The sequence below is a fragment of the Stenotrophomonas sp. B1-1 genome (assembly GCF_010894375.1).
In the GTDB taxonomy this organism is placed as follows: Bacteria; Pseudomonadota; Gammaproteobacteria; order Xanthomonadales; family Xanthomonadaceae; genus Stenotrophomonas.
In genome coordinates this window covers 1-56,685 of the sequence record NZ_JAAIUZ010000032.1, presented here as the reverse complement: position 1 = coordinate 56,685, position 56,685 = coordinate 1, and the positions used below count along the sequence as shown (strand labels likewise).

50 protein-coding genes (1 of these 50 only partly in view) are annotated in these 56,685 nt (G+C 67.5%); 31 read left to right on the top strand and 19 right to left on the bottom strand.

Annotation, left to right across the window (positions count from 1 at the left end):
• A protein-coding gene (locus tag G4G00_RS20625; RefSeq protein ID WP_108748225.1) for a hypothetical protein crosses the window boundary here: on the bottom strand, positions 1-327 show its 5' end (the start). Its footprint begins 336 nt before the window's first position; the window shows 327 of its 663 coding nt (coding positions 1-327); the start codon lies at positions 325-327; its stop codon lies beyond the left edge, outside the window.
• A gap of 94 nt (positions 328-421) precedes the next feature.
• Here G4G00_RS20625 and G4G00_RS20620 point away from each other — a divergent pair, with 94 nt between their 5' ends.
• The gene (locus G4G00_RS20620) at positions 422-1,723 is read left to right on the top strand and encodes a peptidoglycan DD-metalloendopeptidase family protein (RefSeq protein WP_164276203.1); all 1,302 of its coding nucleotides are present in this window, start codon (positions 422-424) and stop codon (positions 1,721-1,723) included.
• Positions 1,724-1,830: 107 nt separating this feature from the next.
• Positions 1,831-3,243, top strand: a complete 1,413-nt coding sequence (locus tag G4G00_RS20615; RefSeq protein WP_164276200.1) for a S41 family peptidase — start codon at positions 1,831-1,833, stop codon at positions 3,241-3,243.
• A 306-nt stretch (positions 3,244-3,549) separates the two neighbouring features.
• On the opposite strand, the gene G4G00_RS20610 is transcribed toward G4G00_RS20615, so the two are convergent.
• Positions 3,550-4,242, bottom strand: coding sequence for a rhomboid family intramembrane serine protease (locus G4G00_RS20610; protein ID WP_108748229.1), 693 nt, complete (start codon positions 4,240-4,242; stop codon positions 3,550-3,552).
• A 225-nt stretch (positions 4,243-4,467) separates the two neighbouring features.
• Here G4G00_RS20610 and G4G00_RS20605 point away from each other — a divergent pair, with 225 nt between their 5' ends.
• The 3 genes from G4G00_RS20605 (at position 4,468) to G4G00_RS20595 (ending at position 7,762) form a co-directional block, all read left to right on the top strand.
• Positions 4,468-5,895, top strand: a complete 1,428-nt coding sequence (locus G4G00_RS20605) for an outer membrane protein transport protein (RefSeq protein WP_108755193.1) — start codon at positions 4,468-4,470, stop codon at positions 5,893-5,895.
• Positions 5,896-6,096: 201 nt separating this feature from the next.
• Positions 6,097-6,705, top strand: coding sequence for a nicotinamide riboside transporter PnuC (pnuC, locus tag G4G00_RS20600; protein WP_164276197.1), 609 nt, complete (start codon positions 6,097-6,099; stop codon positions 6,703-6,705).
• A complete protein-coding gene (locus G4G00_RS20595; RefSeq protein ID WP_164276194.1) occupies positions 6,692-7,762 on the top strand; it encodes an AAA family ATPase in 1,071 nt (356 codons plus the stop codon). Before pnuC ends, G4G00_RS20595 begins: the two co-directional genes overlap by 14 nt.
• A gap of 101 nt (positions 7,763-7,863) precedes the next feature.
• Here the strand turns inward: G4G00_RS20595 and putA are convergent, their stop codons facing one another.
• Positions 7,864-11,082 (bottom strand): bifunctional proline dehydrogenase/L-glutamate gamma-semialdehyde dehydrogenase PutA, encoded by a 3,219-nt coding sequence (gene putA / locus G4G00_RS20590; RefSeq protein WP_108751934.1) that lies wholly within the window; start codon positions 11,080-11,082, stop codon positions 7,864-7,866.
• Positions 11,083-11,355: 273 nt separating this feature from the next.
• On the opposite strand from putA, the gene G4G00_RS20585 reads away from it, so the two are divergent.
• Genes G4G00_RS20585 through G4G00_RS20560 form a run of 6 tightly spaced genes read left to right on the top strand, consistent with a single transcriptional unit; the run spans position 11,356 to position 16,164 of the window.
• Entirely contained in the window at positions 11,356-11,832 is a 477-nt protein-coding gene (locus G4G00_RS20585; protein ID WP_108748234.1) for a DUF2244 domain-containing protein, read from the top strand.
• Between the two features lie 11 nt (positions 11,833-11,843).
• On the top strand, positions 11,844-12,806 hold the full coding sequence (coxB, locus tag G4G00_RS20580; RefSeq protein WP_164276191.1) for a cytochrome c oxidase subunit II: 963 nt from the start codon (positions 11,844-11,846) through the stop codon (positions 12,804-12,806).
• A 59-nt stretch (positions 12,807-12,865) separates the two neighbouring features.
• Positions 12,866-14,473, top strand: a complete 1,608-nt coding sequence (gene ctaD / locus G4G00_RS20575) for a cytochrome c oxidase subunit I (protein ID WP_164276188.1) — start codon at positions 12,866-12,868, stop codon at positions 14,471-14,473.
• An 8-nt stretch (positions 14,474-14,481) separates the two neighbouring features.
• Complete coding sequence (locus G4G00_RS20570) at positions 14,482-14,688, top strand: hypothetical protein (RefSeq protein ID WP_108751937.1); 207 nt, start codon at positions 14,482-14,484, stop codon at positions 14,686-14,688.
• Positions 14,685-15,275: a cytochrome c oxidase assembly protein gene (locus G4G00_RS20565; RefSeq protein WP_164276184.1), complete on the top strand. Its 591-nt coding sequence runs from the start codon at positions 14,685-14,687 to the stop codon at positions 15,273-15,275. The genes G4G00_RS20570 and G4G00_RS20565 overlap by 4 nt, the downstream gene beginning before the upstream one ends.
• A 13-nt stretch (positions 15,276-15,288) precedes the next feature.
• Positions 15,289-16,164 carry a cytochrome c oxidase subunit 3 gene (locus tag G4G00_RS20560; RefSeq protein WP_108748239.1) on the top strand — a complete coding sequence of 292 codons (876 nt, stop codon included), beginning with the start codon at positions 15,289-15,291 and terminating at the stop codon, positions 16,162-16,164.
• Positions 16,165-16,184: 20 nt separating this feature from the next.
• Here G4G00_RS20560 and G4G00_RS20555 read toward each other — a convergent pair whose 3' ends face one another.
• Positions 16,185-16,403 carry a twin transmembrane helix small protein gene (locus G4G00_RS20555; RefSeq protein WP_108748240.1) on the bottom strand — a complete coding sequence of 73 codons (219 nt, stop codon included), beginning with the start codon at positions 16,401-16,403 and terminating at the stop codon, positions 16,185-16,187.
• Between the two features lie 57 nt (positions 16,404-16,460).
• Between G4G00_RS20555 and G4G00_RS20550 the strand changes: the two genes are divergently transcribed.
• The 4 genes from G4G00_RS20550 (at position 16,461) to cyoE (ending at position 19,952) form a co-directional block, all read left to right on the top strand.
• Entirely contained in the window at positions 16,461-17,168 is a 708-nt protein-coding gene (locus tag G4G00_RS20550; protein WP_108751939.1) for an SURF1 family protein, read from the top strand.
• Between the two features lie 142 nt (positions 17,169-17,310).
• Positions 17,311-17,880 (top strand): hypothetical protein, encoded by a 570-nt coding sequence (locus G4G00_RS20545; protein WP_108751940.1) that lies wholly within the window; start codon positions 17,311-17,313, stop codon positions 17,878-17,880.
• Between the two features lie 10 nt (positions 17,881-17,890).
• Entirely contained in the window at positions 17,891-19,054 is a 1,164-nt protein-coding gene (locus G4G00_RS20540; RefSeq protein WP_108751941.1) for a COX15/CtaA family protein, read from the top strand.
• Between the two features lie 4 nt (positions 19,055-19,058).
• A complete protein-coding gene (cyoE, locus tag G4G00_RS20535) occupies positions 19,059-19,952 on the top strand; it encodes a heme o synthase (RefSeq protein WP_108755199.1) in 894 nt (297 codons plus the stop codon).
• Positions 19,953-20,102: 150 nt separating this feature from the next.
• Here the strand turns inward: cyoE and G4G00_RS20530 are convergent, their stop codons facing one another.
• The 6 genes from G4G00_RS20530 to rpsU form a co-directional block, all read right to left on the bottom strand.
• Positions 20,103-21,074: a bile acid:sodium symporter family protein gene (locus G4G00_RS20530; RefSeq protein ID WP_108761027.1), complete on the bottom strand. Its 972-nt coding sequence runs from the start codon at positions 21,072-21,074 to the stop codon at positions 20,103-20,105.
• 28 nt (positions 21,075-21,102) lie between these two features.
• The gene (locus G4G00_RS20525; protein WP_108751944.1) at positions 21,103-21,603 is read right to left on the bottom strand and encodes a sulfur transferase domain-containing protein; all 501 of its coding nucleotides are present in this window, start codon (positions 21,601-21,603) and stop codon (positions 21,103-21,105) included.
• 22 nt (positions 21,604-21,625) lie between these two features.
• Positions 21,626-23,368, bottom strand: coding sequence for a DNA primase (gene dnaG, locus G4G00_RS20520; RefSeq protein WP_108751945.1), 1,743 nt, complete (start codon positions 23,366-23,368; stop codon positions 21,626-21,628).
• Positions 23,369-23,426: 58 nt separating this feature from the next.
• Positions 23,427-24,353 (bottom strand): YihY/virulence factor BrkB family protein, encoded by a 927-nt coding sequence (locus G4G00_RS20515; RefSeq protein WP_108748250.1) that lies wholly within the window; start codon positions 24,351-24,353, stop codon positions 23,427-23,429.
• Positions 24,354-24,460: 107 nt separating this feature from the next.
• Entirely contained in the window at positions 24,461-24,904 is a 444-nt protein-coding gene (locus tag G4G00_RS20510; RefSeq protein WP_108751946.1) for a GatB/YqeY domain-containing protein, read from the bottom strand.
• Positions 24,905-25,040: 136 nt separating this feature from the next.
• Positions 25,041-25,256 (bottom strand): 30S ribosomal protein S21, encoded by a 216-nt coding sequence (gene rpsU, locus G4G00_RS20505; protein WP_002808376.1) that lies wholly within the window; start codon positions 25,254-25,256, stop codon positions 25,041-25,043.
• A 166-nt stretch (positions 25,257-25,422) separates the two neighbouring features.
• Between rpsU and tsaD the strand changes: the two genes are divergently transcribed.
• Positions 25,423-26,448, top strand: coding sequence for a tRNA (adenosine(37)-N6)-threonylcarbamoyltransferase complex transferase subunit TsaD (gene tsaD, locus G4G00_RS20500; RefSeq protein WP_108751947.1), 1,026 nt, complete (start codon positions 25,423-25,425; stop codon positions 26,446-26,448).
• A 65-nt stretch (positions 26,449-26,513) separates the two neighbouring features.
• Here the strand turns inward: tsaD and G4G00_RS20495 are convergent, their stop codons facing one another.
• On the bottom strand, positions 26,514-27,167 hold the full coding sequence (locus tag G4G00_RS20495) for a hypothetical protein (protein ID WP_164276181.1): 654 nt from the start codon (positions 27,165-27,167) through the stop codon (positions 26,514-26,516).
• A gap of 510 nt (positions 27,168-27,677) precedes the next feature.
• Here G4G00_RS20495 and folB point away from each other — a divergent pair.
• The 4 genes from folB to G4G00_RS20475 all read left to right on the top strand — a co-directional run bounded on the left by folB (position 27,678) and on the right by G4G00_RS20475 (position 32,351).
• Positions 27,678-28,031, top strand: coding sequence for a dihydroneopterin aldolase (folB, locus tag G4G00_RS20490; RefSeq protein ID WP_108751949.1), 354 nt, complete (start codon positions 27,678-27,680; stop codon positions 28,029-28,031).
• A gap of 64 nt (positions 28,032-28,095) precedes the next feature.
• The gene (locus tag G4G00_RS20485; protein ID WP_108751950.1) at positions 28,096-29,367 is read left to right on the top strand and encodes a mechanosensitive ion channel domain-containing protein; all 1,272 of its coding nucleotides are present in this window, start codon (positions 28,096-28,098) and stop codon (positions 29,365-29,367) included.
• A gap of 138 nt (positions 29,368-29,505) precedes the next feature.
• On the top strand, positions 29,506-31,680 hold the full coding sequence (locus tag G4G00_RS20480) for a glycoside hydrolase family 3 N-terminal domain-containing protein (protein ID WP_164276178.1): 2,175 nt from the start codon (positions 29,506-29,508) through the stop codon (positions 31,678-31,680).
• 143 nt (positions 31,681-31,823) lie between these two features.
• Complete coding sequence (locus tag G4G00_RS20475; RefSeq protein ID WP_108770953.1) at positions 31,824-32,351, top strand: hypothetical protein; 528 nt, start codon at positions 31,824-31,826, stop codon at positions 32,349-32,351.
• Between the two features lie 57 nt (positions 32,352-32,408).
• On the opposite strand, the gene G4G00_RS20470 is transcribed toward G4G00_RS20475, so the two are convergent.
• Entirely contained in the window at positions 32,409-33,575 is a 1,167-nt protein-coding gene (locus G4G00_RS20470; protein WP_108748258.1) for a PQQ-dependent sugar dehydrogenase, read from the bottom strand.
• Between the two features lie 166 nt (positions 33,576-33,741).
• On the opposite strand from G4G00_RS20470, the gene yiaA reads away from it, so the two are divergent.
• Positions 33,742-34,194 (top strand): inner membrane protein YiaA, encoded by a 453-nt coding sequence (yiaA, locus tag G4G00_RS20465; protein ID WP_164276175.1) that lies wholly within the window; start codon positions 33,742-33,744, stop codon positions 34,192-34,194.
• A gap of 52 nt (positions 34,195-34,246) precedes the next feature.
• Here yiaA and G4G00_RS20460 read toward each other — a convergent pair whose 3' ends face one another.
• The 6 genes from G4G00_RS20460 to G4G00_RS20435 all read right to left on the bottom strand — a co-directional run bounded on the left by G4G00_RS20460 (position 34,247) and on the right by G4G00_RS20435 (position 40,724).
• A complete protein-coding gene (locus tag G4G00_RS20460) occupies positions 34,247-34,567 on the bottom strand; it encodes a hypothetical protein (protein ID WP_108751954.1) in 321 nt (106 codons plus the stop codon).
• A gap of 178 nt (positions 34,568-34,745) precedes the next feature.
• Complete coding sequence (locus G4G00_RS20455; protein WP_108751955.1) at positions 34,746-36,041, bottom strand: amino acid permease; 1,296 nt, start codon at positions 36,039-36,041, stop codon at positions 34,746-34,748.
• The gene (locus tag G4G00_RS20450) at positions 36,038-36,817 is read right to left on the bottom strand and encodes a hypothetical protein (protein ID WP_240336196.1); all 780 of its coding nucleotides are present in this window, start codon (positions 36,815-36,817) and stop codon (positions 36,038-36,040) included. Before G4G00_RS20450 ends, G4G00_RS20455 begins: the two co-directional genes overlap by 4 nt.
• 13 nt (positions 36,818-36,830) lie before the next feature.
• On the bottom strand, positions 36,831-37,679 hold the full coding sequence (locus G4G00_RS20445; protein ID WP_164276172.1) for a MurR/RpiR family transcriptional regulator: 849 nt from the start codon (positions 37,677-37,679) through the stop codon (positions 36,831-36,833).
• Between the two features lie 520 nt (positions 37,680-38,199).
• On the bottom strand, positions 38,200-39,294 hold the full coding sequence (locus tag G4G00_RS20440; protein ID WP_164276169.1) for a dipeptide epimerase: 1,095 nt from the start codon (positions 39,292-39,294) through the stop codon (positions 38,200-38,202).
• A complete protein-coding gene (locus G4G00_RS20435) occupies positions 39,291-40,724 on the bottom strand; it encodes an SH3 domain-containing protein (RefSeq protein ID WP_164276166.1) in 1,434 nt (477 codons plus the stop codon). The genes G4G00_RS20440 and G4G00_RS20435 overlap by 4 nt, the downstream gene beginning before the upstream one ends.
• Positions 40,725-40,856: 132 nt before the next feature.
• Here G4G00_RS20435 and G4G00_RS20430 point away from each other — a divergent pair, with 132 nt between their 5' ends.
• The 9 genes from G4G00_RS20430 to G4G00_RS20390 all read left to right on the top strand — a co-directional run bounded on the left by G4G00_RS20430 (position 40,857) and on the right by G4G00_RS20390 (position 51,753).
• The gene (locus G4G00_RS20430) at positions 40,857-42,332 is read left to right on the top strand and encodes a transglutaminase-like domain-containing protein (RefSeq protein WP_164276163.1); all 1,476 of its coding nucleotides are present in this window, start codon (positions 40,857-40,859) and stop codon (positions 42,330-42,332) included.
• Positions 42,333-42,374: 42 nt separating this feature from the next.
• The gene (locus G4G00_RS20425) at positions 42,375-45,398 is read left to right on the top strand and encodes a TonB-dependent receptor (protein ID WP_164276160.1); all 3,024 of its coding nucleotides are present in this window, start codon (positions 42,375-42,377) and stop codon (positions 45,396-45,398) included.
• Between the two features lie 101 nt (positions 45,399-45,499).
• A complete protein-coding gene (locus G4G00_RS20420; RefSeq protein WP_164276157.1) occupies positions 45,500-47,047 on the top strand; it encodes a serine hydrolase domain-containing protein in 1,548 nt (515 codons plus the stop codon).
• A complete protein-coding gene (locus G4G00_RS20415; protein WP_164276154.1) occupies positions 46,974-47,693 on the top strand; it encodes a M15 family metallopeptidase in 720 nt (239 codons plus the stop codon). Before G4G00_RS20420 ends, G4G00_RS20415 begins: the two co-directional genes overlap by 74 nt.
• Before the next feature lie 135 nt (positions 47,694-47,828).
• Positions 47,829-48,200 (top strand): hypothetical protein, encoded by a 372-nt coding sequence (locus G4G00_RS20410; RefSeq protein WP_164276151.1) that lies wholly within the window; start codon positions 47,829-47,831, stop codon positions 48,198-48,200.
• 227 nt (positions 48,201-48,427) lie between these two features.
• Positions 48,428-48,850, top strand: coding sequence for an EF-hand domain-containing protein (locus tag G4G00_RS20405; protein WP_108748269.1), 423 nt, complete (start codon positions 48,428-48,430; stop codon positions 48,848-48,850).
• Positions 48,851-48,943: 93 nt separating this feature from the next.
• Complete coding sequence (locus G4G00_RS20400; RefSeq protein ID WP_108751964.1) at positions 48,944-49,693, top strand: HAD family hydrolase; 750 nt, start codon at positions 48,944-48,946, stop codon at positions 49,691-49,693.
• Between the two features lie 31 nt (positions 49,694-49,724).
• Positions 49,725-50,213, top strand: a complete 489-nt coding sequence (locus G4G00_RS20395) for a hypothetical protein (RefSeq protein WP_108751965.1) — start codon at positions 49,725-49,727, stop codon at positions 50,211-50,213.
• A gap of 178 nt (positions 50,214-50,391) precedes the next feature.
• Positions 50,392-51,753, top strand: coding sequence for a VOC family protein (locus G4G00_RS20390; protein WP_164276148.1), 1,362 nt, complete (start codon positions 50,392-50,394; stop codon positions 51,751-51,753).
• Positions 51,754-51,849: 96 nt separating this feature from the next.
• Here the strand turns inward: G4G00_RS20390 and G4G00_RS20385 are convergent, their stop codons facing one another.
• Positions 51,850-53,367, bottom strand: a complete 1,518-nt coding sequence (locus G4G00_RS20385; RefSeq protein ID WP_164276145.1) for an acetyl-CoA hydrolase/transferase family protein — start codon at positions 53,365-53,367, stop codon at positions 51,850-51,852.
• Between the two features lie 412 nt (positions 53,368-53,779).
• Between G4G00_RS20385 and glnE the strand changes: the two genes are divergently transcribed.
• Positions 53,780-56,575 (top strand): bifunctional [glutamate--ammonia ligase]-adenylyl-L-tyrosine phosphorylase/[glutamate--ammonia-ligase] adenylyltransferase, encoded by a 2,796-nt coding sequence (gene glnE / locus G4G00_RS20380; RefSeq protein ID WP_164276141.1) that lies wholly within the window; start codon positions 53,780-53,782, stop codon positions 56,573-56,575.
• The last annotated feature ends 110 nt before the right edge of the window (positions 56,576-56,685 follow it).

Genomic DNA, 56,685 nt, shown 5'->3' with positions numbered 1-56,685 from the left:
GGCATCGCTGAAGATGCTGCCGTTGACCGTGCTGACATCGCCGTGGGCGATCACCTCGCGGCCCAGGCGAACGCCACCGTTCACCGTCTCGATGCTGCCGGTGCGTGCGCGGTCGGCCACGGTCACCCCGCCGTTGACGGTGTCGATGCTGCCGGTTTCCACGCCTTCGCCCACGCGGATGCTGCCATTGACGGTGTCCAGCTTGCCGTAGCGCTGGCCCGGATCGGCGCCGATGCTGCCGTTGACCTTGCTGATGTTTTCCTGCGCCGCCAGCGGCGCGGCGGCCAGCAGCAGGCCCAACAGCAGCGGAATGGAATGGGTTTTCATGGGGACCTCGTTGTTGTGCGGCTGGCAGGCCGCGTGCGGAGATGTCACCATTCCCCGGCACCCCCTGCAACTGCCTGAAGTCACTGGAAAGCCCTTGCGCCACAACGTCTTCCCCTCACGCCAGCATCACATCGCCGCCCGCGGCGCGCGTTGCCTGTTGCTGGGGCTGGCCTTGGCGCTGGCACTGCCGGTGCCGGGCGGGGCGCAGACCGCGTCCACCCGCGAGGCCGAGCGCAAGCTGCAGAAGCTGCGCAGCGAGCTGAAGGACGTGGCGCAGGAGCGCCGGCAGATCGAGGGCCAGCGTGGCCAGGCATCGCGGCAACTGCGCGAGGCCGACGAAAAAGTGGCCCGCAGTGGCCGCAGCCTGGCCCAGACTGAAAGCGCGCTGCGCGAACAGGCCCAGGCCTTGGCCCAGGCCGAGCAGCGCCGCAACGAACTGCAGGCCACCCTGGCCAAGCAGCACCGCGAACTGGCCGGCCTGCTGCGCGCGGCCTACCAGTTGGGCAATCACGCGCCGCTGAAGCTGCTGCTGTCGCAGGACACCGCGGCCGATGCCAACCGCGCCCTGGCCTACCACCGTTACCTGCAGCGCGAGCGCGCCGAGCGCATCGCCAACCTCACCGCGGATCTGCAGGAACTGGAAACGCTGCAGGCCCAGATCGCCGAGCGCCAACAGCACCTCCAGGGCGCCCAGCGCGACCAGAAGCAGCAGGCCGCCACCCTGGCCGCCGACCGCCGCGAACGGGCGCAGACGGTGGCATCGCTGGAAGAACGCTTCAAGGACCGGCGCGAGAAGGAACAGGCGCTGGGCCAGGATGCCAAGGCGCTGGAAACCCTGCTGGCCAATCTGCGCGCCGCTGCCGCGCGCGCCGAAGCCGAGCGCCGCGCCGCTGCACGCAAGGCGGCGGCGGAAAAGGCGGCGGCCGAGAAAGCGGCCCGCCAAGCCAAGGCCGAAGGCCGCCCGGCGCCGCCCACCAAGGTACCGCCGGCGGTGGCCTCGGCGCCCGCGCCGAAGGTCGGCGGCCTGGGCTGGCCGCTGTCGGGCAATCTGCTGGCCCGCTACGGCGGCAAGCTGCCCGATGGCCGTACCAGCAGCGGCGTGCTGATCGGTGCGCCGGCCGGCAGCACGGTCACGGCGGTGGCCGATGGCACCGTGGTGTTCTCCGACTGGATGACCGGCTACGGCATGATCCTGATCGTCGACCACGGCAATGGCTACATGAGCCTGTACGCGCACAACGACACCCTGCTGAAGGATGCCGGCGCGCGCGTCAGCCGCGGCGATGCGGTGGCCAAGGTCGGCAACTCCGGCGGCCAGGGCGTCACCGCGCTGTACTTCGAACTGCGCCGCGGTGGCCAACCGGTCAATCCGGACAGCTGGCTGCAGCGCCGCTGAATCCTGGCGGCCGCGTGGCCGCGGGATTCAACGGGAATTTACCCACGCTTCGCGCATAATCGGTGCATGTGCCTTGGGCACGATGCCACCGTCGACAGGAGTGATCCATGCGCGCAGCCCGTACCGCCACCCTCTTGCTGGCCTTGTTGCCAGCGTTGTCCTGGGCGCAGCAGACCGCGCCTGCGGCCGCTGCCGAAACCCCGGCGCAGGCCGCCAGCAACGAAGAGGCGGTGACATCGAAGGTGCCGCTGGAAGATATCCGGCGCTTCGTGGCGGTCTACAACGCCGTGCGTGCGGCCTACGTGGACCCGGTGGACGACAACAAGCTGATGCAGTCGGCGGTGCGTGGCCTGCTGCTGGACCTGGATCCGCACAGCACCTATTTCAACAAGGAAGACGCCGAGGCCTTCGACGAACAGGCCAACGGCGCCTATGAAGGCATTGGCGTGGAGCTGCAGCAGCAGCCCGACAACGCTTCGATGAAGGTGATTTCGCCAATTGACGATACGCCGGCGGCCAAGGCCGGCATCCTGGCGGGCGATCTGATCATCGCCATCGACGGCAAGCCGATCAGCGCCATCGATGCCAGCGAACCGCTGCGCGGCCCGGCCGGCAGCAAGGTGGTGCTGACCATCGTGCGCGACGGCAAGCCCAAGCCGTTCGATGTGCCGCTCACCCGGCAGACCATCCGCGTGACCAGCGTGCGCAGCCGCCTGCTGGAACCGGGTTACGGCTATATCCGCCTGGCCACGTTCCAGGCCGACACCGGCGCCGATTTCCAGAAGCACGTGCAGCAGCTGCAGAAGCAGTCTGGCGGCAGCCTGAAGGGCCTGGTGCTGGATCTGCGCAGCAACCCCGGTGGTCTGCTGACGGCCGCCGTGCAGGTGGCCGACGATCTGCTGGAAAAGGGCAACATCGTCAGCACGCGCGGCCGCATCCGCATCAGCGACGCACGCTTCGACGCCACCCCGGGCGACCTGCTGAAGGGCGCGCCGGTGGTGGTGCTGGTCGATGCCGGTTCGGCCAGTGCGTCGGAAGTGCTGGCCGGTGCGCTGCGCGACAACCAGCGGGCACGCGTGGTCGGCAGCCGCACCTTCGGCAAGGGCTCGGTGCAGACCGTGCTGCCGCTGGACAACGGCGATTCGGTGAAGCTGACCACCGCGCGCTACTACACGCCCAGTGGCAAATCGATCCAGGCCACCGGCATCGTGCCGGACGTGGAACTGAAGCCGGCGCCCACGCCGGAAGAAGACGCGCTGCCAGCCAGTCTGAGCGACTACAGCGAGGCGACCCTGCCGGGCCACCTGCGTGGCGACGACGAAGGCACCGAGGGCTACAGCGCCGGCGCCGTGCTGCCGGGTGATGGCCCGATTGACGACGCTCTGGCCGAACTGAAGAACCCCGGTTCGGTGGCCGCGCGGCTGAAGGCCGAGGCCGCCAAGGCTGCCGCAGCCAAGCCACCGGCAAAGGCCGAAGCGAAGCCGGAAGCAAAGCCCGCGCCGGCCCCGACCAAGCCCTGATGGTAGCGCCGGGCCATGCCCGGCGATGTGTTCCCCTGCGCTGACGCACGCGATCGGTAGAGTCGAGCTTGCTCGACTGTTTTTGCCTGAAGCAGTCGAGCAAGCTCGACTCTACCGAGGGGCAAGAGCAGTCGAGCAAGCTCGACTCTACCGAGGGGCAAGAGCAGTCGAGCAAGCTCGACTCTACGGACAGGCAAGAGCAGTCGAGCAAGCTCGACTCTACGGACAGGCAAGAGCAGTCGAGCAAGCTCGACTCTACGGACAGGCCAGAGCAGTCGAGCAAGCTCGACTCTACGGAGAAGATGGCTAGAAGCCGTGGCGCTTGCGCAGCTTGCGGGCGATCGCGGCGCGCACGTAGACGCCGTAGAGCAGGCCGAACAGGAAGCCGCCGATGTGCGCCCACCAGGCCACCATGCCGAAGGTCGGGCCGATGTAGGCGAACACCACCTGCAACGCAGCCCACACGCCGATCAGCAGGTAGGCCGGGGCGCGCACGAATTCCAGGAACAGGCCCAGTGGAATGACCACCCCCAGCCGCGCGCCGGGGAACAGCGCCAGATAGGCGCCGATCAGCGCCGACACCGCGCCACTGGCGCCGATGATGATCTGGTCCGGGCTGCCCATGGTGTAGATCGCCACCAGGTTCGATACCGCCCCGCCCAGCAGGAACAGCAGCAGCAACCGCCACGGGCCCAGCACGCGCTCGGCGGGCAGGCCGAAGATCAGCAGGAACACCAGGTTGCCCAGCAGGTGCGACCAGTCGGCGTGCAGGAACAGGGCGGTGAACAGGCGCAGCACGCTGCCGTCCTGCAGGGTGGCCCAGTAGTCCAGCGGGTGGGTCAGGCCGGTGGACAGGGCCCCCCAGTCCAGCCAGAGGCTGCGACGGGCGTCGTCCGGGCGCGAGATCGACCACAGGAACGCCAGCCACACTGACGCAAACAGCACGGGCGTGGCCCAGCGCAGGGCCGCCTTCTTGCGTGAGGGGAGCGAGACGAACATGGGCGCTAGCCTAGCGTGCGCGGGCATTGTGCGGGGAGGCGCCTGTTCATGTTTTGCGAAGGGAAAAGCCCCGCTGCTGTTATTGTTTCATTAACGTCTCTGAGTGATACTCGCATACGGCGTCGTATGTCGGGAGGGGAATCCGGCGCGTTCTGGCGGGCCTTCGGGTCCGGTAGGCGCAGGCGCACTCAGAGCACCATCACCGCTTACCGGAGAGAGAACACGATGCAAACTGCTTCCACCATTGCCCGACTGACCCTGCTGGCCGTCGGCGTTGCCGGTGCGCTGGCCGCCGCCGATGCCAACGCCGCTGCCTTCCAGCTGAAGGAAAACAGCGCCAAGGGCCTCGGCCGCGCGTTCGCCGGCTCGACCTCTGCCGAAGGCGATGCCTCGGTGGTCGCCACCAACCCGGCCTCGATGCGCCTGCTCGACGGCACCCAGTTCCAGGGTGACGTGAGCGCCATCAGCTTCGGCGCCAAGTTCCGCGGCGAAGGCCAGTACGGCAACGGCGCCCCGATTTCCGGCGGCAACGGCGGCGACGCCGGCATGATCGCCCCGGTTCCGGCCGCTTACTTCCACGTGCCGTTCGGCGAAAAGGACAATATGCACTTCGGTGTGTCGCTGTCGGTGCCGTTCGGCTTCAAGACCGAATACGACCGTGACTGGGTCGGCCGCTACAACGGCGTGAAGACCGAACTGCAGGCCGTCGACCTGGGCGCCGCGTTCTCCTACGACGTGAACCCGTACCTGTCCTTCGGTGCGTCGGTGTTCGTCGAGCGCCTGGACGTTGACCTGACCAGCGCCGTCGATGCCGGCACCGCCATCAACGCCAGCGCCCAGCAGCGTGCTGCTGCCACCGTGCTGGCCCGTGGCGGCACCCAGGCCCAGGCCGCTGCCGCTGCCCGCCAGGCCGGAATCCAGGCTGCCCAGCTGGGCTTCTCGCCGGGTACCGCCGATGGCTACCTGCGCATCAAGGGCGACGAAATGTCCGTGGGTTACACCCTGGGCATGACCGTCAGCCCGGTGGAAGGCACCAACATCGCCTTCAGCTACCGCTCGGAAGTGGAACACAAGATCACCGACGGCAAGGCCGACTTCACCATGACCCCGGCTGCGGCCGCGTTCCTGGCCAGCGCTGCCCCGGGTACCTTCGTTGACAGCAACGGCCGCGCCACCATCACCCTGCCGGCCAGCGCCACGGTCAGCGTCAGCCACCGCGTGAACGACCAGTGGAAGATCATGGCCGACGTTTCGCGCACCGCGTGGAGCAAGTTCGACCAGGTCACGGTTGACTACGATTCCAACCAGCCCGACAGCGTGCTGCCGTTCCACTACCGCGACACCACCTTCGCTTCGATCGGTACCGAGTACCGTCTGAACGAGCAGCTGACCCTGCGCGGCGGCCTGGCGTACGACCAGACCCCGACCACCGACGCCCACCGCGACGTGCGCGTGCCGGACACCACCCGCAAGTGGCTGTCGCTGGGTCTGACCTGGGCCCCGTCGGAGAAGATGGAATACAGCGTGGGCTACACCCACCTGTTCACCAAGGATCCGAACATCACCTCGACCTCGGCCACTGGCAACACCGTGACCGGCAAGTACAAGGTGACCGGCGACGTGCTGGCCGCTTCGATGCAGTACAAGTTCTGATAAAGGCCACGGCCTGACGCAGTACAGGGAGAGCCCCGCGCAAGCGGGGCTTTCTTTTTGTGGGCCATCCACGCATGGCGTGGATCTACGGGTGGTGGGTCATCCACGCATGGCGTGGATCTACTGGGGCCATCCACGTCGCGTGCACCGATCCGGTCATGGCCGCCCACGCGCGTCGCGTGGATCGACGACAATAGCGGCATGAACCTGTCCGATCCCAATTTCCAGCTGGAGCTGGCTGCCAACATCGCCGTGGCCGGCTCGATCCTGCTGGCCGGGCGCAACAACGTGCACACCTGGTGGCTGGGCATCGTCGGCTGCGCGCTGTTCGCTGCAGTGTTCGAGCGTTCGCACCTGTATGCCGACATGGTGCTGCAGGGCTTCTTCATCGTCATCAGCGTGCTGGGCTGGTGGCAATGGCTGCGGGGTGACCACGGCGCGCCGTTGCCGATCACCTCGCTGCACCCGCGCGCCTGGGCGTGGCTGCTGCCGCTGGCGGTGGTGGGCACGCTGGGCTATGGCTGGATGCTGACCCGCCTGACCCAGGCCTATGCGCCCTACATCGATTCGGCAGTGCTGGTGCTGAGCGTGATCGCGCAGATCCTGATGATGCAGCGCAAGCTGGAATCGTGGTGGGTGTGGCTGCTGGTGAACACCATTGCGGTGCCGCTGTACTACAGCCGGGGCCTGCACCTGACCTCGATCCTGTACATCGGTTTCTGGATCAATGCGCTGGTGGCGCTGCGCCATTGGCGCACGCTGATGCGCGCCGACCGTGCGGCGGCGGGCGCAGCCGATGCCACTGCCTGACACGGTGCCGCGTGGGTTGGTGGTGGGCAAGTTCTGCCCGCTGCACCGCGGCCACGAACGGCTGATCGAATTCGCCGCCGCGCGCTGCCAACAGCTGCTGGTGATCGGCTGGTCGCAGCCGGGGTTCGCCGGTTACAGCGCCGGGCGGCGCGAGCGCTGGCTGCGTGCGCGCTTTCCGCAGGCGACCGTCGCGGTGCTGGATGACGACCGCCTGGCCGCCCTGTGCCGCGCGCATGGCGTGCCGCTGCGCGCGCTGCCGCAGGACAGCGAAAGCGAGCAGGTGCAGCGCGCCTTCACCGCGTGGCTGTGCCTGGCGCTGTTTGGTGGGCCGGTGCAGGCGGTATTCACCGGCGAAGACTACGGCGATGGTTTCGCTGCCGCCCTGGCCCAGTATTTCGCTGCACGAGTGCAGCATCACCGGCTGGACCGCGCGACCGACATCGGCCAGGCCAGTGGTACGCAGCTGCGTGCTGATCCGCATGCACACCGCAGCAGCCTGTCGCCGGCGGTGTATGCCGACCACGTGCAGCGCGTCGCCTTCATCGGCGGCGAATCCACCGGCAAGAGCACCTTGGCGCGGGTGCTGGGCGAACGCCTGGGCACGGCCTGGGTGCCCGAGTTCGGCCGTACGTTGTGGGAAAAGCAGGGCGGCGAGCTGCACGCGCAGGATCTGCTGCGCATCGCCGCGACCCAGCCGCAGCATGAAGAGCAGGCGGCGCAGCACGCGCACCGTTGGCTGTTCTGCGATACCACCCCGCTGGTCACCCTGGGCTACAGCGGCTGGATGTTCCAGACCGCGCCAGCGGAGCTGCAGCGCGCCGCAGCGCGGCCCTACGACCTGCTGTTCCTGTGCGCGCCGGACATTCCCTTCGAGCAGGATGGCACGCGCGTGGGCGTGGAATTCCGCGCACGGCAGCACGCGTGGTACCTGCAGCAGCTGCAGGCGCGTGGGGTGCCATATGTGCTGCTGGAAGGCGATCTGGACGCGCGGGTGGCGCGGGTACAGGCCGAGCTGGCGATGCGCGCGGACAACCGCTTCAGTGTGGTGGCCGGGTAAGCGAGGCCGGGCATCGCCTGGCGCCACCGGAAGGACACAAAAAACCCCGCTTTCGCGGGGTTTTCCGTGCATCCATCACACCCGTGGAAGGGAGGGGTGTCTTAGTCGCCCAGGGTCAGCAGCGAGGCATTGCCACCGGCGGCGGTGGTGTTCACCGTCACCGTCTTTTCAGTGGCGAAGCGCAGCAGGTAGTGCGGGCCGCCGGCCTTGGGGCCGGTGCCGGACAGGCCCTGGCCACCGAACGGCTGCACGCCCACCACCGCACCGATCTGGTTGCGGTTGACGTAGACGTTGCCGACGTGGACGCCGTTGCTGATGCGGTCCACGGTTTCGTCGATGCGCGAATGCACGCCCAGCGTCAGGCCGTAGCCAGTGGCGTTGATCTGGTCGATCACCGCATCCAGCTGCTCACCCTTCCAGCGGATCACGTGCAGCACCGGGCCGAAGACTTCCTTCTGCAGCTGGCCCAGATCCTTCAGTTCGTACGCACGCGGTGCGAAGAAGGTGCCATGGGCGGCTTCGGCGGACAGTTCGGCAGCGGCGATCAGGCGCGCTTCGCGGTCCATGCGCTCGGCGTGGTCCTGCAGGATCTTCAGCGCGTCGGCGTCGATCACCGGGCCGACGTCGGTGGACAGCAGGCCGGGGTTGCCGACCTTCAGTTCCTTCATTGCGCCGGCCAGCATGGTCATCACCTTGTCGGCGATGTCGTCCTGCACGAACAGCACGCGCGCGGCCGAGCAGCGCTGGCCAGCGGAGGTGAAGGCCGAACCGATGGCGTCCTTGACCAGCTGTTCCGGCAGCGCCGAAGAGTCGGCGATGAAGGCGTTCTGGCCGCCGGTTTCGGCAATCAGCACGCCGATGGCGGCGTCGCGCGCGGCCATGGCGCGGTTGATCGCGCGGGCGGTTTCGGTGGAGCCGGTGAAGGCCACGCCGGCCACGCGCGGATCGGCGGTCAGCGCGGCACCGACGGTGGCACCGTCGCCCGGCAGGAACTGCACCACCTCGGCCGGCACGCCGGCGTCGTGCAGCAGCTTCACCGCGTAGTAGCCGATCAGGTTGGTCTGCTCGGCCGGCTTGGCGATCACGCTGTTGCCGGCGGCCAGGGCAGCGGCCACCTGGCCCAGGAAGATCGCCAGCGGGAAGTTCCACGGGCTGATGCAGACGAACACGCCGCGGCCGTGCAGCTGCAGCTCGTTGGATTCACCGGTCGGGCTGGGCAGCTTCTCGGCGTGGCTGAACTGCTCGCGCGCCTGCTTGGCGTAGTAGCGCAGGAAATCCACCGCTTCGCGCACTTCGGCAATGCCGTCGGGCAGGCTCTTGCCGGCCTCCTTCACGCACAGCGCCATGAACTCGGGCATGCGCGCTTCCAGCTGGTCGGCGGCGTGTTCCAGGATGGCGGCGCGGCTGGCGGCCGGGGTACGGTTCCAGGCCGGCTGCGCGGCCACGGCATTGGCCAGCGCCTTCTGCACGGTGGCGGCGTCGGCGGCCTGCCACTGGCCCACCACGTCGCGGCTGTCGGCCGGGTTGGTGACCGGCAGCGAGGCACCGGTGGTGACCGCACCCGGCACCAGCGGCGCGGCCTGCCACGGCTTTACTGCAGCGTTGATCTGCTCGGCCAGGGCGCGCAGTTCGTTGTCGTTGGCGAGGTTGGCGCCCATGGAGTTCTTCCTGTCGTGGTTCTGGCTGCGCAGCAGGTCAACCGGCAGCGGGATCTTGGGGTGCGGAATCGATTCGAACGAGGCGACCATCTCGACCGGGTCGCGGACCAGGTCGGCGATTGGCACGCGCTCGTCGGTGATGCGGTTGACGAAGCTGGAGTTGGCGCCGTTTTCCAGCAGGCGGCGCACCAGGTACGGCAGCAGGTCTTCGTGCGAACCGACCGGCGCGTACACGCGGCAGGGCAGGCCCAGGCGATCGGCCGGCACCACTTCGGCGTACAGGTCATCGCCCATGCCGTGCAGCTTCTGGTGCTCGTACACGCCACCGTTGGCGATGCTGCGCACCGCGGCGATGGTGTGCGCGTTGTGCGTGGCGAACATCGGGTAGATCGCGTCGGCATGGGTGAACAGACGCTTGGCGCAGGCCAGGTAGGACACGTCGGTGTTCTGCTTGCGGGTGAACACCGGGTAGCCCGGATAGCCTTCGATCTGTGCGCGCTTGATCTCGGCATCCCAGTAGGCGCCCTTCACCAGGCGCACCTGCAGGCGGCGACCGGCGCGGCGCGCCATGTCGGCCAGGTGGTCGATGGTGTACGGGGTACGCTTCTGGTACGCCTGCACGACCACGCCGAAGCCATCCCAGCCGGCCAGCGAGGCGTCGGAGAACACCTGTTCGATGATGTCCAGCGACAGTTCCAGGCGGTCCGATTCTTCGGCGTCGACGGTGCAGCCGATGCCGTAGCTCTTGGCCAGCTGCGCCAGTTCCAGCACGCCCGGCACCAGGTCCTTCAGCACGCGTGCGCGCTTGGCATGTTCGTAGCGCGGGTACAGCGCCGACAGCTTGATCGAGATGCCCGGTGCGTTGTTGACGTCGCCGTCGGGGCGGCCGCCGCGTGCCTTGTGATCACCGCCGATGGCGTGGATCGCTCGACGGTAGTCTTCCAGGTAGCGCAGCGCGTCCTTCATGGTCAGCGCGCCTTCGCCCAGCATGTCGAAGGAATAGCGGTAGCTGGCGTTGTCGCCCTTGTGCGAGCGCGCCAGTGCTTCGCTGATGGTGCGGCCCATCACGAACTGGTGGCCCATGATCTTCATCGCCTGGCGCACGGCCAGGCGCACCACCGGTTCACCCACGCGGCCGACCAGGCGCTTGAACGCGCTGGGCGCATCGGCGCGGGTGGCATCGTTCATCTGCACCAGCTTGCCGGTCAGCATCAGGCCCCAGGTGGAGGCGTTGACCAGCACCGAATCGCTGCCGCCCAGGTGCTTTTCCCAGTCGGCATCGGCCAGCTTGTCGCGGATCAGCTTGTCGGCGGTGTCCTGGTCGGGAATGCGCAGCAGCGCCTCGGCCACGCACATCAGCAGCACGCCTTCCTCGCTGCCCAGGTCGTACTGGCGCATGAAGGCTTCGATCGCGCCCTGGTCCTTGGCGCGCACGCGCACCCGGCCGACCAGGTCGGCGGCCAGCGCCTGCACCCTGGCCTGCTCCTCGGCCGGCAGGCGCGCCTGCGCCAGCAGGTCACGCACGTGGCTGGCCTCGTCCTTCAACCAGGCGTCGGTGATGGCCTGGCGGAACGGGTTGGGGGGCGCCGGCAGTTCCGGCGACAGCAGCGCGCCCGGACGCGGCGCGTCGTTGGCGGTGGGGGAGGAAGAGGGTGCGTTCATGCCGGTCCGGCCAGTGGAAAACTTGGCGATTTTAATCATTTTTTGGCCGCCGGGAAGGACCTGCCAGCGCCCCTGATGAACGCTGATAGCCCCTGATGGCGGTGGATTCAGCCTGTTCAGCCCAGTCGGGCTTTTTTGTGCTGAATTCGTCATTCGTGCCGCCGGGCTCATGCTGTATTGCAACATCGGAAAAAGTGTGAATGCACCCTTGCTACCGGCGAGAGGGCAGGGCTACCATCGAGACGTTTCCCGCGGCAGGAACGCGGTTGCGACATGATCGAGGTGCTTCCAGCTCCGGATGGGTCAGGTACGCAGCTGCGGCTGCGTCCCCCACGGGCGCTCGATGCCCGGCAGTTCATCCTGTTGTTCACCGTGTTGGGCGGGGCGATGTGGCTGGTTTCAGCCGTCGGTTGGCTGGCTGGCAATGTATTCGCCCCCCTGTTCGCGCTGCTGTACAGCCTGTTGCTGGCAGCCGCCCTGCGCGCCCTGTGGCGCAGCGGCGAACGGCAGGAGGAGATCCGGGTAGTGCCGGCGTGTGTGGAGGTCATCCCCACGCCCGGTGGTTCGCCGGTGTTCCGCGCGCACCCGCATTGGGTACGCCTGGTCACCGGTGATGAGAGGGTCCGGCTGGCATCCAGCGGACGGCAGGTGGAGGTGGGGAGTTTCCTCGCGCCGGCCGAACGCCAGACGCTTGCTGAAATGCTTGAAGGCTTGCTCGCCGCCAGCGATGGCGGCAACCGACGACGCTAAGGGTCTAGGCAATGAAGCAAAGCAGCAGGTGGGGCACGAAGTGCGTTGCAGCGGCCGCCGCAGTGGTGGCCGGGGGACTGGTACCGGCACTGGCCTGGGCACAGGCGGCCGATCCCAAGCCGTGGCAGCTGAACATGGGCAAGGGGGTCACCCAGACCTCGCGCCTGGCCTGGGAGTCGAACAATCTGTCGCTGATCATCTGCACAGTGATCGGGGTCATCGTGTTCGGCGCGATGGGCTATGCGATGTTCAAGTTCCGCAAGTCCAAGGGCGCGGTGGCGGCCACCTTCAGCCACAACACCAAGGCCGAGATCATCTGGACCGTCATTCCGGTGATCATCCTGGTGGTGATGGCCTGGCCGGCCACGGCCAACCTGATCAAGATGTACGATACCCGCGATGCCGAGATGACGGTGAAGATCACCGGCTACCAGTGGATGTGGAAGTACGAATACCTGGGCGAGAACGTGACCTTCACCAGCCGCCTGGACCGCGAATCGGACCGGGTGCGGCAGAGTGGCATCGTGCCCGACCGCGAAAGCCACCCGCATTACCTGCTGGACGTGGACAACCGCCTGGTGCTGCCGGTCGATACCAAGGTGCGCTTCGTCATCACCTCCGACGATGTGATCCATGCCTGGTGGGTGCCGGCGCTGGGCTGGAAGCAGGACGCCATTCCCGGCTTCATCAATGAAGCGTGGACCAGCATCGAGCAGGCCGGTGTGTACCGCGGGCAGTGCGCCGAGCTGTGCGGCAAGGACCATGGCTTCATGCCGATCGTGGTCGAGGCGGTGTCCAAGGAAGACTTCAAGCAGTGGCTGGCCCAGCGCAAGCCGGCACCGCCCGCACCGGCCACGCCTGCTGCGGCACCGGCCGAACCGGCCGCGCCTGGCAGCGAAGCTCCGGCTGCGCCGGCAGCCCCGGCAGCAGCCGAAGCCGGCACCGCACCTGCCACCGCGGCCAGCGGCGCGTGATGTAAAGCCCGCGGCCGTTCGCGGCCGTGGCGACAACCGATTCTGAGAGGTGTTTTGCAATGGCGCACTCGGCAGTTGGGCACGACGATCACCATCACCACCAGAGCTTCTTCGAGCGTTGGTTCTTCTCGACCAACCACAAGGACATCGGCACGCTGTACCTGGGTTTCAGCTTCATCATGTTCATCATCGGTGCGGCGATGAGCGTGGTGATCCGTGCGGAACTGGCGCAGCCGGGCCTGCAGTTCGTCAAGCCCGAATTCTTCAACCAGATGACCACCGTGCATGCACTGGTGATGATCTTCGGTGGCGTGATGCCGGCCTTCGTGGGCCTGGCCAACTGGATGATTCCGCTGCAGATCGGCGCGCCGGACATGGCCCTGCCGCGCATGAACAACTGGTCGTTCTGGCTGCTGCCGGTGGCCTTCAGCCTGCTGCTGCTGACCCTGTTCCTGCCCGGCGGTGCACCGGCTGGTGGCTGGACGCTGTACCCGCCGTTGTCGCTGCAGGGCGGCTACAACGTGGCCTTCAGTGTGTTCGCCATCCACGTGGCCGGCATCAGCTCGATCATGGGCGCGATCAACATCATCGCCACGGTGCTGAACATGCGTGCGCCGGGCATCGACCTGCTGAAGATGCCGATCTTCTGCTGGGCCTGGCTGATCACCGCGTTCCTGCTGATTGCGGTGATGCCGGTGCTGGCCGGCGCGGTGACCATGCTGCTGACCGACAAGTTCTTCGGCACCAGCTTCTTCAATGCCGCCGGTGGCGGTGACCCGGTGATGTACCAGCACATCTTCTGGTTCTTCGGGCACCCCGAGGTCTACATCATGATCCTGCCGGCCTTCGGCGTGGTCAGCGAGATCATCCCGACCTTCAGCCGCAAGCCGCTGTTCGGCTACCAGGCCATGGTCTACGCCACCGCGGCGATCGCCTTCCTGTCGTTCATCGTCTGGGCCCACCACATGTTCACCGTGGGCATGCCGCTGGGCGGCGAGATCTACTTCATGTTCGCCACCATGCTGATCTCGATCCCCACCGGGGTGAAGGTGTTCAACTGGGTCAGCACCATGTGGCGCGGCTCGCTGACCTTCGAAGCGCCGATGCTGTGGTCGGTGGCCTTCGTCATCCTGTTCACCATCGGCGGGTTCTCCGGCCTGATGCTGGCCATCGTGGCCGCCGACTTCCAGTACCACGACACCTACTTCGTGGTGGCCCACTTCCACTACGTGCTGGTGACCGGTGCGGTGTTCGCGCTGATCGCAGCGGTGTACTACTGGTGGCCGAAGTGGACCGGGCGCATGTACAGCGAGAAGTGGGCCAAGGTGCACTTCTGGTGGTCGATCGTGTTCGTGAACCTGCTGTTCTTCCCGCAGCACTTCCTCGGCCTGGCCGGCATGCCGCGGCGCATTCCCGATTACAGCGTGGCGTTCGCCGACTGGAACCTGATCAGCTCGATCGGTGCGTTCGGCATGTTCGCCACGCCGTTCATGATGGCGGCGATCCTGCTGTCGTCGCTGCGCAATGGCGAAAAGGCCGCCGACCGTTCCTGGGAGGGCGCACGCGGGCTGGAGTGGACGCTGCCCTCGCCGGCACCGGCACATACCTTCACCACGCCGCCGACGATCCGTCCGGGGGATCTGGCCCATGACGACATCACGCATTGAGGTGGTGCATGCATAACGAGAGCCCGCTTCCAACCGGTAGAGTCGAGCCATGCTCGACTGACAAAAAGCAGCCGAGCATGGCTCGGCTCTACAACAGCGAGAGCAACGGCGTCGAGCTGCAGCGCCAGCGCGCCCGCCGCACCGCACTGTGGGTGGGCGCCATTGCCGTGCTGGTCTACGTGGGCTTCATCCTCAGCGGGGTGATCGGCCGATGAGCGATGCACCGGCCACCGCGACCTCACGCAGCGCCGGCCTGCCGCGCCTGATCGGCGTGGCGGTGGCGGTGTTCCTGCTGACGTTCTCGCTGGTGCCGCTGTACCGCATCGCCTGCGAAAAAGTGTTCGGCGTGCGCCTGGAACGCGGCCCCGGCAGTGAAGCCAGCACCGGCGCCGCCGCCGGCAAGCGCACCGTGCGCGTGGAATTCGACGGCGGGGTGAATTCGCGCCTGCCGTGGTCGTTCCACCCCGAGCAGCTGACCATGGACGTGGTGCCGGGCGAACTCAACGAAGCCCTGTACTTCGCCCGCAACGACAGTGCAGGGGCAGTGGTGGGCAGCGCTGTGCCCTCGGTGGCGCCGGCACGTGCGTCGGGGTTCTTCAGCAAGACCGAATGCTTCTGCTTCACCGCCCAGACCCTGCAGGCAGGTGAGAAGCGCGACATGCCGGTGCGCTTCATCGTCGATCCCGACCTGCCCCCGGAGATCAAGACGATCACCCTGTCCTACACCTTCTACCGCAACGATGCGCTGTCCGATCGGCTGGCTGCAGCCGCTACCTCGGAAGGCGCGCACGCCGCTCCCTGACCCGGAAACCGACATGGCCCAGACCCCGCACGACGCCAATGTGTACTTCGTCCCGGCCCAGAGCCGCTGGCCGTTCGTGGGCTCCATCGCGATGATGGTGACCATGGTGGGCGTGGCCAGCTGGTTGAACGATGCCAGCTGGGGCCGCTGGACCTTCTATGCCGGCCTGGCGATGCTGGTGCTGACCCTGTTCTGGTGGTTCAGCGATGTGGTGCGCGAATCGCAGGCCGGGCACTACAACCGCCAGGTCGATGGCTCTTTCCGCATGGGCATGGTCTGGTTCATCTTTTCCGAAGTGATGTTCTTCGGTGCCTTCTTCGGCGCGCTGTTCTACACCCGCAACCTGGGCCTGCCGTGGCTGAGCGGCGAAGGCGATGGGGTGATGACCAACGAGTTGCTGTGGCAGGGCTATTCGGCCGGCTGGCCGACCAATGGACCGGCGGCGATCGGTGGTGCGTTCCAGACCATTCCCGCCTGGGGCCTGCCGCTGATCAACACGCTGATCCTGCTCACTTCCGGCGTGACCTTGACCATCGCCCACCACGCCCTGAAGGGTGGCCACCGCCGCCAGCTGCTGGTGTGGCTGGGCCTGACCGTGCTGCTGGGCGCGTTCTTCCTGACCCTGCAGGCCGAGGAATACATCCACGCCTACAAGGAACTGAACCTGACCCTGGGTTCGGGCATCTACGGGTCCACGTTCTTCATGCTGACCGGCTTCCACGGTGCGCACGTGCTGCTGGGCACGATCATGCTGATCGTGATGTGGCTGCGCTCGGCCAAGGGCCACTTCACCCGCGACAACCACTTCGGCTTCGAAGCCGCCGCGTGGTACTGGCACTTCGTGGACGTGGTGTGGCTGATGCTGTTCCTGTTCGTCTACGTCCTTTGAGTGCGCAGCGGCAGGTACCCTCAGCCGCCGACGCCGTGCGGCTTGATCCAGCCCATGTAGATGCTGACGATCACCAGCGCGATCAGGGCCACCGACACCGCAATGCGGCGGGTGAGCGCATTGACCGTGCGCTTGGTCTGGCCGCGGTCGACCAGCAGGTAGTACAGGCCGGCGCCCAGATTCCAGACGATGACGATCAGGAACGCGATCACCAGCAGGGTCTTCAGCGAATCACTCATGCACGGCTCGGGGGCAGGGTGGATGCGCCTATCTGACCGCGTTTGCGTGGACTTGTCATGATGCGCCAGCACACACGCTGGATCGGCTGGCTGTTGGCGCTGCTGGCGATGGCCGGCTTCACCGCCTTGGGCCTGTGGCAATTGCAGCGCATGCACGCCAAGCAGGCCCTGCTGGATGCGCAGGGCCCGGCGGTGGCGCAGGCGTTGCCGCTGGCGCAGGCACTGGCGGCGCCCGGCGCACTGCATGGGGTGGCCGACCATGGCCGCTTTCTGCCGGGCGTGGTGCTGCTGGACAACCAGATGCGCCACGGCCGCGCCGGGGTAAAGGTGTACCGGCCGTTCCGCAGTGACAGTGGCAGCGTGCTGCTGGTGGACCTGGGTTGGCGCGCGCTGCCGCCGGACCGCACCTTGCCGGTGCTGGACGCGCTGCCGGCGCCGCTGGCGGTGCGCGGGTTGCTGGCGCCGCCGCCGTCGGCCGGCCTGGCGCTGGGCCCGGCGTTCAGTGAAACCGGCCAGCCCGGGCGCTGGCTGGCCAGCCGCCTGCCCGCCGATGGCCTGGCCCGCGCGCTGGGCCTGGCCGCGCTGCCCGACCGGGTGTTGCGGCTGGACCCGGCGCTGCCGATCGGCGACGAGCGCGATCTGGACCTGCTGCCCAACACCCTGCCGCCGCAGCGCCACCTGGGCTACGCCGTGCAGTGGTTCGGCCTGGCGCTGACCGTGCTGGTGGTGGCGCTGGTGCTGGAATGGCGCCGGCGGCGGCGTTGACCGGCTCCGGTGGGTGCCGACCTTGGTCGGCACCATTTCCCCCGACCAAGGTCGGGGGCTACCAGAGCGTCGACCGCTTCCTTTCCCCCGACTACCAGAGCGCCGGCCGCTTCCTTCCACCCAACCATGAGAAAATGCCCGCATGAACACCGCCACCACCCCGCAGGCACGCGGTTCCGGCCGCCGCACCCTGCTGCTGTTGTTCGCCGTGTTCTTCGGGGCGATGGCGCTGGCCGCCGTGCTGCGCTTCACCGGCTGGCAGCCCACCGGGCACCGCAATGCCGGGCAGTTGCTGCAGCCACCGGTGGACCTGCGCCAGCAGCCGCCGACCCTGGCCAACGGCCAGCCCTACCCATGGAACCCCGAAGCGCGCACCTGGCGGCTGCTGGTGGCGCCGGCCGGGGCCTGTGACGCGCAGTGCGTCACTTTGTCGCAGGGACTGGGCAAGGTGTGGCAGCTGTTCGGCCATAACGCCGATAATGTGGAGATTCTGTGGCTGGGCACGCCACCGGCGCCGATCGCCGCACTGCCCGCGCTGCGGCCACTGGCGCCGTCGCCCGCCCTGCGCGCGGCGTTGCCCGGTGCCGACGATCCGGCCGGATTGCCGGTCTATGTGATCGATCCGAACGGCTTCGTGATCATGCGCCATGCCCCCGGCAGTGACCTGGGGGGCCTGCGCAAGGACATGGCCACGTTGCTGAAACTGAAGTGAGTCCCGTTTGATGAGCCTTTCCGCGCGTCCGGCGCTGCACCGTAATTTCCACCGCCTGGCGTGGTTCGCCATGATCATGACCGCCAGCACGATCATGTTCGGCGCCTTCGTGCGCCTGTCCGATGCTGGCCTGAGCTGCCCGGACTGGCCGACCTGCTATGGGCAGGCCACCTGGCCGCAGCACGTGGAAGAAACCATCGGCCACCCGGCCACCGAGATCCGTCCGCTGGAAACCCACAAGGCCTGGCGCGAGCAGGTGCACCGCTTCCTGGCCGGCGCGCTGGGCATCGAGATCCTGACCCTGGCCCTGCTGGCCACCCGCAAGCGCCGCTTCGGCAGCACGGCGGTGGTGACCGCCTGCGTACTGGTGGCCGCCGGCATACCGCTGTACATGATGGGCTGGCATGGCACGGCCAGCGGCCTGGCCCTGGTGGGTGAGGCGATCCTGCTGATCGCCGCGCTGCGCTGGGGCAACATCGACCTGGCCCGGGCGGCCCTGCTGACCCTGGCGGTGGTGATCTTCCAGGCCCTGCTGGGCATGTGGACGGTCACCCTGCTGCTGAAACCCATCGTAGTGATGGGCCACCTGCTGGGCGGCATGCTGATGTTCGGCCTGCTGGTGTGGATGGCGTGGCGGGCAACGCACCTGCCGATCACCCTGGCCGAAGCGCCGAAGCTGAAGTGGCTGCTGCGCATCGGCGTGGCCGTGCTGGTCACCCAGATCGCGCTGGGCGGCTGGGTCAGCGCCAACTACGCCGCACTGGCCTGCGGTGGCGGCAGCGCGTCGCTGGACAACTTCCCGCGCTGTGCCAACCAGTGGTGGCCGCAGCACAACTTCGTGGAAGGCTTCACCCTGTGGCGCGGCATCGGCGTGGATTACGAAGGGGGCGTGCTGGATGGCGCCTCGCGCATCGCCATCCAGATGGCGCACCGCCTGTTCGCCATCGTGGTGGCGGCCTACCTGCTGTGGCTGGGCCTGCGCCTGTTCCGCCTGCCCAGCATGCGCGGCTGGGCCAGTGCGCTGGTGGCCCTGCTGGTGCTGCAGGTCACCCTGGGCATCCTGAACGTGAAGCTGGCCCTGCCGCTGGCGGTGGCCGTGGCCCACAACGGCGTGGCCGTTGCCCTGTTGTTCGTGCTGGTGAGCCTGCTGGCCCGCCTGCGCGCGCCGGACTGATCGCATGTTTTCCAACTATCGCCAGTACTGGGACCTGACCAAGCCCAAGGTCGTGGCCCTGATCGTGTTCACCGCCCTGGTCGGCATGGTCCTGGCCATTCCGGGCGTACCCAGCTGGGAACAGGTGCGCGCCGGCGCGCTGGGTTTCCTGGGCATCTGGCTGGCCGCCTCAGCGGCCGCTGCCATCAACCAGCTGCTGGATGCGCATATCGACGCGCAGATGGCGCGCACCTCGTGGCGCCCGCTGGTGGTGGGCAAGGTCAAGCCGTGGCAGGTGCTGGTGTTCGCCGGCGTGCTGATCGTGCTGTCGATGGCGATCCTGCTGCTGTGGGTGAACTGGATCACCGCCGTGCTGACCTTCGCCTCGCTGATCGGCTATGCGGTGATCTACACCGTGTACCTGAAGCGCGCGACCTCGCAGAACATCGTCATTGGCGGCCTGGCCGGCGCGATGCCGCCGATGCTGGGCTGGGCGGCGATTACTGGCATGCAGGGTTCGTCGGACTGGGCGTATTCGTCGCTGCTGGTGCTGATCATCTTCATCTGGACCCCGCCGCACTTCTGGGCGCTGGCGATCTTCCGCCGCGAGGACTACGCCAAGGCGAAGATCCCCATGCTGCCGGTCACCCACGGCGTGGTGCACACGCGCAAGCAGATCCTGGCCTATTCGGTGGTGCTGGCGCTGGTGTGCGTGGTGCCCTACCTGGTGGGCATGAGCGGGCCGTTCTACCTGGGCGGGGCGATCGTGCTCAACGCCGTGTTCCTCTGGTACGCCTGGCGCATGCAGAACCCGCCGGATGAGTTCTTCTCGATGAAGATGTTCCAGTACTCCATCGTGTACCTGATGGCGCTGTTCGCCTTCCTGCTGGTGGACCACTGGATCCTGCCCTGGATGTGACCCTTCCCGGGGTCGGATCCCCGAAGGGGCTCTGACCCCGTCCTCACGGTGGTGCATGCATCCACGCATGGCGTGGATCTACCGTGGCTTCATGCCACGCACGGATGGCCCCAGTAGATCCACGCCATGCGTGGATGGTTTTCCCGTCACTCAGGGCGCGCGCCGCGCATACCGCTGCGCAATCACACCGCAGACGATCAGCTGGATCTGGTGGTAGATCATCACCGGCAGCACGATGGCGCCCAGGCTGCCGCCGGCGAACAACACCTTGGCGATCGGTACGCCAGTGGCCAGGCTCTTCTTCGATCCGCAGAACACGATGGCGATCTCGTCTTCGCGGTTGAAGTGCAGGCGGCGCGCCAGGAAGGTGATGAGCGGCATGGCGATGCCCAGCAGCACGGCGGCCACCACGGCCACGGCAAACAGGGACAGCAGCGGTGTCTTGCTCCACAGCCCTTCTGTCACCGCTTCGCCGAACGCCGAATACACCACCAGCAGGATGGTGGCCTGGTCGGTGTAGCGCAGCAGCGCGCGCTGCTTTTCCACCCAGCCGGCAATCCACGGCCGCAGCAGGTGGCCGGCCACGAAGGGCACCAGCAGCTGCAGCATGATGCCGCCGATCGCATGCAGCGGGTCGTGCACGCCGCCGGAGGTGCCGGCCAGCGCGGTCAGCAGCAGCGGGGTAAGGAACACGCCCAGGATGCTGGACAGCGACGCACTGCAGACCGCCGCCGGCACGTTGCCGCGCGCCATCGAGGTGAACGCGATGGACGACTGCACGGTGGACGGCAGCGTGCACAGGAACAGCACGCCCAGATACAGCTCGGGGGTCAGCAGCCAGCCCGACAGCGGCTTGAACATCAGCCCCAGCAGCGGGAACAGGATGAAGGTGCAGGCCAGGATGGTCAGGTGCAGCCGCCAGTGCAGCATGCCGCCAATGATCGATTCGCGAGGCAGGCGCGCGCCGTGCAGGAAGAACAGGGCGGCGATGGCCACGGTGGTGACATCGTCCAGCACCATGGCAGCGGCGCCCTTCATCGGCAGCAGCGAGGCCAGGGCCACGGTGCACAGCAGGGCGAGGGTGAAGTTGTCCGGTCGCAGGCGCGACCACCAGCGGGTCATGGTGGGCAGGCTCCTTGGTACGTGGGGGTCAGGGGGAGGTGACCGGTTCCGCCAGACGCTGGCGGGTGGCGGCTTCCAGGGATTTCAGGCCAGCTCGTTGGCCCAATGGCAGGGCCTGCTCCGGGCTGGCATGTTCGTAGCGCGCATTGACCAGGGCGAGCACGGCGCCGGCGCGGTTGCCCGAGGCGCAGTGCAGCAGCACCGGCCCTTGGCTCTGCTGCAGCGCCTGGTGCACGGCGCGCACGTTGGCTGCATCCAGGCCCTCGGCGCCGGCTACCGGAATGCGCACGTAGCGCAGGCCCAGTGCTTCGGCCTGGGCCATCTCGTCGTAACCGCGGTCTTCTTCGGGCTGGCGCAGGTCGATGACGGTGCGTACGCCCTGCGCGGCCAGCGCCTGCAGCTGCGCGGCACTGGGTTGGCCGCCGGCATGCAGGCCCGGGCGCACTTCGTTGATCGGGTTTTCCCCGGCCAGCGCGGCCAGGGGCGTGCAGAGCGACAACAACAGCAGGCAGGTCAGGCGCAGCAGCATGGTCTCTCCGTGGGTGGCCGCCCTACAGGCGCAGGGTGGCGCGCGCCTTCAGCAGCTCGCGCAGTTCGTACTTGTCAGTATCGTCCAGGCCCTGCTGGCGCTGCTTTGCCAACAGTTCGTCCAAACGTTGCACCAGCAGTTGTTTCTCCAGCTGGGCGACGGCGTCGTGTAGTTCCTGGGTCCACACCGCCTCATCGCCGGGCAGGGTCTGCGCGGCCAGCGTGTGCAGCGACGCCTGCTCTTCGCGGCCGTCGAAATGCTGCAGCAGGGCGCCGGTGCTGATGTCCGGGCGCTGTTCGACCAGCCCCAGCAGTTCCAGCAGCAGCTCCACGCCGGGCAGGCGCAGGCCCTGGAAGTGGTGCTTGCCGCCCAGCGTGAGCGCCAGCGACGGCTGCTGCAGCAGTACGGCAATGGCGCCGCGCACCAGGCTGCGCTTGGCGATGGGCTGGATCTGCCGGGCCGGCGCGCGCTGCGGCATCGGCGCGCGCGCGGCCGCCGCGTTGCCGCCGCCCAGGCCGGTCAGCTGCGCCAGCTGCTGCTTCATCAGGTCGCCGAAGGCACCATCGGGAATCTGCGCCAGCATCGGCTTTGCGCGTTCGGCCAGGCGGGCCTTGCCGTCCAGCGTGCCCAGGTTGATCTCGCGGGTCAGTTCATCGAAGAAGAACTGCGACAGCGGCGTGGCCTGCTTCAGGCGTTCGTTGAAGACCTCGGCGCCTTCCTTGCGCACGATGGTGTCCGGGTCCTCGCCGTCGGGCAGGAACAGGAAGAAGGCCTGGCGGCCATCCTTCATGCGCGGCAGCACTGATTCCAGCGCCTTCCAGCCGGCACGGCGGCCGGCGGCGTCACCGTCGAAGCAGAAGAACACGTCCGGCGCGTTGCGGAACAGCAGCTCGGCATGGTCGGGCGTGGTGGCCGTGCCCAGCGTGGCCACCGCCTGGGTGACCCCGAACTGGAACAGCGAGACCACGTCCATGTAGCCTTCGACCACGATCAACCGTTCGATCTTCTGGTTGGCCTGGCGCACCTGCCACAGGCCGTACAGTTCGCGGCCCTTGTGGAACAGCGCGGTTTCCGGCGAGTTGAGGTACTTGGGGCCGTCGTCCTTCTCGAACACGCGGCCGCCGAAGGCGATCACCCGGCCACGGCGGTCGAAGATCGGGAACATCACCCGGTCGCGGAACTTGTCGTAGACGTGGCCGCGGTCGTTCTTGGAAAACAGGCCGGCGCGGTCGAGCAGCTTCATCTTGCGCTCGTCCTTGCCCAGCGCATCGCGCAGCCCGCTGTAGCCGTCTGGCGCGTAGCCGATCTGGAAGCGGGTGCGGTTCTCTTCGTCCACGCCGCGACCATCCAGGTAGGCGCGCGCCTTGTCGCTGCCTTCCAGGTTCTTCTGGAAGAACTTCATGGCGGCATCCAGTGCGGCATACAGCTCGCGGCCTTCGTCCTGCTGCTGCGCGCTGCGCGGGTTCTCGCTGCGCGGCACTTCCATGCCGGCGCGCTTGGCCAGTTCGTCCACCGCATCGAGGAATTCGAGGCGGTCGTAGTTCATCAGGAAGCTGATGGCGGTGCCGTGCGCGCCGCAGCCGAAGCAGTGATAGAACTGCTTGGTGGGCGAGACCGTGAACGAGGCCGAGCGCTCGTCATGGAACGGGCAGCGCGCCGCGTATTCCTTGCCCTGGCGCTTCAACGGCACGCGGCTGCCGACCACCTCGACGATGTCGGAGCGGGCCAGCAGGTCGTCGATGAATGCGTCGGGGATACGGGCCATGGGCAACAGGGCAGGGGCGCGGCCGGCAGGGCCACGCAGAGGGGAACAGTCAGTGCCCCTAGTTTACCCCTTGCTGGGCATCTGCCTGCGCCGTGGCCGGATCGATGCCGGCCAGCGCCAGATGGTTGCGCGCGCGCAAGCGTTCGTCGATCACCGCGGTCATCAAGGCGCCGACGAAGAACACCACGGTGGCGTAGTAGATCCAGACCAGCGAAATGACCAGCGCGCCCATCGACCCGTAGGCGCTGCCCGGTGCGACGGTGGCGATGTACACGCCGATGCCATAGCGCCCCAGCGCGAACAGCGCCGAGGTGATGACGCCGCCGATGAAGGCCTGGCGCCAGGCCACGCGGCGGTCCGGCAGGTAGTGGTACATGAAGGCGAAGCCGGCCGCGTACAGCAGCAGGCTGGTCAGGTAGCCGATGGCTGGCAGCACCGACGGCAGCTGCGCGAATGCGACCTGCAGCATGGTGGTGGCGGTCATCGACAGGATCAGCAGGAAGCCCAGCGCCAGCACCACGCCGAAGGAGAACACTCGCTTGCGCAGCCAGGCCTTGATGCCATCCAGGCGTTCGCCGCTGGTGCGGAAGATCAGGTTCAGTGCGTTCTGCAGCTGGGCGAACACCGCCGTGGCGCCGATGAACAGCAGCAGGGTGCTCCACAGCCCGGCCAGCGAGCCCACGTCGGGCTGGTTGTCGGCGTTCTTCAGCACGGTTTCGGCCACCGTGGCGGCACTGCTGCCGGCCACCGAGCTGATCTGTTCGACCAGGGCCTGCTGCGCGGGCGGGTACAGCGAGGCGGTCAGCCACAGCAGCAGCACCAGCAGCGGTGCCATCGACAGCAGGGCGTAGAAGGAGACCGAGGCGGCCTGGGTGAGCACGTCGATGTCGACGAAGCGCTTGCCTACCGCCATCGGGAAACTGTCCTGCAGGCGCTGGACGTACTTTTGCAGATTCACGGGGACGCGGGGTGCCGGTTCGACCATGCGGCTGTTGTAGCAGCCGGGGGTCGAAGGCGTGGTGAAGCGCCGGGGACCGCGATGGGGTCAGAGCCCTTTCGCGTGGCGAAAGGGATCCGACCCCAAGGGCTGGCTTACGACAGCTGCTGCTTGACCAGCTTGGACACCAGGCCCATGTCGGCCTGGCCAGCCAGCTTCGGCTTCAGCGCGCCCATCAGCTTGCCGATGTCGGCCGGGGTGCTGGCGCCGGTTTCGGCCATGGCAGCCTGGATGGCGGCCACGATTTCGGCTTCGCCCATCTTGGCCGGCAGGTAGGCTTCGATCACCACGATCTCGGCGCGCTCGATCTCGGCCAGGTCTTCACGGTTGGCCGCTTCGTACTGGCTGACCGAGTCCTTGCGCTGCTTGACCATCTTGTCCAGCACGGCGATCACGGCGGTGTCATCCAGCTCGATGCGCTCGTCCACTTCCTTCTGCTTGATGGCGGCGTTGATCAGGCGGATCACGCCCAGCTTGTGCTTCTCGCCGCCCTTCATGGCGGCCTTCATGTCTTCGGTGAGCTGCTGCTTCATGCTCATGAGGAACCTCGAGGTGATGGTGGTGGGGCAGGGCGGATGCCCGGGCCCGGAAACGCAAAAAGCCGGCAACGCTCGCGCGTGCCGGCTTCGACTCCACTGCGGAAGGACGAGCCCGCCGCAATGAAGATGCGTCCGATCAGTACAGGCGCTGACGCTTGGTGACGTCGCGCGACGAGCGGCGCAGCTGACGCTTCACAGCAGCGGCGGCCTTGCGCTTGCGCTCCTGGGTCGGCTTTTCGTAGAACTCGCGCTTGCGGGTTTCGGCCAGCACACCGGCCTTTTCGCAAGTGCGCTTGAAGCGGCGAAGAGCAAACTCGAAGGGCTCGTTCTCGCGGACTTTGACGCTGGGCATGGAATCTCCGGGACACAGTAGAACCGGGTCACGCCCGGCGAGCCGCACATTATAGCGGCGAAAAGACAAACTGCAAGCGGCCAACCCTGAATACGGGCCGGTGGTTCGATTGCAGAGGGTTCTGCACAGTCCCCGAGGGACCGGCAGGGGCGTCATAATAGCAGGCATGCGAGTCCTTGGCATCGAATCTTCCTGTGATGAGACCGGCGTGGCGGTGTATGACACCGACCTGGCCGGCAGCGCGGCCCTGCGCGCCCATGCGGTCTACAGCCAGATCGCCCTGCACGCCGAATACGGTGGTGTGGTGCCCGAGCTGGCCAGCCGTGACCACGTGCGCAAGCTGCTGCCGTTGATCCGCCAGACCCTGGGCGAGGCCGGGCTGGGCGTGGACGACATTGACGGGGTGGCCTACACGGCCGGCCCCGGCCTGGTCGGCGCCCTGCTGGTGGGGGCGGGCGTGGCCCGTTCGCTGGCGTGGGCGCTGGAGGTGCCGGCAGTGGGCGTACACCATATGGAAGGCCACCTGTTGGCGCCGTTGATGGAAGACGACCCGCCGCAGGCCCCGTTCGTGGCCCTGCTGGTGTCCGGCGGCCATACCCAGCTGGTGGCGGTGGATGCGATCGGCCAGTACCGCCTGCTGGGCGAAACCCTGGACGACGCGGCCGGCGAGGCCTTCGACAAGACCGCCAAGATGATGGGGCTGCCGTACCCCGGTGGCCCGCAGCTGGCCAGGCTGGCCGAGCAGGGCACGCCCGGCGTGTACCGCTTCGCGCGGCCGATGACCGACCGGCCGGGGCTGGATTTCAGCTTCTCCGGCCTGAAGACCCAGGTCCTGATGGCCTGGCGCGACAGCGACCAGAGCGAGCAGACCCGCGCCGACATTGCCCGTGGCTTCGAAGATGCGGTGGTGGAAACGCTGAGCATCAAGTGCGAGCGCGCACTGGAAGCGGCCGGCACCAACGTGATCGTGGTGGCCGGCGGCGTGGGCGCCAACAAGCGCCTGCGCGCGCGCCTGCAGCAGATGGCCGAACGCCTGGGCGGCCGTGCCTGCTTCCCGCGCCCGGCGCTGTGCACCGACAACGGCGCGATGATCGCCTTCGCCGGCGCGCTGCGGCTGCAGGCCGGGCAGCACAACCCGCCGAAGGTCGAGGTGACCCCGCGCTGGGACATGGCGACCCTGCCGGCGGTGTGAACGACGATTTCCCGGCGGCGTAAACCACGCGCGCCGGTAGCGCCGGGCCATGCCCGGCGGACACCTTACGGACAGGCACCCAACGGCGACGCCGCCAATACCGTCGTCGCACGCTCATGGCGCTGCAACCAGCCCAGGGTATGTGGGCAGCGCGCATGGATCAGCCGCCCGATCGCGGCCAGGTCGGCACCGATGTCACGCTCCAGGATGGGTTCGTGGTGGGCGATACGGTTGCGCAGGTGGCGGATGCGGTCGAGGTCGGCATGGATGGACCGACGCAGGACGGACAGCGGCGCCGAGGGTGCGTGTGGCAGCACCAGGCTCATGGTCCCGGCCCAGATCGAATGCTCGAACCGTCGAGCGAACAATTGCTGCCAGAAGCCGAATCGCAGCTTGGCGATGACCTCCGGTACCTCCCTGGGAGCTCCGGCGCTGCCGCAGGCATCGCGTAGCGATGCAAGCGCGCCTTCGGCAGGAAGACTGCGCAGCAGCGCTGGATGCCAAGGCCAGCATCGACCATAGCGATGCGCCAGCGCCGTAGCGGCTGCATTGCGGATCACGACCTCGCAGATGTGCAGCGGTGGCAGGAGAGCAGCACACATCTGCATGTTCCAGGCATAGAGCGTGGCTGGTTCGGCTACGCAACGCGAAGCGATGCGTTCGTAGGTCGACCATCTCTGCCGGGATAGCGCTGCCTGCAGGATCCTGCTTTCCTTCATCAACTCACTCCCAGGGAACGTGGCTTCACATTGACCTTGGGAACGAGGCAGGAACATCAGAAAACGGCATCAGGATCGTCAGTGTTTTTTTGTGGGTCGGCTCGGTTTTTCACCCTGTCGTCTGCCGTGTCGCATTTGCCAATTGACTGGGCTGGGTGGCACTCCTAACCTTGCGGCGTGTGCTCCGGGACTCGCGGCTGGATTCCAGCTTCCCCTGGGGACGTTGAGAGGTACCAAAGGGCCCCGCTAGCAGGGCCCTTTGTCTTTTGAGGCACCGGCATCGTCGTAATCGCCTCTTGATCAGCAGGCCTGACGTGCTTCAATTTCGAATGCTGCGCCACCGGGATCCGCGGCTGTTCAACAGCTCCCCCCGGGGACAAACGGTAGTACCAAAGGGCCCCGCTAGCAGGGCCCTTTGTTTTTTCCGCCGCATCCACCGCCAACCCCCGTTCCGGGCAGGCTCACCGCCGTGCCGGTACCATGGTCGTCTGTATTCGGCTGGTAACCGCAATGGACAAGGTTTTCATCGAAGGGCTGACCATCGACGCCCTGATCGGTATCTACGACTGGGAACGGCGCATCCGCCAGGACCTGGTGTTCGATCTGGAAATGGGCTTTGACAACCGTCGCCCGGCTGCCAGCGATGACATCGCCCATACCCTGAACTACAAGGCGGTCAGCAAGCGCCTGGAACAGTTCGTGCGCGAATCGGAGTTCGGTCTGGTGGAAACGCTGGCCGAGCGCTGCGCGCAGATCGTGCTGGACGAATTCGAGGTGAAGTGGCTGCGGCTGAAGCTGAGCAAGCCCGGTGCGGTGCGCGGCGCGCGCGCGGTGGGGGTGATCATCGAGCGTTCGCGCGACTGACGGACGCACGTTTTTCCGCCGGCCATGCGCCGGCCTGCATGACACAACAACAAGGAGACAACGGATGGTGGACGCGGTGGTGGCGGTACAGTGGCTGGACCAGCTGCAGAACACACTGGAACCCTATCCCGGCGCCTACCTGGCGTTGATGATTTCGGCGCTGCTGATCGCCGCCGGCCTGGCCAACTGGGTGACCAAACGCATCCTGCTGCGCGGCCTGCGGCGCCTGATCAGCCGCCTGCCCGGTGCCGATACCGGCCGTGGCAGCCACCTGATGCGGGTCATCGCGCGCCTGTCCAACGTGGTGCCCAGCCAGGTGATCGCCTCGGGCGTGGCCCTGATTCCCGATCTGCCGCCGCGCCTGGTGAGTGGCGTGGTGGCGCTGTGTACCGCCTGGGCGGTGCTGACTCTGGCGCTGGCGGTGTCGCACGCGCTGGACGCGGCCAACGACCTGTACGAGCGCAAGCCCGATGCCCGCAACAAGCCGATCAAGGGCTATCTGCAGGTGGTCAAGATCGTGGTGTTCGTGGCCGCCGGTCTGTCGATCCTGGCCACCCTGCTGGGGGTGAAGCTGGGGCCGCTGGTGACCGGTCTGGGCGCGGCCACCGCGGTGCTCATGCTGATCTTCCAGGACACCATCCTGTCGCTGGTGGCCAGCGTGCAGATCAGTGGCGATGGCCGCGTGCGCATTGGCGACTGGATCGAAATGCCCAGCCAGAACGCCGATGGCGACGTGATCGACATCGCCCTGCACACCATCACCGTGCAGAACTTCGACAAGACCATCACCACCATTCCGACCAAGAAGCTGGTGACCGAATCGTTCAAGAACTGGCGTGGCATGCAGGAAGCCGGCGGCCGCCGGATCAAGCGCGCGCTGTACCTGGACCAGCACAGCGTCGGTTTCCTGGATGACGGCGATCTGCAGTTCCTGGGCCAGTTCGCCCTGCTGGGCGACTACCTGCAGCAGAAGGAACAGGAGCTGGGGCAGTGGAACGGGCGCCTGCGCGAGCAGGGCGTGGCCGATGTGAACAGCCGCCGGGTGACCAACCTGGGCACCTTCCGGGTGTACGTGGAGCGCTACCTGCGCAACCACCCCGGCATCCACCAGGACATGACCCTGCTGGTGCGCCAGCTGCAGCCGACCACCGAAGGCCTGCCGCTGGAGCTGTACTGCTTCACCCGCAGCACCGCCTGGGCCGAGTACGAGGCGGTGCAGTCGGACATTTTCGACCACCTGCTGGCCATCCTGCCGGCCTTCGGGCTGCGGGTGTTCCAGGCCTCCAGCGATGCCATGTTGATGGCCGGGCAGCGCCAGCAGGCCGGCTCGGAGTAAGCTGCACCCTCGCGTCCGCACCCGTATGGAACGCCCAGACTGTGGGCGGGCGCACGAAACTGAACGTAGAAACCTCTCGCCAAACCGCCCGGGAACGCTAGAATGCCGGGCTTGTAAACGTTTTCATAAGGACAGCTGGTGGCCTCCGATCGCATCGAATCCCTCATTGCCCAGATGACCGTCGAGGAAAAGGTCGGCCAGCTGGGTGTCTTCGCCGACATGGTGCGTCCGTTCGCGCCGGACGTGAACCCGGAAGCGAACGTGCGCAACGCCGACCAAGTGCTGCAGCAGGTGCGCGAGGGCAAGGTCGGCTCGCTGTTCAATGGCGTGGGCGCCGAACTGGGCCGCCGCATCCAGCAGGTGGCCACCGAGGAAAGCCGCCTGGGCATTCCGGTCATCCTGGCCGCCGACGTGATCCACGGCATGCGCACCGTGTTCCCGATCCCGCTGGGCGAAGCAGCCAGCTTCGAGCCGGACCTGGCCGAGCGCACCGCCCGTGCCACCGCCATCGAGGCCACCGCAGCCGGCCTGCACTGGACCTACGCGCCGGCGGTGGATATCGCCCGCGACCAGCGCTGGGGCCGCGGTGCCGAAGGCGCCGGTGAGGACGTGGTGCTGGGCTGTGCGTTCGCCGCCGCCCGCGTGCGCGGCTTCCAGGGCAGCGACCTGCGCGCCGCCGATTCGCTGCTGGCCACGCCCAAGCATTTCGCCGCCTACGGCGCGGTGATGGCCGGCATGGAATACAACATGGTGGACATCTCGCCGCAGACCCTGCGCGACGTGCACCTGCCGCCGTTCAAGGCCGCCTTCGATGCCGGCGCGATCACCGTGATGTCCTCGTTCAACGACATCAACGGCGTGCCGGCCAGTGCCAACGCCGAACTGCTGACCGACATCCTGCGTGGTGAGTGGAAGTTCCCGGGCGTGGTCATTTCCGATTACACCGCCGACATGGAACTGGTCGCCCACGGCTATGCCGCCGACGACCGCGATGCCACCGCCAAGGCGTTCACCGCCGGGCTGGACCTGAGCATGCAGAGCGGTTTCTACGCCGAACACCTGCCGGGCCTGGTGGAAAGCGGCGAAGTGCCGATGGCCGTGCTGGACGAAGGCGTGCGCCGCATCCTGTGGCTGAAGGAAACCATCGGCCTGTTCGACGACCCGTATCGTTCGCTGGACCCGGCGCGCGAAGCGGACACCGCGCACATCGCCGCCCACGACGAACTGTCGCGCGACGCCGCGCGCCGTTCCATCGTGCTGCTGAACAACCGCGACAACGTGCTGCCGCTGCAGAAGACCGGGCAGAAGATCGCCCTGATCGGCCCGTTCGTGCAGGACCGCGAGAACATCGAAGGCTGCTGGACCCTGTTCGGCGACAAGCAGCGCTACGTGGATCTGGAAACCGGCGTGCGCGCGGCCATCGGCGATGCAGCGCTGCTGGAAATCGTGCCGGGCTGCGAGCTGGAAGCGGCCATCCCGGGCGGCACCGAAGCGGCCGTGGCCGCTGCGCTGCGTGCCGATGTGGTGGTGCTGGCACTGGGCGAACCGCAGCGGTACAGCGGTGAAGCGCAGTCGCGCGTGGAAATCACCCTGCCGCCGGCACAGCAGGCGCTGGCCGAGGCGGTGGCGATGACCGGCAAGCCGCTGGTGGTGCTGCTGCGCAATGGTCGCGCGCTGGCCCTGCAGGGCGCGGTGCGCAATGCGCACGCCGTGGCGGTTACCTGGTACCTGGGCACGCAGACCGGCCATGCCGTGGCCGATGTGCTGTTCGGCGATTACAGCCCGTCCGGCCGCCTGCCGGTCAGCTTCCCGCAGGTGTCCGGCCAGCAGCCGTACTTCTACAACCACCCGCGCACCGGCCGCCCGGAACTGCCGACCATGTCGGAATTCAAGGCGCGCTGGCGCGAGATTCCGAACGAGCCGCTGTACCCGTTCGGCCACGGCATCGGCTACGCCAGCTTCGCCTACGGCGTGCCGCAGCTCAGCGCCGCGCAGCTGGGCTGGGATGACACCCTGACCGTGACCACCACCCTGACCAACACCGGCCGCGTGACCGGCGAAGAAGTGGTGCAGCTGTACATCCACGACCGCGTGGCCAGCCGCGTGCGCCCGGTGCGTGAACTGAAGGACTTCCGCAAGGTGGCCCTGCAGCCGGGTGAATCGACCGAGGTGGTATTCACCCTGACCCGCGAGCAGCTGGCGTTCACCGGCCGCGACGGCGTGCTGCGTGCCGAGCCGGGCCAGTTCGACGTGTGGGTGTGTGCCTCGTCGGCGGCCGGTGAAGCGGTGCAGTTCGAGTTGTTGAAGGGCTGATTGCGCGCTCATCCACGCATGGCGTGGATCTACGGCAAGCGGTAGCGCCGGGCCATGCCCGGCGTTGCCTTGCTCACGATGCACGAACACGCCGGGGCTGGCCCGGCGCTACCATCGGGCTTTCGATCCGATGGAGTTCGCGCATGCGCAAGATCGCTTTCCTGATGCCGGCCCTGTTGCTGGCGGCCTGTTCGCAGCCGCCCGCGCCGGCCGAACCCGCGGCCGACGCACCGCCGCCGATGGACGCTGCGGCCGCGCCCACGCCTGCCGTTGAACCCGCCGCCCCCGCGGTCGCGCCGGCTGAAACCAGCGCCGACGACGCGCGTGCCCGCATCGACAGCGTGCTGGGCGACGCCGCGCAGTACGAAAAGGTGTTCAACGCGTTCAAGACCGCCGTGGTCGGTGGCGACCGTGCGGCAGTGGTGGAGGAAGTGCGCTTCCCGCTGAATATCGCCGGCGGCAGGAAGATCACCGGCCCGGGTGAGTTCCAGCGCAACTACGAAACCATCATCACCCCGGCGGTGGTCAAGGCCGTGTCCGAACAGGATTTCGGCAAGGTCTTCGTGAACCAGCAGGGCGTGATGATCGGCGATGGCCAGGTCTGGTTGAACGGCACGTGCCTGGATGCGGCGTGCACGCGCAGCGAAGTGAAGGTCATCACCATCCAGTAAGTGGAAAGCGAAACGGCCCCGCATGCGGGGCCGTTCCAGCTGCGCATTGCCGGGTGATCAGGCCTTCGGCGTGAGCTTCAGCAGGCGTGCCTTGCTGCCATCTTCCAGCAGCCACAGCGCACCGTCCGGGCCCTGTTCCACTTCGCGGATGCGCTCACCCATGTTGAAGCGCTCGGCCTCGCGGGCGCTGTCGCCGTCGAAGGCCACGCGCACCAGCGAGGTGGACGACAGGCCGCCGATGAAGGCGCTGCCCTTCCACTGCGGGAACAGCGCGCCGTTGTAGAAGATCAGCCCGGCCGGGGAAATCACCGGGTTCCAGGTGACCTTCGGTGCGGCAAATTCCGGGCGCGTGTCGTGGTCGGGAATCGGGCGGCCATCGTAGTGGTCGCCGTTGGACACGATGGGATAGCCGTAGTTGGAGCCGCGCTGGATCAGGTTCAGCTCGTCACCGCCGGCCGGACCCATTTCCTGCGCCCACAGCTTGCCGTTGCCATCGAAGGCGATGCCCAGGATGTTGCGATGGCCCAGCGACCAGACCTGCGCCGCCACGCCGCCCTGCGATGCGAAGGGGTTGTCGGCCGGCAGCGTGCCGTCGTCGTTCAGGCGCACGATCTTGCCCAGGTTGCTGCCCATGTCCTGCGCCGGATCGAACTTCTGCCGTTCGCTGGAACCGATCCACAGCTTGCCATCGGGGCCGAACGCCAGGCGGTGGCCGTAGTGGCCCTGGCCGCTGACCTTCGGCGTCTGTCGCCAGATCACCTGCAGATCCTTCAGCTCGCCGCCGCCCTGTGCATCCAGTGCCAAGGTGGCACGGGCCACGGCCGCGCCGCGCGTGTCCAGCGTGCCTTCTTCGGCATAACTGACGTAAACGACATTGTTGCGGGCGAAGTCCGGATGCAGGATCACATCGCCGAAGCCGCCCTGGCCGCCGTAGGCCACCTTCGGCACGCCGCGGATCTCATGCTTGGCGCCGCTGGCGATATCGAAGTGCTGCAGCTTGCCGCGCTTTTCGGTCACCAGCAGGCTGCCGTCGGGCAGGAAGGTCATGGCCCAGGGCTGGTCGAAGCGGCTGACTTCGGTGGCGGTGAACGGGCGCTCGCCAGTGCTGGCCGGCGCCGCGGCGGCTGCGGAGGTGGCTGCCGTGTCCGGGCCGGCGGCGCTGCAGGCAGTGGTGGCAAGGATCGGCAACAGGCCGAGGGCGAGCAGCAGGGGCGTGCGGGTCATGGGTATCTCCAACGGGGATGCGGATGGCCAGGCTCTGTGTTGTATACCACCGTGGGGGTGACGGTCGTGGCCCGAAGGTCCTGCTGCCCCCTGTGCGGCGCTTCGCCAATGGTCTAGGGTGGCCGTGCCCGGGCAATGCATGCCCGCCAGTCTGCAAGGATCTGCAATGCACACCCCCGTTACCGCACGACCGTCCCCCGCCTTCATCGCCGCCTCGTGGGTGGCCCTGCTGCTGGGGGCGGTGGCCTACCTGATCGGCCTGTTCAACGCACAGATGGCGCTGAACGAGAAAGGCTACTACCTGACCCTGCTGCTGTTCGGCCTGTTTGCCGCCGTTTCCCTGCAGAAGAGCGTGCGCGACCGGGTGGAAGGCATCCCGGTGAGCGGGCTGTACTACGCGCTGTGCTGGTTTGCGCTGCTGTCGGCGCTGCTGCTGTTGCTGGTGGGCTTGTGGAACGCCACCCTGGCGCTGAGCGAGAAGGGCTTCTACGGCATGGCCTTCGCGCTGTCGCTGTTTGGTGCGGTGGCGGTGCAGAAGAATACCCGCGACCTGATTGCCGCAGGTGGGGGCAACGCACCGCGGGGAACGGCGATTCCGCCGCTGCCGGAACAGGAATGACGGATGAGCGGTGGCGCCGAGCCTACCCGGCGCCACCGATGCGCAGCCGTGTTCAGCGGTTGCGCGGCACGCGCTCGGATTCTTCCCAGCCACGGCGCACGGCGTTGCGCGCCTGCGCCCATTCCAGCCGACTCTTGCCGCGTTCCTGCGCCCAGCGGCCTTCCAGTTCGCGCTCCACTTCCTCGTAGGCGCGGATGATGTCCTGAGCACGCGCGGAATGGCCCAGCTGATACGCCGGTTCATAGTCGTCGAAGTACAGGCTTTCGTCGTAGTACGGCTCGGCCGTGTAACGGTCGCGCCAATAGTCGGAAACGGCTTGGCGCGGGGTGCTGTCTTCCGGCACGCGGCCGGGAATCTGATAGTCGGGGCTCATCGCTCGGGCTCCGTGGTGGACGAAGCCTGATCGTGCCCGGGCGGCGGTTAACAGCCCGGGCCGGTTGCGTGAAGGGCAGGTATCCCTCTTCTGTAGCGTCGAGCCATGCTCGACGGCCGTTAAATCCAGTCGAGCATGGCTCGACTCTACAGAAATGCCAGTCGAGCATGGCTCGACTCTACATGTCGGGTTTGCGCGGCAGCTTGTAGATCACCGCGCCGATGGCGAAGGCGATCAGCGCGGCGGCGATGTTCTGCCAGCTGGCGCTGATGAACAGCGCCACGCACAGCAGCAGCGCCAGCACCGGAATCAGCGGGCCTCCGGGCAGCTTCAACGCGCCGGGCCGGTCGGCGAAGCGCTTGGCCAGCACCAGCACCGCCGCCGCCGTGCCGATGTAGGCGAACAGGCGCGTGGTCATCGACAGCAGGGCCAACTGTACGAACGAACCGGACAGCGCCAGGCCCAGCGCAATCACGCCCTGGCACAGGATGGCGGCCGCCGGCGTGCGGAAGCGCGGATGCACCTGCGCCAGCACCTTCGGCCCGTAGCCATCGCGGGCCAGGGCGAACAGGAAGCGCGGGCCCATCATCATGGTGTTGCTGTTGGTGCCCAGGATGGAAATGGTGGCGCCCACGGTCAGGATCAGGGCCAGCGCCTCGCCACCGAAGCCGGCGGCCGCATCGGCCAGCGGCGTGGCCGAACTGGCCAGGCCGGCCAGGGTGCCCTGCGCGACCAGCTGCACCGCGCCGTAGATCACGGTGACGGTGACGATCATGGTGATCAGCGCGAAGGGAATATCGCGGCGTGGGTTGCGGTATTCACCGGCGGCGGCCGGAATGTTCTCGAACCCGGCATAGGCGTACAGCAGCAGCAGGGCAGCTTCGCCCATGCGTTGCAGGTCGTGCGGATCCGGGCGCTGGCCGGAGAAGGCCAGCTGCGGATCGATGTAGAACGCGCCGATGGCCACGAACAGCAGCAGCGGCAGCATCTTGCCGATCACCAGCACGATGCCGGTGCGCGCGGCCGAGCGCACGCCGATGATGTTCACCCCGGTCAGGAAGCCCAGCGACAGCACGATGACCGCAAGCCGGCCGACGCCGGCACCGGCCCACGGCCAGAAGCGCGCCACGGCATCGGCCAGCGCATTGCTGAGTGCGGCGGCGGAACTGATGCGGGTCAGCCAGATCATCCAGCCGATCTCGAAGCCGGCGAAACGGCCGAAGGCTTCGCGCGCGTACAGGTAACTGCCACCGGGCTCATCGAAATAGCTGGCGGCCTGCGCGTAGCACAGCACCAGCAGGGCCACCACGATGCCGGCGGCGACCACACCCCACAGGCTGAAGGGGCCGAGCAGGGCGACCGTGGCCGCCGGCAGCAGGTAGATGCCGCTGCCGATCACATCGTTGATCGACAGCCCGACGATCTGCCAGCGGCTGACCGCGCGCTGCAGCTGCGGTTCGTCCTGTGCGCTCAACGCAGTGCCCCCGTCAGTGCGGGCAGCTGCCAGCGGTCCTGGTAATGCAGGTACTGCGCGCGCGGCAGCAGCACGAAGCGTGGTTGCGCGTCATCTTTCAGCCAGGCCAGCAGGGTGTGCATGTGCGCGGCGGTCATGGCGGTGCAGCCGGCGGTGGCTTCGGCGGGCTGGCGCCACAGATGGGCGAAGATGCAACTGCCGCGGCCGGGTTCATTGCCGGCGTTGTGGGCAATGATGAAGCCCTGTTGATAGCGCACGTCGCCCTTGTTGTGCAGGTCCAGCCGCATCGGCTCGGTGGAATCCTTCACCGCCTCGGCACCCACCTCGCGCGCATCCACCACCTGGTTGTAGTACGGCGATGCCGGTACATCCATGCAGTAGCTGCTTTGCTGCATGGGCAGATAGGTCAGCCCGGTGCTGGCCTTGGCCGCGTAGCCGAAGGCACTGCCGATGGCGAAGACACCGGCCGGGCTGCGGCCATCGCCTTCCTGCTTCTGCGGGCCGTCGATCGGCGCGGCGGCCAGACCCAGGCCCCAGGCGCTGCCCTTGCGCCCGATCGCCACGTCGAATGCCGGGCCCTGCGGCTGCCAACCCTTGGCGCCGCGCGTGTAGGCCTGCAGCTTGCCCTGCGTGGCATCCCAGTCGTCAGTCACCACCACCACCAGCTGGTTGCTGTGCGCCAGGGGCGGCGGCAGCGGGCTGAGGGCGGCGGCGGGCAACTGCGGCAGCAGGATCAACAGACCCACGCTGACGGCACGACGGAACAAGCGGTTCATGCAGGCACTCCGGTCAGGAATCCAACAGGTGGTCGATCCGCTCCAGGTTCACCGCCAGCTGGCGCTGGCGATCCGGATTGGCATGGCACAGCAGCACGAACAGGAAATCCAGCAGCGCGTGCATGGCACTACGGTACAGCAGCTGCGCCACCTGCGGTGCGCGGTCGTGCGCGCACACCACCAGCGACGCAGCGGCGTGCGCGCGCAGCGGGTTGGCGGTGTGGCGGGTGATCGAAACGACCTTGCCGCCCATGTCCTGGAACTGCCGCGACAGGTGCGAAAGCTGGGGCAGGTGGCCGAACTCGGAAAACACCAGCAGCACATCGCCGGGCCGCGCGGCGGACAGGTTGGCCAGCAGCAGCACCGGGTCGGTGTGGGGCACCACCAGCAGGCCCAGCAGCGAAAGGCGCATGGCGAATTCGCGCGCGTACAGGCCGTCGTCGCCCAGCCCGTACACGAACAGCTTGGGCGCGCCATCGAGCATCTGCACGATGCGTTCGATTTCCTCGCGTGGATTGGCCGCGCGGGTTTCTTCCTCGGCCTGCGCCTTGCTGCGCTGCAGGGCGTCGTCCAGCCGCTGGTAGTCGTCGCCGCCTTCGGGCTCATGCGGGGCCTGCGGCGCGGTGCTGCCGGCGCGGGCCACGTCCTGGCCGATGGAATACTTCAGGTCCGGGTAGCCCTTGAAGCCCAGCTTCTGGCTGAACTTCACCACGCTGGATTGGCTGATGCCCAGCGCGCTGGCCAGCTGCTGCGAGGAGTAATCGCGCAGCAGGTGGGCGTTGTCCAGGATGAAATCGGCGATGCGGCGTTCGATGGCCGACATCTGCCCACGCTCGGCGCGGATTTTCAGCAGGGGCGGCATGGGGGGCGTCCGGGGGTTATCAAAGGCGTTGCGGTGGGTCGCGTAGAGCGGGTCATGGGGTTGGTCGGGCGGGTGGGGCTTGCAGGGGACGCCGTGAATCCGTCCATGGAGGCTTGGCCGCGCCATCCATGGCGCGGACACCCCTGCAAGCCCCACCCGCCCGACCCCGGACAGATCGCGCGCGTGCCAGCCGCGAAGGGGGTATGGGGTAGGGCAAAGGCAAAGGTAAGAGCATCCACGCATGGCGTGGATCTACTGGCGGCTGTTGCGTTGGATTTTGAATCCGCCTTGTAGCGAGCCGAGCACCGCAGGTACGGCGAGGGCGAAGAGGCGCGGGTGTCTGAGCGCAGCGAGTTCCGCGCCGTCCCTCGGCGGACCGAGGAGCGCAGGGCACCGGCGTGCGCAGCACGTCGGCTCGCGGACGGCGGAGCGTTTCTTTTGGTTACTTTTCTTTGCGCGCAAAGAAAAGTAACGCCCGACCCAGCGTCAGTTGTACGCCAATCCAGCCGCAAGGCATGAATCAACCCAGCATCTCCAGCCCGCGCACTTCGGTGATGCCCAGCCCGGGGACATCGGCAATGCTGATTTCCGATTCGTTGAAATGCACGCCGCCGCTGACCGGGTCGAACTGGCCCAGCGAAGGGCCGTCCAGGTCGACCTTGGTGATCACATCGCTCTTGGCCACGGCCAGGTGCACGGCGGCGGCCACGCTGATGCTCGATTCGATCATGCAGCCGATCATGCACGGCACGCCGTAGATGCCGGCAATGTCGGCAATGCGGATCGCGTTGGACAGGCCGCCGGTCTTCATCAGCTTGATGTTGATGATGTCCGCCGCGCGCTGCTGGATCAGGTCCATCACCTGGCTGGGGCTGAACACACTTTCATCGGCCATCACCGGGGTGTTCACCCGGTCGGTCACGTACTTCAGGCCGTTGATGTCGGCGGCCTTCACTGGCTGTTCCAGCAGTTCCAGCACCACGCCGGCCTCTTCCAGCGTGCGCATCGCGTGCACCGCCTGTTTGGCGGTCCAGCCCTGGTTGGCATCCAGGCGCAGCAGGGCGCGGCCCTGCACGGCGGTATGGATCGCCTTCACCCGCTCGATGTCCAGGCCGATGTCCTTGCCCACCTTGATCTTCAGCGATTCGAAACCGCGATCGATGGCCGACAGCGAATCGGCCACCATCTTGTCGATGTAGTCCACGCTGATGGTGATGTCGGTGGTGATGACCGGGTCGCCGCCGCCCAGCATCTGGTACAGCGGTGCGCCGTGCAGCTGCGCCCACAGGTCGTACAGGGCGATTTCCACTGCCGCCTTGGCGCTGGTGTTGCGCTCCATGGCGGTCTGCACCAGGCCGCACAGGCAGTTGAGGTTGACCACGTCCTGGCCGATCAGGCGCGGGGCGATGAAGTGGCGGATCGCTTCGATGATCGAGCCGTGGGTATCGCCGGTGATCACCGCGGTGGCCGGTGCTTCACCGTAGCCGGTGTGGCCGGTATCGGTGCGCACCAGCACCACCACGTCCTCCACGGTTTCCACCGTGCGCAGGGCGGTCTTGAACGGCGTTTTCAGCGGCACGCGCAGCATGCCCAGTTCGATGGCGGTGATCTTCATTCAGGGGTCTTGGTGCGCAGGCGTTGGATGTTGGTGATGCGGTCGATGTAGCGGACGGTGTCGCTGGCCATCATCGGCTCCAGCGGGGTGACCGAGACACCATTCAGATGGGCCTGCACGCGCTTGCCGTCGGCGCCGAACCAGCTGCCGCCGGCGGTATCGTGGATGACCCAGGTGCGGCCGTCGACGTGGCCGATGGCCATCATCACGTGGCCGGGAATGTAGACCAGGTCGCCCACCTGCAGGTTGGCCACGGCGCGGTCGCGCACGGCTTTGCTGTCCTTGTCGGTGAACGGCAGGCGGTCCAGCGCTGGGCTGACTGCCTGCGCGCTGGTATTGCGCGGCAGCAGCACGCCGAAGCTGCGGTAGATTTCCGAAACGAAGCCGCTGCAGTCGCGGGTGTCGTAGTCGTGGCCCCAGCCGTAGCGTTCGCCCAGGAACTTGAAGGCCTGCTGCAGCAGCAGGCGCGGGGTCAGCGGCAGGTAGTCGGCGGCGGTGTCCTGCGAGCGCGGCAGCAGGGCCGGCACCAGCTTCAGGCTTCCGTCGGCTTCGCGCACCGGCAGCTGCACCACCCACGCGGCATGCGCCTGCTGGCCGTTCACCGCGGTGGCGGCCGGCCAGTCGGCCAGCACCGGCAGGCGCACGCCCATGTCCAGCTGCAGGCGCGATACGCGCGGTTCTTCCGGGGTGTAGGCGGTATGGGCGACCGCGCCGGTCACGATGCGGTACGGGCCCTGCGTGGCATAGCCGAGCACGCTGGCCTTCTCGCCGGTGGCTACGGCTTCGGCTTCGATCCAGGCGCTGTAGCGTTCGCTGTGCACGAACAGCCAGCGGCCATCGGCACTGCGGTGCACGACGGCCACCTTGTCACCAGGGAACAGCGCCGATTCCTGGAAGCGATCGATATCGGTATCGCCGCGGCTGCTGAAAACGCGTTGGCGGGTGGGGAAGGTACGCAGTGCGGCGCGCTTCACCACCAGACCATAGGCCGGGCTGACCTGCGCCGGCACGCCCTGCAGGCCCAGGTTGGCTTCGATCGCGCTGCGCTGGGCCGGGGCGATGTCCTGGCCGGCGTCGTTGTACAGCGCACGCGTCGGCCACTGCGACAGGGCGGTGATGCTGGCGCGTACCTGCTGCGCCGAAAGCTGCGCGGGCAGCGCGGCGATATCCTGGATGTGGGCATCCTGCGCACGCATGCGCGCGTTCTGCGCCTGGATCTGCGCGCGGTCCAGGATCGGTGCATCGGCGTTGTCCAGCCGCGCGGCCCAGTAGTCCGGGGTCAGGTAGGCCTCGTGCAGCCCGATCACATACGGCAGCGCTGCGCCGGGATCGGGTGCGGCCTGTGCGAAGACCGGCGTGGCCAGCAGGCACAGGGCCAGGGACCAGCGGCGCCAGGTGCCACGGCGCGGTTTGCGGGAAGCCAGGATCATGCGCTGCACACCCTCCTCGAATGCCTGTAGGAATATTTATTCCTTTCGACAGCGAAAGCAAGAATAAATTATTGACCACCCCTGCCGCCCGTGTTACACAGCCGTTACCACCCGCGCTGGGGAAGTGTCGCTGTGGAATCCGTCGTTCGCAAACCGCGTCTGCCTGTTGCCGCCGGCCTGGGTGCCGCGCTGCTGCTGTGGGCGTGCGCGGCTGCGGCGGTACCGTCGTCTGGCGCCCGCCTGTTGCAGGTGATCGATGCCGTCGACGCCGGCCACTTCGCGCAGGCGCGGGCGTTGATCGCGCAAGCGCCCGGCACGGCGGAACTGCAGTTCCAGGACGAGCGCATGCGCCGCATCCGTCTGGATTTCAGCCTGGACCGCGATGCCGCACAGGCGGCCGTGCGCCGTTGGATTCCCGACCTGACCGACGAAGAATTCGCGCGCTGGGACCAGCGCGGGCTGATTGAGCACCTGGATATCGACGGTACCCGCTGGTACTTCAAGCGCGCGCCGTCGAATCTGTTCCTGCTCAGTGATGAAGCGCGTGCGCGCCGCCGTGCCGATGCCCCGCTGCCAGCGCCCGGCCCCAATGAAGTGCTGAACGCGCATCACCAGCAGGTGCTGGCTGCGGCCGCGCGCACCGGCAATGCCTCGGTGCTGCCGCAGCGCATTGCATTCACCCAGTCGCTGACGGTGAAGGCCGATGCGGTGCCGGCCGGCGAAACCGTGCGCGCGTGGATTCCGTACCCGCGCGAAATTGCCGGCCAGCAGGAACAGCTGCAATGGCTGGGCAGCACGCCAGCCAACGCGCAGGTAGCGCCGGCCAGCAGCCTGCAGCGCACGGCGTACATGGAAACCAAGGCCGTGGCCGGGCAGCCGACCCGCTTCGAAATCCGCTACGCGCTGACGATCTTCGCGCGGCATACGGCCATCGATCCGGCGCGGGTGCAGGCTACGCCTGCCGACCCCGCGCTGCAGCCGTACCTGGCCGAGCAGGTGCCGCATGTGCAGTTCACCCCGGCGCTGAAGCTGTTCTCCGACCAGGTGCTGCAGGGCGAAACGCGGCCGCATGAAGTGGTACGCAGGCTGTTCGCCGCGGTCGATCGCATTCCCTGGGCCGGTGCGCGTGAGTACTCCACGCTCAGCAACATCAGCGATTACGCGCTGCGCGCCGGCCATGCCGACTGCGGCCAGCAGACGCTGCTGCTGATCGCCCTGCTGCGCATGAACGGCATTCCTGCGCGCTGGCAGTCGGGCATGGTGTTTTCAGACGATGGCAGCGGCTACAACAACCTGCACGATTGGGGGCAGGTGTACCTGGCGCCGTATGGCTGGCTGCCCATGGACGTGACCACCGGCGCGCTGGCCAGCGATGTGCCTGCGCTGCGCGACTTCTACCTGGGTGGCCAGGACGGCTACCGCATCGCCTTCAACGATGATTTCGGCCAGCCCCTGGTGCCGGCCAAACAGCATTACCGCTCGGAAACGGTCGACTCGCAGCGCGGCGAGGCCGAGTGGGCAGGCGGCAACCTGTACTTCGACCAGTGGAGCTATGACCTCCAGTGGCAGGTACTGCCCGCCAGGCAACCCCAGCGCGACATCCGCTAGATCCATTCCACACCATTCAATTCTTGCAGGAGAGAGCAGGGGATGAAGGCTTACAGCATCAAGCGGGCGGCGTTGAGCGTCGCCCTGGGCGCGTGTCTGGGCGTGATCGCGCCGGGCATCGCATTCGCACAGAACGTGACCGGCGCGGTGGCCGGCCGGGCCAGTGCCGGTGACCAGATCACCGTGGTCAGCAGCAGCACCGGCCTGACCCGCACGGTGACGGTGGGCGCCGATGGCAGCTACCGCCTGGGCCAGCTGCCGGTGGGCGACTACCAGCTGCAGTTGAGCCGCGATGGGCAGACCCTGGGCGAGCAGGTGGCGGTGAGCGTGGCGGTGGGCGGCACCACCACGGTGAACCTGGCCAGCGGTGGCGGCGTGACCAACCTGGATGCATTGCAGGTGCGCGGCACGCGCGTGGTCAACCGCGTGGATGTCTATTCCACCGAAACCTCGTTCAACATCAACCGCCAGGAGATCTCGCGGCTGCCGGTGGCGCAGGACCTGTCGGCGGTGGCGCTGATGGCGCCGGGCGTGGTGGGCGGCAATTCCTCGTTCGGTGGGCTGTCCTTCGCCGGTTCGTCGGTGGCTGAAAACGCGGTGTTCATCAACGGCCTGAACGTGACCGACATGTACACCCGGCGCGGCTTCAGCACCGCGCCGTTCGCGTTCTTCAACGAATTCCAGGTCAAGACCGGTGGCTATTCGGTGGAGTTCGGTCGTTCCACCGGCGGTGTCATCAATGCGGTCACCCGCTCGGGCAGCAACGAATTCAAGGGCGGCGTGGAAGTGACCGCCGAACCCAGCGCCTGGCGCTCCAGCGCGGGCGACCACTTCCACCGCGATGGCAGCGCGCATTCCTATGGCAGCCGTGACAACAATTCGTTCCTGAAGACCAACGTCTGGGGCTCGGGCCCGATCATCAAGGACAAGCTGTTCCTGTTCGCCATGTACGAAGACCGCAGCGACAAGGGCCACAACACCTCGTCCGATGGCAGTACGTGGTTCAAGAATGATTCCGGCAATGGCTTCTGGGGCGCCAAGCTGGACTGGAACATCAACGACAACCACAGCCTGGCCCTGCTGGCGTTTTCCGACGAAGGCGACGTGACCAACGCGTCCTATGGCTACGACTGGGACGAGGACGAGATCGGCGCCTGGGGCGGCGATTCGGTAACCGAAACCGGTGGCAAGAACTGGTCGGCCACCTATACCGGCCACTTCGGCCAGAACTTCACTGCCCGCGCCATGGTGGGGCAGAACAACCAGCGTGCGTTCACCAATTCGTCGCTGGACCAGGCCTGCAGCCCGGTGTTCACCGACAGCACCTACGGCACCCGCCTGTACAAGCTGCAGGGCCTGCGCGCCGGCTGCCATCCCACCGGTACCGCGGTGGCCGAGCGTGATGACACCCGCGATGTGGCGCGCCTGGATTTTGAATGGCAACTGGGCGACCACCTGCTGCGCTTCGGCGTGGACCGCGAACTGATGACCACCGATCAGTCCACCCGCTACCCCGGCCCCACCGCGCTGAGCTATACCGCCTACGTGGCGCGCCCCGGCGATGAGGTATGGGACGGCGCCAATGCCTACGTGCCGGCCGGCGTGACCGAGATGCTGCGTGCACGCAACCGTCAGTCCGGTGGCAAGTTCGAAACCGAAGCCAATGCCTTCTACCTGGAAGACATCTGGAACGTCACCCCGAACCTGATGCTGAACCTGGGCGTGCGCTGGGACCGCTTCGAGAACCGCACCGCGCAGGGCAATGCCTTCATCAAGATGGACGACCTGGTGGCGCCGCGCGTGGGCTTCTCGTGGGACATGCGCGGTGATGGCAGCACCAAGCTGTTCGGCAACGCCGGCCGCTACTACCTGCCGGTCACCAACAACATCAACGTCAACTTCGCCGGCGGCCTGACCGACGAATACAGCTACTACGTGCTGGAAGGCTGGCAGCAGCAGACCTCGCCTACCGGCTCGGCGTACATGGCGCCGATCATCGGCCAGCAGATCGGCCCGACCGATACGCGCATGAACACCGGCGGCGCCGACCTGCGGCAGAGCGTGGACAAGGACCTGAAGGCGGTCTACCAGGACGAGTACATCCTGGGCTTCCAGAGCATGATCAACCAGGCCTGGTCGTGGGGCGTGAACGCCACCTACCGGCGCATGACCCGCGCACTGGATGACATCCGCATCAACTACACCCCGTGCGGGCCGACCCCCAGCACCCTGTGGCCGATCGCCAACCCCGGCGAATCGCTGACGATCTGGGGCGATTCCAGCATTGGCTGCGCGCAGGAAGGCTGGATCACCATCGATACCGCCAACAGCGGCTACCGCAAGGGCGGCAGCGGCGAGGTGATCGGCTATTCCAAGCCCAAGCGCACCTACAAGGGGCTGGAGTTCCAGATCGACCGTGCCTGGGACGAGAAGTGGCTGTTCAACGCTTCGTACCTGTGGTCCAAGAGCGAAGGCAACTTCGAAGGCCCGGTGAATTCGGACACCAACTACGGCGACACCGGCATGGTGCAGTTCTGGGACCACCCGGCCACCAACGAACGCTATGGCGTGCTGTTCAATGATTTCCGCCACCAGTTCAAGCTGCGCGCGGCGTATGCGCTGAACAAGCAGTGGTCGTTCGGCACCACGCTGCAGGTGCAGTCCGGTGGCCCGATCACCGCCTATGGCGTGATGTGGCCCAACGACAGCATCGCCGGCGGCAGCACCTCCAGCGAGGGCAGCGGCGGCGGCACCGGCTGGCTGTGCATGGCCAACTGTTCCGGGCCGTATGACCAGCGCCAGTTCGAGTACAGCCCGCGCGGTGCGTTCGGCCGCCTGCCGTGGACCTGGACGCTGGGTGCCAACGTGACCTGGCGCTTGCCGGTGGAGGGCATCGACCTGAGCGCGCGGCTGTCGGTGTACAACCTGTTCAACAATCAGGAAACCATCAACGTGCACCAGCGCTACGAAGCCCAGCCGGGCGTGTACCGCGAAGCCACCTTCGGCACGGGCACGCGCTGGCAGGCTCCGCGCTACACCCAGCTGGTGGTGACGTGGAACTTCTGAGCCGCCCCGCCGGCGCGCGCCCGGTAGCGTCGAGCTTGCTCGACTGCGCTTCGCAGGGTACGCGACACCGCGTGCGGGGCCGTTGCCGGCGTTACGCCGGCATGGCCCTGCTGGCACTGGCACCGGCAGTCCACGCACAGGCCACCAGCACCGCATCCATCGATGCCGACGTAGCCGCCGTGGTCCAGCACGAGCACCTGCCGGGCATCGCCCTGGCCGTGGTGGAAGACGGCCGCGTGGCCTACCGCTACGTCCAGGGCGCACGCGGCGATGGTGGACGCATCGACGAAGACACGCTGTTCAAGATCGCGTCCAACAGCAAGGCCATGACCGCCGCCCTGCTGGCCCGCTTGGTGCAGCAGGGAAAACTGCGCTGGGATGACCCGGTGCGCAGGTACCTGCCTGCCTTCCGCATGCATGACCCCTGGGTAGGCGAGCACATGCAGGTGCGCGACCTGCTGATCCACAACAGCGGCCTTGGCCTGGGTGCGGGCGACCTGATGCTGTGGCCCGAGCCCAATGCCTACACCCGCGCCGACATCATCGCCGGGCTGGGCCACCTGAAACCGGTCAGCAGCTTCCGCAGTGGCTATGCCTACGACAACCTAATGTATGTGGTGGCCGGCGAAGTGGCCGCCGCCGCCGGCGGCAAGCCCTATGACCAGCTGCTGCGCGAACAGGTGTTCCAGCCGCTGGGCATGCGGCGCTGCCAGGTGGGTGCGTGGTCGGTGACGCGCGTGGGCAACGTGGCGCAGCCGCATGCCGTTCGCGATGGGCAACCGGTGGTGGTCAACGCCGATGGCGCGCGCAGCCCTGACCTGACCTCGATGGCCGCCGGTGGCATCCGCTGTTCGCTGGCTGACATGACCCGCTGGATGCAGGTGCTGCTGGACCCGGCGCTGGTGCCCGATTGGCTGGGCAGCGAGCAGCGGCGCACATTGTGGACCCTGCACATGCCCATGCCGCTGGGCGAACGCCAGCGCCGTTGGGACAACGCGCACTTCTACGGTTATGGCTATGGCTGGCGGGTGTCAGACATGGACGGGCAGTGGAAGGTGGCGCACACCGGCACCCTGTCGGGCATGTATTCCTCGCTGGCACTGCTGCCCGACCGCAAGGTGGGCGTGGTGATGCTGATCAACGGCGAAGGCGAGGATGCACGCACCGCGCTGATGCAGTCGATGTTGAAGGGCTACACCGCGCCCGAGCAGGCCGCCTCTGCCATGAGCTATCTGGCCGAACTGGCCGCCGATCGCGCGGTGCGTGCGGCCAGCGCTGGCGGGCGGCCCTCCACCGCCGGCGCGCGCGCGGCTACGTCTGACGACCTGGCGCGCTGGCAGGGCCGCTATCGTGATCCCTGGCTGGGCAATGCGTCCCTCTGCTCCGGGCCGAAGGGGCTGCGCTTTGCCGTGGAAAAATCACCGAAGCTGCAGGCCAGCGTGCAGCAGGTGCAAGGGCGCTGGCTGCTGCACTGGGATACGCTGGGTGCGCAGGCACAGGCATGGCTGCAGCCGGGCGACGGCGCGCCGCCAACGCTGGACCTGCGTGCCATCGACCCCGAGATCGACTTCAGCTATGACTTCCAGGATCTGCATTTCACTCGCACTGGCGATTGCACTGACAGCGGCGGCGACGTCCCGCGCGGCTGAGCCGCCGCGTGTTTCCACGGCCACTGATGCTGCGGCGGCGGGGCTGGTGGAGATCCGCACCGTGTCGCCGCAGATCCAGCTCGATATCCGTTATGCCGGCGCGAACAACTTCACCGGCGCCCCCGTGCCGGGCTATCAGGCGCCGGCCTGCTATCTGCTGGCACCGGTGGCGCAGGCGCTGGCGAAGGTGGAAGCCGACCTGCGCAGCGCCGGTTATGGCCTGCGCGTGTATGACTGCTACCGGCCCGTGCGGGCGGTACAGGCGTTCATGGCCTGGGTGCACGATCCGCGTGAGCAATCGCGCAAGGCCCTGCAGTATCCAGACCTGGACAAGCCGCAGCTGCTGGCCGACGGCTACATCGCCGAGCGTTCGGGCCACAGCCGTGGCGCCACCGTCGACATGGGCCTGCTGGATTGCCGCACGGGCGCGTGCGTGGTGATGGACATGGGCACCGATTTCGATTTCTTCGGCGTGCGCGCGCATACCGAAACACCGGGGCTGACCCCGGCGCAGCGCGGCAACCGCCAGCAGCTGCTGCAGGCCATGGCCCGGCACGGTTTCGCCAACTACCCGCAGGAATGGTGGCATTACACCCTGCAGCCCGAACCGGACCCCGGCACCGCCTACGACGTCCCCGTGCAGTAGATCCACGCCACGCGTGGATGGTGTTCGATGGCCGTCCAGTTGCTTCAGTCGAGCATGGCTCGACTCTACAGGGGTGCAGGGCGCAGCCCTGCCGATGGAATTACACTGGCCGCCTCTCCCCGCACGCGCGCCCGCATGAACCTTCCGCTGCACTTCGGCCTGCTTGGCACCCTGGAAGCCGGCGGCATCGCCCTGCTGGTCGGCCTGCTGATGTACCTGCTGATGCTGCGCGTGGTGCGCGGCCTGGGCGGTTCGGTGAACCAGGCCATCGGTGCTTCGTGCGTGCTGGCGGTGATCATCGGCGCCAGCATCGATATCTGGAAGCTGTTCTACATGGGCATCGTGCGGCTGGAGTCGCCGCTGTATGCGCGCATCTTCCTGTCCACCATCCACGATCCCAACGAACTGGGCAGCCGGGTGGTGCTGGAAATCGCCGGCGCGCTTGCCGGCGTGGCGCTGGGATGGATCGTGTTCAGTTCGCGGTCATCCGCGCAGAACGTCGACTGACGCAGGTTTTTCGTTGCCTGCAGGTTAAATCCGCGCGCGCTGAATGCGCGTCTTATGAGCCGCTCACTTCGCGCTAACCACTGCGCTAAAGCATGTGCATGGCGCAGTGGTTAATGCCGCGTGGTGGCGCCGGTCGCGGCGCAAAATCGATTCAGAAACGGGGTGGCAGGGTAGGTGCCGTGCGGAAACAACAGGCCGCGCAACACCACCCAAAGGAGACATCCCCTATGACGATTCGCAACCGTAAGCCCCTGATCGCCCTGGTCGTTGCTGCTGGCAGCCTGCTTACCCTTCCGGCCATGGCGCAGTCCGCCCAGCAGCAGGCCGCGCAGGCACAGAACCAGGCCGCGCAGGCCCAGCAGTCGGCGGCACAGGCCGGCCAGGCCGCTGACCAGGCCAGCAACGCGGCGGCCGCAGCGTCGGCGCAGGCCAGCGGTGGCGGTGGCGGCGGCCAGACCTGGGCCAGCATCGATACCGATGGCAACGGCACCATCAGCAAGGCCGAGGCGCAGGTGAACGCGGGCCTGGCCCAGGTGTTCGACCAGGCCGACGCCAACAAGGACGGGGAACTGAGCCCCGATGAATACAAGGCCTACGTGGCGGCCCAGCAGGGCGCCGCGGCCGGTGGCAACGCCGCGCCGGGCCGCTGATCCAACACCGTCGGGACAACCGGTGCATGGGGACCCGGGCGGCTTCGGCCGCCCGGGTTTTTTCTGCGTGCCGGGGGCCTGTATCCTTGTGCGATGAACACCTCCATGCCCGCGCCGTCGCGCGCCATCGGCCTGGTCGGTTTTGACGGTGACGATACGCTGTGGAAGAGCGAGGACTACTACCGCAAGGCCGAGCAGGATTATCTGGACCTGCTGTCGCGCTACATCGACGTGCACGACACCCGCACCGCGCGCCACCTGCTGGAAGTACAGCAGCGCAACCTGGGCGTGTTCGGTTACGGGGTGAAGGGCATGGCCCTGTCGATGATCGAAGCGGCCATCGACATCACCGGCCAGCGCATCGAAGCCAAGGACATCCAGCGCATCCTGGACATTGGCCATGACACCCTGCGCCACCCGGTCGAGCTGATCGACGGCGTGCGCGAATCGGTGGCGGCCATCGCCGAACACTACCCGGTGGTGCTGATCACCAAGGGCGATCTGTTCCACCAGGAAGCGAAGATCGATGTCGCCCGCCTGCATGATCTGTTCCCGCGCATCGAGATCGTGTCTGAGAAGGACCCGCAGACCTACGCCCGCGTGCTGGCCGAATTCGAACTGCCGATCTCGCAGTTCGTGATGGTCGGCAACTCGCTGCGTTCGGATATCGAGCCGGTGGTCACCCTGGGGGGCTGGGGCATCCATACCCCGTACGCGGTTACCTGGGCCCACGAAACCGAGCACGGCGTGGCCGAGGACGAGCCGCGCATGGTCACCGCCGATACCGCCTGGGACTGGCCGGCCGCGCTGGCCGCCATCGAGGCCAAGGCCACCGCGGCCTGACAGGGCGCAGCGGCTGCGGCAGAATCGGGGCATGAACCTGATCCTGCGCGCGCTGCTGTCGATCCTGCTACTGGTGCCGGCCACCGTGCTGGCCCAGCAGACCGCCGAACGTTCGGCGGCCTATGAAGTGAACAGCGGCGACAGCTGGCTGGATGCCCAGTTGCAGGACATCAACCATTACGCAGAGCGCTACCCCGACGCCTTCCTGGACGAAGTCTCGCGCTATGCCGACGTGCCGCGCGCCTATGTCAGCGCGCTGTTCACCGCCCATGGCTGGCAGGCCGGCGATATCTACTTCGCATGCTTCTGGGCCAAGGCCAGCGGCCAGACCTGCCGCGACAGCGTGCGTGCCTTCAGCCAGAACCCGGAAGGCGGTTGGGAAGCGGTGGTCGAGCGCATGCCGGTGAAGCCGACCAACCTGCACGTGCGCGCCGTGCGCCACGCCGTGGTGGCCAGCTTCGAGCACTGGGACCGGCCGATCACCCTCGATGCCACCCTGAAGCGCCAGCTGGGCCGGTAGCGCCGGGCCATACCCGGCGAGTGCGAACCAAGGTTCGCACCTACCAAAGCAGAGCAGTCCACCGGGCATGGCCCGGCGCTACCGATATCCGTCATGCTGCTGTGCGTCTCGCCGCGGCCGCGCGCTGCGGCGACAATAGGCATTCGCGTTGTTCCCCGTTCCCGTGATCGAGTAACCGATGAGCGCCTCTTTCGTTTCGCCTGATCTGATCCGCCGCCTGTTCGCCCAGGCCATGTCCCGCATGTACCGCACCGAAGTGCCGCTGTACGGCGCACTGGTGGACCTGGTGGAGCGCATCAACACGCAGGTTCTGGAAGAAGACCCGGCCCTGGCCGCGCAGCTGCAGCGCAACGATGAACGTGCGCGCCTGGACGAAGAGCGCCATGGCGCGATCCGCGTCGGCACGGTGCAGGAACTGGCCACCCTGTGCCGCTTGTTCGCGGTCATGGGCATGTACCCGGTGGGCTACTACGACCTGTCGGTGGCGGGCGTGCCGGTGCATTCCACCGCGTTCCGCCCACTGACGGCCGCCGCGCTGGCGCAGAACCCGTTCCGCGTGTTCACCTCGCTGCTGCGGCTGGAACTGATCGAAGACGCTACCCTGCGCGCCGAATCCGCGCGCATCCTCGAGCGCCGCCGCATCTTCACCGACGGCGCGCTGGCGCTGATCGACCAGGCCGAGCGTGACGGTGGCCTGTCGCAGGCCGATGCCGAACGCTTCGTGGCCGAAGCGCTGGAAACCTTCCGCTGGCACGGCGATGCCACCGTGGATCTGCCCACCTACCACGCCCTGCACAACGCGCACCGGCTGGTGGCCGACGTGGTCAGCTTCCGTGGCCCACATATCAACCACCTGACCCCGCGCACGCTGGATATCGATGCGGCGCAGGGCGCGATGATCGAACAGGGCATGGCCGCCAAGGCGGTGATCGAGGGCCCGCCGCGCCGCGCCTGCCCGATCCTGCTGCGGCAGACCAGCTTCAAGGCACTGGAAGAGGCCGTGCATTTCCCGGATGCGGAAGGCGGCGACGCCGGCACCCACACCGCGCGCTTCGGCGAGATCGAGCAGCGCGGCCTGGCCCTGACCCCGAAGGGCCGCGCGCTGTACGACCAGCTGCTGGCGCAGGCGCGCGACGCTGGCGGTGCCGGCAGCACCGGCGGCGACTACGGCCAGCGCCTGCAGGCGGTGTTCGCCAGCTTCCCCGACGACCATGACACCCTGCGCCAGGAAGGCCTGGGCTACTACCGTTACCAGCTGACCGAGGCCGGGCGTGCTGCGCCGGAGCGCGTGGCCGATCTACCGGCCGAAGTGCTGGTGGCGGCGGGCCTGGCCACGGCCGACCCGATCGTCTACGAAGATTTCCTGCCGGTCAGCGCCGCGGGCATCTTCCAGTCGAACCTGGGCGGCGAGGAACAGCGCGCCTATGCCGCGCACGCCAACCGCGAGGCCTTCGAGCAGGCGCTGGGCGTGGCGGTGAATGACGAATTCGAGATCTACGAGCGCCTGCAGGCCGAATCGCTGGCGGCGCTGCGCGGTTGATGCAGGGCAACCGCCGGGCATGGCCCGGCGCTACCGCTCCCTGTAGAGCCGAGCCATGCTCGGCTGTACGGAAAAACAGTCGAGCATGGCTCGACGCTACATACCCTTCATCGTGCCGGTATCCAGCCAACGCTGGTGCCACGACAGCGCCTCGGGCAGCAGGTGCGGGGTGTGCTTGCCGTAGCTTTCGCGGCTGGCACGGTCGAAGTAATCCTGCAGCTGCGGGCGGAAATCCGGGTGCGCGCAGTTGTCGATCAGCACCTGCGCGCGCTTGCGCGGGGTCAGCCCACGCAGGTCGGCCAGGCCCTGTTCGGTCACGATCACCGATACGTCGTGCTCGGTGTGGTCCACGTGGCTGGCCATCGGCACGATTGCCGAAATGCTGCCGTTCTTCGCCGTGGACGGGCTCAGGAACGCCGACAGGAAGCCATTGCGGGCGAAATCACCCGAACCGCCAATGCCGTTCATGATGCGCGTGCCCATCACGTGGGTGGAATTCACGTTGCCGTAGATATCCACCTCGATCATGCCGTTCATGCCGATGCAGCCCAGGCGGCGCACCAGTTCGGGGTGGTTGGAGATTTCCTGCGTGCGCATGATGATGCGCTCGCGGTAGAAATCGATGTGTTCCTTGAACGTTTCGTTGGCCTGCGGGCTGAGAGCAAAACCGGTGCACGAGGCATAGCTCAGCACCCCGTCGCGCAACAGGTCCAGCATGCCGTCCTGGATCACTTCGGTGAACGCGGCCAGGTCGCGGAAACCGCTCTTGGCCAGGCCGGCCAGCACGGCGTTGGGAATATTGCCCACGCCCGACTGCAGCGGCAGCAGGTTCGGCGGCAGCCGGCCCTTCTTCACTTCGTGCTTCAGGAATTCGATCAGGTGCGAGGCGATCTGTTCGCTGGTGCCATCGATCGGGCTGAACGGGCTGTTGCGGTCCGGGCCGTTGGTGCGCACCACGGCCACGATCTTGTCCGGGTCGCAGCGCAGCGCGGTATCGCCAATGCGGTCGTTGGCGTTCACCAGCGGAATCGGCTTGCGGTGCGGCGGCAGGGCGGTGCCGTAGTAGATGTCATGCATGCCATCCACGCCGGCCGGCTGCCACTCGTTCACCTCGACGATCACCTTCTTCGCCAGGTCCAGCCAGGTCTTGTTGTTGCCCACCGAAGTGGACGGCACCAGCGAACCGTCTTCGCGGATGGCCGACACTTCGATCACCGCGGTGTCGATCTCGCCGTAGAAACCGAACCACACGTGCTGGGCCACGTGGCTCAGGTGGATGTCGATGTAATCCAGCTTGCCCTCGTTGATGCGGTTGCGCGCATCCGGGTCGCTCTGGAAGGGCATGCGCATGGCGATGCCATCGGCCTTGGCCAGCGCGCCATCCAGCTCCGGCGCGGTGGAGGCGCCGGTCATCAGCTTGATCTGGAAGGGATTGCCCTGGGCGTGCACCGCTTCGATGCGGCGGGCCAGTTCCACGGGAACGGCCTTGGGGTAACCGGAGCCGGTGAAGCCGCTCATGGCCACGGTTTCACCGGGCTGGATCAGCGCGGCTGCGGCCTCGGCAGAGACCACGCGGTCACGAAGACGCGCGTTGGCGATGCGATCAACAGACATGACGACAGTGTTTCTGGGGGGAAAGCTCGATTATCGGCCATCCCCCCCGGTACGGGGCGTTCTACCTTCGTGGAATGGCTTTTCCGGGGCCGTGGCTACCATACCCAGCAGTTTTGTTTTGCAGTGCAGCGTGCATTGTCCGCCCGCAGCCCGCACGATGGCCCTGCATCCCGACGTGGGGGAGGGAGCAGAGCCCGCTGGCAGTTCGCTGCAAGCGGGCTTTTTTATTGCCCAACGCCCAAGCTGAATACGCAGGGGCGGGGTCGGATCCTTTTGCCAACGGCAAACGGCTCCGACCCCACCGCAACCCTCGTCCCCTTGGGGTCAGAGCCCTTTGCCGCCGGCAAAGGGATCCGACCCCGCTGCCATGCCAGCCGTTGGCAAAGACATCCGGCCCCGCGAGAATCGGGGCATGACCGTTGCCCCCGCCGAAGTGCCCGCTTCCCTGCAGCCCCTGGTAAATCGCGCCCTGGCGCGCCTGGCCCAGGCCGTGCCCGAGCCCATCGCCGCCGAACGGCTGCCGTTCCTGGCGCAGCTGGCCGTGGCCAGCGATTTCGCCCTGGACACCCTGGTGCGCCAACCCAGCCTGCTGGCCCAGCTGGCCGCGCCGGGCTGTCCGCCAGTGCCGGCGCCGGTGCTCGACCCGCTGCAACCCAGCGACTGGTCGGCGCAGCTGCGGCGCTGGCGCACCGCCATGTCCACCCGGCTGATCTGGCGCGATCTGGCCGGCCTGGACGACGTGCCGCAGACCCTGGCCGGCGCCACCGTGCTGGCCGAAGACTGCCTGCGCCTGGCCCTGCAGGCGCTGCAGCAGGAATTCGCCCAGCGCCACGGCGTGGTGCGCGATGCCGATGGCCAGCCGCTGCAGCTGGTGGTGTTCGGCCTGGGCAAGCTGGGCGGCGGCGAACTCAACTTCAGTTCGGATATCGACCTGGTCTACGCCTACCCGCACGGCGGCGAATCGGACGGCCCGCGCCCGCTGGCCGCCGAGGAATACTTCGCCCGCCTCGGCCAGCGCCTGGCCAAGCTGCTGGACGACACCACCGTCGATGGCTTCAGCCACCGCGTGGACCTGCGCCTGCGCCCGTTTGGCAGCGCCGGCCGCGTCGCGCTGTCATTCGCTGCCATGGACCAGTATTTCCAGCGCGAAGGTCGCGACTGGGAACGCTACGCTTGGCTGAAGGCGCGCACCGTGGCCGGCGATATCGCCGCCGGCGAAGCCTGGCTGCAGAGCCTGCGCCCGTTCGTGTACCGGCGTTACCTGGATTTCACCGCGCTGGACGGCCTGCGAGAGATGAAGGCAGCGATCACCGCCGAAGTCGCCCGGCGCGAGCTGCACGAAGACATCAAGCGCGGCGCCGGTGGCATCCGCGAAATCGAATTCCTGTGCCAGGCGTTGCAGTTGATCCGCGGTGGCCGCGAACCGGTGCTGCGCGAGCGCCGCCTGCTGGTGGCGCTGCAGGCGCTGGTGAGCGCCGGGCAGATTGCCCCGGACGATGGCGCGGCGTTGCGCGAGGCCTACCTGTTCCTGCGCCGGCTGGAAAACCGCCTGCAGATGCTGCGCGACGCCCAGACCCACGTGCTGCCCAGCGACCCGCTGGACCGCCAGCGCATCGCTGCGGGCCTGGGCTACCCGCATTGGGACGCACTGTGCGCCGCGCTGGCCGAACAGCAGCAGCGGGTCAGTACCGAATTCGCTGCGTTGCTGGCGCCGCGCCAGGGCCAGGCCGCGCCCGATGCGCTGGCCAGTTACTGGCGCAGCCTGCCCGAGGGCAGCAATGCGGAACTGCTGGCCGAGGCCGGTTTCTTCGATGCCAACGGCGCCGACCAGTCGCTGCGCGATTTCGCCCAGAGCGCCGGGGTGAAGGCGCTCTCTGACAACGCCCGTGCGCGCCTGGATCGCGTGCTGCCGGCGCTGCTGCATGCCGCCACCCGTTCGCCGCAGCCCGATGCCGCGCTGAAGCGCGTGCTGGGCCTGCTGCAGGCGGTCCTGCGCCGCACCAGCTACCTGGCACTGCTGGACGAACAACCCAGCGCACTGGCGCGGCTGGTGGATGTGCTGGCGCGCAGCGCGCTGCTGGCCGAACGCCTGGCCGCCTACCCGCTGCTGCTGGACGAACTGCTGGATGTGCGCGTGTCCGGGCCGATGCCCGCCTTCACCGGCATGCTGGCCGAATGCCGGCAGGTGCTGCCGGTGGAAGACCCCGAATCGCAGCTGCGCTGGTTGAACGAAACGCGCCTGGCGCTCAGCTTCCGTATGGCCATGGCCACGCTGGACGGCCGCCAGGGCGCGGTGGACAGCACCCGGCAACTGGCCGAGCTGGCGCAGGCGGTGGTGATGACCGTGCTGGCCCTGGCCGAGGCTGACATGCACGCCGCCCACGGGCAGGTGCCCGGCGGGCGCTTTGCCATCATCGGCTACGGCAGCCTGGGCGGGCTGGAACTGGGCTTCGGTTCCGATCTGGACCTGGTGTTCCTGCACGACCACCCGGCCGGCGTGGAAACCAGCGATGGCCCGCGCCCGCTGGAACCGGGGCGCTGGTACGCGCGCCTGGCGCAGAAGGTGATGGCGCTGCTGGGTGCGGTTACCGCCGCCGGCCGCCTGTACGACATCGACGTGCGCCTGCGCCCCGACGGCGGCAAGGGCTCACTGGTGTCCTCGCTGGCCAGCTACACCGAATACCAGCGCGAACGCGCGTGGACCTGGGAACACCAGGCGTTGGTGCGCGCGCGCGGCGTGGCCGGCGATGCCAGCCTGCTGGCCGATTTCGAACAGGTGCGCGCACAGACCCTGGGCCGCGTGCGCGACCCGGACACCCTGTATGCCGACGTGCTGAAGATGCGTGGACGCATGCGCAGCGAAGTGGACCGCAGCGATGCCGGCCGCTTCGACCTGAAGCAGGGGCGCGGTGGCGTGGTGGATCTGGAATTCCTGCTGCAGACCGGCGTACTGGCGCGCAGCGCACAGCAGCCCGCGCTGCTGCAGCCGCGCGACACGCCCTCGCTGATTGATGCACTGGCCGCGGCGGCGTTCCTGCCTGGCGATACCGCGCAGCAACTGCAGGGCGCGCATGCCGCGCTGCTGGATGTCGGCCTGGCCTGCACGCTGGATCGCCGCCCACGCCTGGCCCCGCCCACCCCCGCGATAGAAGACGCCTGCAGCGTGATTACCGCCGCGTGCGTGGCCGCCGGATTGCCGTTCGCGTGATGCGCGGCCGGCCGGGAGGCCGCTATGGGGAACCCGTGCTTGGTAGGTGCCAACCTTGGTTGGCACACGCGGAACCCGCAGGCCAACCAAGGTTGGCCACTACCGGGTCA

Excerpts from the sequence above, each read along its gene's own strand:
- G4G00_RS20615 (WP_164276200.1), top strand. The coding sequence starts at position 1,831 with ATGCGCGCAGCCCGTACCGCCACCCTCTTGCTGGCCTTGTTGCCAGCG.
- G4G00_RS20610 (WP_108748229.1), bottom strand. The coding sequence starts at position 4,242 with ATGTTCGTCTCGCTCCCCTCACGCAAGAAGGCGGCCCTGCGCTGGGCC.
- G4G00_RS20605 (WP_108755193.1), top strand. The coding sequence starts at position 4,468 with ATGCAAACTGCTTCCACCATTGCCCGACTGACCCTGCTGGCCGTCGGC.
- pnuC (WP_164276197.1), top strand. The coding sequence starts at position 6,097 with ATGAACCTGTCCGATCCCAATTTCCAGCTGGAGCTGGCTGCCAACATC.
- G4G00_RS20595 (WP_164276194.1), top strand. The coding sequence starts at position 6,692 with ATGCCACTGCCTGACACGGTGCCGCGTGGGTTGGTGGTGGGCAAGTTC.
- putA (WP_108751934.1), bottom strand. The coding sequence starts at position 11,082 with ATGAACGCACCCTCTTCCTCCCCCACCGCCAACGACGCGCCGCGTCCG.
- G4G00_RS20585 (WP_108748234.1), top strand. The coding sequence starts at position 11,356 with ATGATCGAGGTGCTTCCAGCTCCGGATGGGTCAGGTACGCAGCTGCGG.
- coxB (WP_164276191.1), top strand. The coding sequence starts at position 11,844 with ATGAAGCAAAGCAGCAGGTGGGGCACGAAGTGCGTTGCAGCGGCCGCC.
- ctaD (WP_164276188.1), top strand. The coding sequence starts at position 12,866 with ATGGCGCACTCGGCAGTTGGGCACGACGATCACCATCACCACCAGAGC.
- G4G00_RS20570 (WP_108751937.1), top strand. The coding sequence starts at position 14,482 with ATGCATAACGAGAGCCCGCTTCCAACCGGTAGAGTCGAGCCATGCTCG.
- G4G00_RS20565 (WP_164276184.1), top strand. The coding sequence starts at position 14,685 with ATGAGCGATGCACCGGCCACCGCGACCTCACGCAGCGCCGGCCTGCCG.
- G4G00_RS20560 (WP_108748239.1), top strand. The coding sequence starts at position 15,289 with ATGGCCCAGACCCCGCACGACGCCAATGTGTACTTCGTCCCGGCCCAG.
- G4G00_RS20555 (WP_108748240.1), bottom strand. The coding sequence starts at position 16,403 with ATGAGTGATTCGCTGAAGACCCTGCTGGTGATCGCGTTCCTGATCGTC.
- G4G00_RS20550 (WP_108751939.1), top strand. The coding sequence starts at position 16,461 with ATGATGCGCCAGCACACACGCTGGATCGGCTGGCTGTTGGCGCTGCTG.
- G4G00_RS20545 (WP_108751940.1), top strand. The coding sequence starts at position 17,311 with ATGAACACCGCCACCACCCCGCAGGCACGCGGTTCCGGCCGCCGCACC.
- G4G00_RS20540 (WP_108751941.1), top strand. The coding sequence starts at position 17,891 with ATGAGCCTTTCCGCGCGTCCGGCGCTGCACCGTAATTTCCACCGCCTG.
- cyoE (WP_108755199.1), top strand. The coding sequence starts at position 19,059 with ATGTTTTCCAACTATCGCCAGTACTGGGACCTGACCAAGCCCAAGGTC.
- G4G00_RS20530 (WP_108761027.1), bottom strand. The coding sequence starts at position 21,074 with ATGACCCGCTGGTGGTCGCGCCTGCGACCGGACAACTTCACCCTCGCC.
- G4G00_RS20525 (WP_108751944.1), bottom strand. The coding sequence starts at position 21,603 with ATGCTGCTGCGCCTGACCTGCCTGCTGTTGTTGTCGCTCTGCACGCCC.
- dnaG (WP_108751945.1), bottom strand. The coding sequence starts at position 23,368 with ATGGCCCGTATCCCCGACGCATTCATCGACGACCTGCTGGCCCGCTCC.
- G4G00_RS20515 (WP_108748250.1), bottom strand. The coding sequence starts at position 24,353 with ATGGTCGAACCGGCACCCCGCGTCCCCGTGAATCTGCAAAAGTACGTC.
- G4G00_RS20510 (WP_108751946.1), bottom strand. The coding sequence starts at position 24,904 with ATGAGCATGAAGCAGCAGCTCACCGAAGACATGAAGGCCGCCATGAAG.
- rpsU (WP_002808376.1), bottom strand. The coding sequence starts at position 25,256 with ATGCCCAGCGTCAAAGTCCGCGAGAACGAGCCCTTCGAGTTTGCTCTT.
- tsaD (WP_108751947.1), top strand. The coding sequence starts at position 25,423 with ATGCGAGTCCTTGGCATCGAATCTTCCTGTGATGAGACCGGCGTGGCG.
- G4G00_RS20495 (WP_164276181.1), bottom strand. The coding sequence starts at position 27,167 with ATGAAGGAAAGCAGGATCCTGCAGGCAGCGCTATCCCGGCAGAGATGG.
- folB (WP_108751949.1), top strand. The coding sequence starts at position 27,678 with ATGGACAAGGTTTTCATCGAAGGGCTGACCATCGACGCCCTGATCGGT.
- G4G00_RS20485 (WP_108751950.1), top strand. The coding sequence starts at position 28,096 with ATGGTGGACGCGGTGGTGGCGGTACAGTGGCTGGACCAGCTGCAGAAC.
- G4G00_RS20475 (WP_108770953.1), top strand. The coding sequence starts at position 31,824 with ATGCGCAAGATCGCTTTCCTGATGCCGGCCCTGTTGCTGGCGGCCTGT.
- G4G00_RS20470 (WP_108748258.1), bottom strand. The coding sequence starts at position 33,575 with ATGACCCGCACGCCCCTGCTGCTCGCCCTCGGCCTGTTGCCGATCCTT.
- yiaA (WP_164276175.1), top strand. The coding sequence starts at position 33,742 with ATGCACACCCCCGTTACCGCACGACCGTCCCCCGCCTTCATCGCCGCC.
- G4G00_RS20460 (WP_108751954.1), bottom strand. The coding sequence starts at position 34,567 with ATGAGCCCCGACTATCAGATTCCCGGCCGCGTGCCGGAAGACAGCACC.
- G4G00_RS20450 (WP_240336196.1), bottom strand. The coding sequence starts at position 36,817 with ATGAACCGCTTGTTCCGTCGTGCCGTCAGCGTGGGTCTGTTGATCCTG.
- G4G00_RS20445 (WP_164276172.1), bottom strand. The coding sequence starts at position 37,679 with ATGCCGCCCCTGCTGAAAATCCGCGCCGAGCGTGGGCAGATGTCGGCC.
- G4G00_RS20440 (WP_164276169.1), bottom strand. The coding sequence starts at position 39,294 with ATGAAGATCACCGCCATCGAACTGGGCATGCTGCGCGTGCCGCTGAAA.
- G4G00_RS20435 (WP_164276166.1), bottom strand. The coding sequence starts at position 40,724 with ATGATCCTGGCTTCCCGCAAACCGCGCCGTGGCACCTGGCGCCGCTGG.
- G4G00_RS20425 (WP_164276160.1), top strand. The coding sequence starts at position 42,375 with ATGAAGGCTTACAGCATCAAGCGGGCGGCGTTGAGCGTCGCCCTGGGC.
- G4G00_RS20420 (WP_164276157.1), top strand. The coding sequence starts at position 45,500 with ATGGCCCTGCTGGCACTGGCACCGGCAGTCCACGCACAGGCCACCAGC.
- G4G00_RS20415 (WP_164276154.1), top strand. The coding sequence starts at position 46,974 with ATGACTTCCAGGATCTGCATTTCACTCGCACTGGCGATTGCACTGACA.
- G4G00_RS20410 (WP_164276151.1), top strand. The coding sequence starts at position 47,829 with ATGAACCTTCCGCTGCACTTCGGCCTGCTTGGCACCCTGGAAGCCGGC.
- G4G00_RS20405 (WP_108748269.1), top strand. The coding sequence starts at position 48,428 with ATGACGATTCGCAACCGTAAGCCCCTGATCGCCCTGGTCGTTGCTGCT.
- G4G00_RS20400 (WP_108751964.1), top strand. The coding sequence starts at position 48,944 with ATGAACACCTCCATGCCCGCGCCGTCGCGCGCCATCGGCCTGGTCGGT.
- G4G00_RS20395 (WP_108751965.1), top strand. The coding sequence starts at position 49,725 with ATGAACCTGATCCTGCGCGCGCTGCTGTCGATCCTGCTACTGGTGCCG.
- G4G00_RS20390 (WP_164276148.1), top strand. The coding sequence starts at position 50,392 with ATGAGCGCCTCTTTCGTTTCGCCTGATCTGATCCGCCGCCTGTTCGCC.
- G4G00_RS20385 (WP_164276145.1), bottom strand. The coding sequence starts at position 53,367 with ATGTCTGTTGATCGCATCGCCAACGCGCGTCTTCGTGACCGCGTGGTC.
- glnE (WP_164276141.1), top strand. The coding sequence starts at position 53,780 with ATGACCGTTGCCCCCGCCGAAGTGCCCGCTTCCCTGCAGCCCCTGGTA.